Annotated in this window: 50 protein-coding genes, 2 pseudogenes and 1 riboswitch (1 of these 53 running past the window's edge); of the genes and pseudogenes, 32 read left to right on the top strand and 20 right to left on the bottom strand. The window is 72.8% G+C overall.

The genetic code is table 11. The annotated features are described in order from the left end of the window. From ACIGFK_RS09230 to ACIGFK_RS09175, 12 genes are all read left to right on the top strand, one after another. A protein-coding gene (locus ACIGFK_RS09230) for a formate/nitrite transporter family protein (RefSeq protein ID WP_376659670.1) crosses the window boundary here: on the top strand, nt 1–367 show its 3' portion. 17 nt of this gene lie to the left of the window's left edge; the window shows 367 of its 384 coding nt (coding positions 18–384); the start codon falls outside the window, past its left edge; its stop codon occupies nt 365–367. 101 nt (nt 368–468) lie between these two features. Continuing rightward, complete coding sequence (locus ACIGFK_RS09225; RefSeq protein WP_376659671.1) at nt 469–1230, top strand: helix-turn-helix transcriptional regulator; 762 nt, start codon at nt 469–471, stop codon at nt 1228–1230. Beyond that, nucleotides 1227–2642, top strand: a complete 1416-nt coding sequence (gene sufB, locus ACIGFK_RS09220) for a Fe-S cluster assembly protein SufB (protein WP_007263439.1) — start codon at nt 1227–1229, stop codon at nt 2640–2642. Before ACIGFK_RS09225 ends, sufB begins: the two co-directional genes overlap by 4 nt. Nucleotides 2643–2704: 62 nt before the next feature. Further along, nucleotides 2705–3883, top strand: a complete 1179-nt coding sequence (gene sufD, locus ACIGFK_RS09215) for a Fe-S cluster assembly protein SufD (protein WP_376659672.1) — start codon at nt 2705–2707, stop codon at nt 3881–3883. After that, nucleotides 3883–4200 (top strand): bifunctional 3-phenylpropionate/cinnamic acid dioxygenase ferredoxin subunit, encoded by a 318-nt coding sequence (locus ACIGFK_RS09210; RefSeq protein ID WP_376659673.1) that lies wholly within the window; start codon nt 3883–3885, stop codon nt 4198–4200. The genes sufD and ACIGFK_RS09210 overlap by 1 nt, the downstream gene beginning before the upstream one ends. Before the next feature lie 7 nt (nt 4201–4207). Beyond that, nucleotides 4208–4972 carry a Fe-S cluster assembly ATPase SufC gene (gene sufC, locus ACIGFK_RS09205; RefSeq protein ID WP_030027085.1) on the top strand — a complete coding sequence of 255 codons (765 nt, stop codon included), beginning with the start codon at nt 4208–4210 and terminating at the stop codon, nt 4970–4972. Next, complete coding sequence (locus ACIGFK_RS09200; RefSeq protein ID WP_376659674.1) at nt 4969–6225, top strand: cysteine desulfurase; 1257 nt, start codon at nt 4969–4971, stop codon at nt 6223–6225. The genes sufC and ACIGFK_RS09200 overlap by 4 nt, the downstream gene beginning before the upstream one ends. Nucleotides 6226–6240: 15 nt before the next feature. Continuing rightward, on the top strand, nt 6241–6702 hold the full coding sequence (gene sufU, locus ACIGFK_RS09195) for a Fe-S cluster assembly sulfur transfer protein SufU (protein ID WP_376659675.1): 462 nt from the start codon (nt 6241–6243) through the stop codon (nt 6700–6702). Next, the gene (locus tag ACIGFK_RS09190; protein ID WP_356513768.1) at nt 6699–7043 is read left to right on the top strand and encodes a metal-sulfur cluster assembly factor; all 345 of its coding nucleotides are present in this window, start codon (nt 6699–6701) and stop codon (nt 7041–7043) included. Before sufU ends, ACIGFK_RS09190 begins: the two co-directional genes overlap by 4 nt. 216 nt (nt 7044–7259) lie before the next feature. Further along, nucleotides 7260–8567, top strand: a complete 1308-nt coding sequence (locus ACIGFK_RS09185) for a DUF3616 domain-containing protein (protein WP_376662080.1) — start codon at nt 7260–7262, stop codon at nt 8565–8567. Nucleotides 8568–8621: 54 nt separating this feature from the next. Beyond that, nucleotides 8622–8942, top strand: a complete 321-nt coding sequence (locus ACIGFK_RS09180; RefSeq protein WP_376662074.1) for a DMT family transporter — start codon at nt 8622–8624, stop codon at nt 8940–8942. Then, the gene (locus ACIGFK_RS09175; RefSeq protein WP_376662075.1) at nt 8942–9478 is read left to right on the top strand and encodes a TetR/AcrR family transcriptional regulator; all 537 of its coding nucleotides are present in this window, start codon (nt 8942–8944) and stop codon (nt 9476–9478) included. Before ACIGFK_RS09180 ends, ACIGFK_RS09175 begins: the two co-directional genes overlap by 1 nt. Nucleotides 9479–9756: 278 nt before the next feature. On the opposite strand, the gene ACIGFK_RS09170 is transcribed toward ACIGFK_RS09175, so the two are convergent. After that, nucleotides 9757–10632: a winged helix-turn-helix transcriptional regulator gene (locus ACIGFK_RS09170; RefSeq protein ID WP_376662076.1), complete on the bottom strand. Its 876-nt coding sequence runs from the start codon at nt 10630–10632 to the stop codon at nt 9757–9759. A 91-nt stretch (nt 10633–10723) separates the two neighbouring features. Between ACIGFK_RS09170 and ACIGFK_RS09165 the strand changes: the two are divergent. Both ACIGFK_RS09165 and dapD read left to right on the top strand, forming a co-directional pair. Beyond that, nucleotides 10724–11960 (top strand): annotated as a pseudogene (locus ACIGFK_RS09165) (MFS transporter). A gap of 9 nt (nt 11961–11969) precedes the next feature. After that, complete coding sequence (gene dapD, locus ACIGFK_RS09160) at nt 11970–12950, top strand: 2,3,4,5-tetrahydropyridine-2,6-dicarboxylate N-succinyltransferase (RefSeq protein ID WP_376662078.1); 981 nt, start codon at nt 11970–11972, stop codon at nt 12948–12950. Between the two features lie 51 nt (nt 12951–13001). On the opposite strand, the gene ACIGFK_RS09155 is transcribed toward dapD, so the two are convergent. From ACIGFK_RS09155 to ACIGFK_RS09140, 4 genes are all read right to left on the bottom strand, one after another. Next, nucleotides 13002–13490: a hypothetical protein gene (locus tag ACIGFK_RS09155; RefSeq protein ID WP_376662079.1), complete on the bottom strand. Its 489-nt coding sequence runs from the start codon at nt 13488–13490 to the stop codon at nt 13002–13004. A gap of 157 nt (nt 13491–13647) precedes the next feature. Then, on the bottom strand, nt 13648–13902 hold the full coding sequence (locus ACIGFK_RS09150) for a hypothetical protein (protein WP_376662103.1): 255 nt from the start codon (nt 13900–13902) through the stop codon (nt 13648–13650). Nucleotides 13903–14007: 105 nt separating this feature from the next. After that, entirely contained in the window at nt 14008–14496 is a 489-nt protein-coding gene (locus tag ACIGFK_RS09145) for a GNAT family N-acetyltransferase (RefSeq protein WP_386465310.1), read from the bottom strand. 60 nt (nt 14497–14556) lie between these two features. Beyond that, nucleotides 14557–16398, bottom strand: coding sequence for an endonuclease/exonuclease/phosphatase family protein (locus ACIGFK_RS09140; protein ID WP_386465313.1), 1842 nt, complete (start codon nt 16396–16398; stop codon nt 14557–14559). Between the two features lie 324 nt (nt 16399–16722). On the opposite strand from ACIGFK_RS09140, the gene ACIGFK_RS09135 reads away from it, so the two are divergent. The 3 genes from ACIGFK_RS09135 to ACIGFK_RS09125 all read left to right on the top strand — a co-directional run bounded on the left by ACIGFK_RS09135 (nt 16723) and on the right by ACIGFK_RS09125 (nt 21632). Continuing rightward, nucleotides 16723–18207 carry a hypothetical protein gene (locus tag ACIGFK_RS09135; protein WP_386465316.1) on the top strand — a complete coding sequence of 495 codons (1485 nt, stop codon included), beginning with the start codon at nt 16723–16725 and terminating at the stop codon, nt 18205–18207. Nucleotides 18208–18409: 202 nt separating this feature from the next. Beyond that, complete coding sequence (gene argG, locus ACIGFK_RS09130; RefSeq protein WP_376662099.1) at nt 18410–19855, top strand: argininosuccinate synthase; 1446 nt, start codon at nt 18410–18412, stop codon at nt 19853–19855. Nucleotides 19856–20192: 337 nt separating this feature from the next. After that, the gene (locus ACIGFK_RS09125; protein WP_376660007.1) at nt 20193–21632 is read left to right on the top strand and encodes an alkaline phosphatase PhoX; all 1440 of its coding nucleotides are present in this window, start codon (nt 20193–20195) and stop codon (nt 21630–21632) included. A gap of 42 nt (nt 21633–21674) precedes the next feature. Here ACIGFK_RS09125 and ACIGFK_RS09120 read toward each other — a convergent pair whose 3' ends face one another. The 4 genes from ACIGFK_RS09120 to ACIGFK_RS09105 all read right to left on the bottom strand — a co-directional run bounded on the left by ACIGFK_RS09120 (nt 21675) and on the right by ACIGFK_RS09105 (nt 25243). Further along, entirely contained in the window at nt 21675–21851 is a 177-nt protein-coding gene (locus ACIGFK_RS09120) for a hypothetical protein (RefSeq protein WP_376660006.1), read from the bottom strand. Between the two features lie 102 nt (nt 21852–21953). Further along, nucleotides 21954–23210: a TerD family protein gene (locus ACIGFK_RS09115; RefSeq protein ID WP_376660005.1), complete on the bottom strand. Its 1257-nt coding sequence runs from the start codon at nt 23208–23210 to the stop codon at nt 21954–21956. 52 nt (nt 23211–23262) lie between these two features. Continuing rightward, the gene (locus ACIGFK_RS09110; RefSeq protein WP_376660004.1) at nt 23263–23490 is read right to left on the bottom strand and encodes a hypothetical protein; all 228 of its coding nucleotides are present in this window, start codon (nt 23488–23490) and stop codon (nt 23263–23265) included. 229 nt (nt 23491–23719) lie between these two features. Beyond that, nucleotides 23720–25243, bottom strand: a complete 1524-nt coding sequence (locus ACIGFK_RS09105) for an aldehyde dehydrogenase (NADP(+)) (protein WP_376660003.1) — start codon at nt 25241–25243, stop codon at nt 23720–23722. Between the two features lie 147 nt (nt 25244–25390). Between ACIGFK_RS09105 and ACIGFK_RS09100 the strand changes: the two genes are divergently transcribed. The 8 genes and pseudogenes from ACIGFK_RS09100 (at nt 25391) to ACIGFK_RS09065 (ending at nt 33306) form a co-directional block, all read left to right on the top strand. After that, entirely contained in the window at nt 25391–26233 is an 843-nt protein-coding gene (locus tag ACIGFK_RS09100; RefSeq protein WP_376660002.1) for an IclR family transcriptional regulator, read from the top strand. Nucleotides 26234–26368: 135 nt separating this feature from the next. Further along, a complete protein-coding gene (locus ACIGFK_RS09095; RefSeq protein WP_376660001.1) occupies nt 26369–27367 on the top strand; it encodes a hypothetical protein in 999 nt (332 codons plus the stop codon). Further along, entirely contained in the window at nt 27367–28677 is a 1311-nt protein-coding gene (locus ACIGFK_RS09090) for a sensor histidine kinase (RefSeq protein ID WP_400051089.1), read from the top strand. The genes ACIGFK_RS09095 and ACIGFK_RS09090 overlap by 1 nt, the downstream gene beginning before the upstream one ends. Continuing rightward, complete coding sequence (locus tag ACIGFK_RS09085; RefSeq protein WP_400051086.1) at nt 28674–29348, top strand: response regulator; 675 nt, start codon at nt 28674–28676, stop codon at nt 29346–29348. Before ACIGFK_RS09090 ends, ACIGFK_RS09085 begins: the two co-directional genes overlap by 4 nt. 62 nt (nt 29349–29410) lie before the next feature. Next, entirely contained in the window at nt 29411–30859 is a 1449-nt protein-coding gene (locus ACIGFK_RS09080) for a peptidoglycan D,D-transpeptidase FtsI family protein (RefSeq protein WP_400051085.1), read from the top strand. A gap of 34 nt (nt 30860–30893) precedes the next feature. Continuing rightward, nucleotides 30894–31418: pseudogene (locus tag ACIGFK_RS09075) on the top strand (GNAT family N-acetyltransferase); the annotation flags it as partial. A gap of 57 nt (nt 31419–31475) precedes the next feature. Beyond that, entirely contained in the window at nt 31476–32180 is a 705-nt protein-coding gene (locus ACIGFK_RS09070; RefSeq protein ID WP_376659997.1) for a DsbA family oxidoreductase, read from the top strand. A 70-nt stretch (nt 32181–32250) separates the two neighbouring features. Beyond that, nucleotides 32251–33306, top strand: coding sequence for an aminotransferase class V-fold PLP-dependent enzyme (locus ACIGFK_RS09065; RefSeq protein WP_376659996.1), 1056 nt, complete (start codon nt 32251–32253; stop codon nt 33304–33306). 3 nt (nt 33307–33309) lie between these two features. Here ACIGFK_RS09065 and ACIGFK_RS09060 read toward each other — a convergent pair whose 3' ends face one another. Then, nucleotides 33310–34395 (bottom strand): pyridoxal-phosphate-dependent aminotransferase family protein, encoded by a 1086-nt coding sequence (locus tag ACIGFK_RS09060; protein WP_400051082.1) that lies wholly within the window; start codon nt 34393–34395, stop codon nt 33310–33312. Between the two features lie 87 nt (nt 34396–34482). On the opposite strand from ACIGFK_RS09060, the gene ACIGFK_RS09055 reads away from it, so the two are divergent. Next, nucleotides 34483–35568, top strand: a complete 1086-nt coding sequence (locus ACIGFK_RS09055) for an amidohydrolase family protein (RefSeq protein WP_376659994.1) — start codon at nt 34483–34485, stop codon at nt 35566–35568. Between the two features lie 264 nt (nt 35569–35832). Continuing rightward, a complete protein-coding gene (locus ACIGFK_RS09050) occupies nt 35833–36711 on the top strand; it encodes an SCO1860 family LAETG-anchored protein (protein ID WP_386465339.1) in 879 nt (292 codons plus the stop codon). Between the two features lie 569 nt (nt 36712–37280). On the opposite strand, the gene cobC is transcribed toward ACIGFK_RS09050, so the two are convergent. Beyond that, nucleotides 37281–38702: an Rv2231c family pyridoxal phosphate-dependent protein CobC gene (gene cobC, locus ACIGFK_RS09045; RefSeq protein ID WP_400051080.1), complete on the bottom strand. Its 1422-nt coding sequence runs from the start codon at nt 38700–38702 to the stop codon at nt 37281–37283. Between the two features lie 125 nt (nt 38703–38827). Here cobC and ACIGFK_RS09040 point away from each other — a divergent pair, with 125 nt between their 5' ends. After that, a complete protein-coding gene (locus tag ACIGFK_RS09040) occupies nt 38828–39559 on the top strand; it encodes a ZIP family metal transporter (RefSeq protein WP_376659991.1) in 732 nt (243 codons plus the stop codon). Between the two features lie 2 nt (nt 39560–39561). On the opposite strand, the gene ACIGFK_RS09035 is transcribed toward ACIGFK_RS09040, so the two are convergent. From ACIGFK_RS09035 to ACIGFK_RS09005, 7 genes are all read right to left on the bottom strand, one after another. Then, entirely contained in the window at nt 39562–41046 is a 1485-nt protein-coding gene (locus tag ACIGFK_RS09035) for a cobyrinate a,c-diamide synthase (RefSeq protein ID WP_400051231.1), read from the bottom strand. Nucleotides 41047–41057: 11 nt separating this feature from the next. Beyond that, on the bottom strand, nt 41058–41657 hold the full coding sequence (gene cobO, locus ACIGFK_RS09030) for a cob(I)yrinic acid a,c-diamide adenosyltransferase (protein ID WP_079425618.1): 600 nt from the start codon (nt 41655–41657) through the stop codon (nt 41058–41060). After that, the gene (locus tag ACIGFK_RS09025; RefSeq protein ID WP_376658882.1) at nt 41657–43771 is read right to left on the bottom strand and encodes a putative cobaltochelatase; all 2115 of its coding nucleotides are present in this window, start codon (nt 43769–43771) and stop codon (nt 41657–41659) included. The genes cobO and ACIGFK_RS09025 overlap by 1 nt, the downstream gene beginning before the upstream one ends. A 223-nt stretch (nt 43772–43994) precedes the next feature. Continuing rightward, nucleotides 43995–45515 (bottom strand): cobyric acid synthase, encoded by a 1521-nt coding sequence (locus ACIGFK_RS09020; protein ID WP_400051077.1) that lies wholly within the window; start codon nt 45513–45515, stop codon nt 43995–43997. Beyond that, on the bottom strand, nt 45512–46498 hold the full coding sequence (locus ACIGFK_RS09015) for a cobalamin biosynthesis protein (RefSeq protein WP_400051075.1): 987 nt from the start codon (nt 46496–46498) through the stop codon (nt 45512–45514). The genes ACIGFK_RS09020 and ACIGFK_RS09015 overlap by 4 nt, the downstream gene beginning before the upstream one ends. Nucleotides 46499–46556: 58 nt before the next feature. After that, a riboswitch (cobalamin riboswitch) is annotated at nt 46557–46640 on the bottom strand. 137 nt (nt 46641–46777) lie between these two features. After that, nucleotides 46778–46999 (bottom strand): hypothetical protein, encoded by a 222-nt coding sequence (locus tag ACIGFK_RS09010; RefSeq protein ID WP_376658880.1) that lies wholly within the window; start codon nt 46997–46999, stop codon nt 46778–46780. A gap of 28 nt (nt 47000–47027) precedes the next feature. Continuing rightward, on the bottom strand, nt 47028–48311 hold the full coding sequence (locus ACIGFK_RS09005) for an anion permease (RefSeq protein WP_376658879.1): 1284 nt from the start codon (nt 48309–48311) through the stop codon (nt 47028–47030). 311 nt (nt 48312–48622) lie between these two features. Here ACIGFK_RS09005 and ACIGFK_RS09000 point away from each other — a divergent pair, with 311 nt between their 5' ends. Together ACIGFK_RS09000 and ACIGFK_RS08995 are read left to right on the top strand one after the other, a co-directional pair. Then, nucleotides 48623–49753, top strand: a complete 1131-nt coding sequence (locus tag ACIGFK_RS09000) for an alpha/beta hydrolase (protein WP_386465348.1) — start codon at nt 48623–48625, stop codon at nt 49751–49753. Between the two features lie 117 nt (nt 49754–49870). Continuing rightward, a complete protein-coding gene (locus ACIGFK_RS08995; RefSeq protein ID WP_376658877.1) occupies nt 49871–51283 on the top strand; it encodes a hypothetical protein in 1413 nt (470 codons plus the stop codon). Nucleotides 51284–51315: 32 nt separating this feature from the next. Here ACIGFK_RS08995 and ACIGFK_RS08990 read toward each other — a convergent pair whose 3' ends face one another. Beyond that, a complete protein-coding gene (locus tag ACIGFK_RS08990; protein ID WP_376658876.1) occupies nt 51316–51711 on the bottom strand; it encodes a VOC family protein in 396 nt (131 codons plus the stop codon). A gap of 63 nt (nt 51712–51774) precedes the next feature. Beyond that, nucleotides 51775–52665, bottom strand: coding sequence for a neutral zinc metallopeptidase (locus ACIGFK_RS08985; protein WP_376658875.1), 891 nt, complete (start codon nt 52663–52665; stop codon nt 51775–51777). 251 nt (nt 52666–52916) lie between these two features. On the opposite strand from ACIGFK_RS08985, the gene ACIGFK_RS08980 reads away from it, so the two are divergent. After that, nucleotides 52917–54515 (top strand): ABC-F family ATP-binding cassette domain-containing protein, encoded by a 1599-nt coding sequence (locus ACIGFK_RS08980; protein ID WP_376658874.1) that lies wholly within the window; start codon nt 52917–52919, stop codon nt 54513–54515. Between the two features lie 361 nt (nt 54516–54876). Continuing rightward, entirely contained in the window at nt 54877–55098 is a 222-nt protein-coding gene (locus tag ACIGFK_RS08975; RefSeq protein WP_376658873.1) for a helix-turn-helix domain-containing protein, read from the top strand. Nucleotides 55099–55180: the final 82 nt, after the last annotated feature.

Raw genomic sequence — 55180 nt, 5'->3', positions numbered from 1 at the left:
TCAGAACGTCGAAGCAACCTCGGGCCAGGCCGAGCACAAGGCCCACGACCCGGGGCACCCGCCGCGGTTCGGGGGCCCTGTGCCTGGGCGTCTGGATGTCACCCGGGCCCGGGGGAACGCCGCGAAGATCTTCGTGCTGTGGCTGCCCGTGGCGGTGTTCGTCGCCGTCGGATTCGAACACTGCGTGGCGAACATGGCTCTTTTCGGTCTCGCGATCCTCGACGGTTCGGCGTCTTTGAGTGATCTCTTCCGGAATCTCGCGTTCACCGTGCCGGGCGACATCGTGGGCGGAGGACTGCTGGTGGGGGCCGTGTACCGGTTCGCCGGAGGCGCCCGCAGAGGAGACGGAATGTTTGCCTCCGAATAACTCTGCGTCGACAAATTAGGTAACCCTTAGTGATGGATGACACCAGGAGTGGCGTCCGTCACGGCTTGTCGGGGCTCGGTTAATTACGCAACAATGGCGTTGTGAAAAACGGCGAACGGCAGATCGAGACCCCCCAGGGGGAGCTCGCCACCGGGGAGCGGTCGACCCGCAACCGAGTGGCGCGCTCGATCCTGGACCACGGTCCGTCCACCGTCGCCGACCTCGCCCAGCGCCTCGGCCTCACCCAGGCCGCCGTCCGCCGCCACCTCGACACGCTCGTCGCCGACGACGTGGTCGAACCCCGCGAGCAGCGTGTGTACGGCACGCGCACCCGGGGCCGGCCCGCCAAGGTGTTCGCGCTCACCGACTGCGGCCGGGACGCCTTCGACCAGTCCTACGACACGCTCGCCGCGGACGCCCTGCGCTGGATCGCGCAGTCCGTCGGCGGAGGCGAGCAGGGCGAGGCGGCCGTCGCCGCCTTCGCCCGGTCCCGGATGGAGGCGCAGGCGCGGAGCTACCGGGAAGCCGTCGACGCGGCCGCTCCTGCGGCCCGTACGGAGGCCCTGGCCAAGGCGTTGACCGCGGACGGGTACGCTGCTACGGCGAAGAGCGCTCCCGGTCCGCACAGCGGTGAACAGCTCTGCCAGCACCACTGCCCGGTCGCCCATGTCGCCGAGCAGTTCCCGCAGCTCTGCGAGGCGGAGACCGAGGTCTTCTCCCGCCTGCTCGGGACACATGTGCAGCGCCTCGCCACGATCGCCCACGGCGACGGAGTGTGCACCACGTTCATTCCGCGTAGCGCGAGCGCCACACAGACCGACACATCAGTATCTGCAAGTACGGCCGGGAGGAACCCCGCATGACCACGGAGACTGCTCACCCTGAGCTCGATGGCCTGGGCACCTACGAATACGGCTGGGCCGACTCCGACGCGGCCGGTGCCGCGGCCAAGCGGGGTCTGTCCGAGGACGTCGTCCGCGACATCTCGGCGAAGAAGTCCGAGCCGGAGTGGATGCTCAACCTCCGCCTCAAGGGCCTGAAGCTGTTCGACAAGAAGCCCATGCCGATGTGGGGCTCGGACCTCTCCGGCATCGACTTCGACAACATCAAGTACTTCGTGCGCTCCACCGAGAAGCAGGCCGCTTCGTGGGAGGAACTGCCCGAGGACATCAAGAACACGTACGACAAGCTCGGCATCCCGGAGGCGGAGAAGCAGCGCCTCGTCGCCGGTGTCGCGGCCCAGTACGAGTCCGAGGTCGTCTACCACCAGATCCGCGAGGACCTGGAGGAGCAGGGCGTCATCTTCCTCGACACGGACACCGCGCTCAAGGAGCACCCGGAGCTCTTCCAGGAGTACTTCGGCACGGTCATCCCCGTCGGTGACAACAAGTTCGCCTCGCTGAACACCGCGGTGTGGTCGGGCGGCTCGTTCATCTACGTCCCCAAGGGTGTCCACGTGGACATCCCGCTCCAGGCCTACTTCCGCATCAACACGGAGAACATGGGCCAGTTCGAGCGGACGCTGATCATCGTCGACGAGGACGCCTACGTCCACTACGTCGAGGGCTGCACCGCCCCGATCTACTCCTCGGACTCGCTGCACAGCGCCGTGGTCGAGATCATCGTGAAGAAGGGCGGCCGCTGCCGCTACACGACCATCCAGAACTGGTCGAACAACGTCTACAACCTGGTCACCAAGCGCGCCGTGGCGTACGAGGGCGCGACCATGGAGTGGATCGACGGCAACATCGGTTCCAAGGTCACGATGAAGTACCCGGCCGTCTACCTGATGGGCGAGCACGCCAAGGGCGAGACGCTCTCCATCGCCTTCGCGGGCGAGGGCCAGCACCAGGACGCCGGCTCCAAGATGGTCCACATGGCGCCGAACACCTCCTCGAACATCGTCTCCAAGTCGGTGGCGCGGGGCGGCGGCCGCACCTCCTACCGCGGTCTCGTCGAGATCGGCGAGGGCGCTGCGGGATCCAAGTCCAACGTGCTGTGCGACGCGCTCCTGGTCGACACGATCTCCCGCTCGGACACCTACCCCTACGTGGACGTCCGCGAGGACGACGTCACGATGGGTCACGAGGCCACCGTCTCCAAGGTCTCCGACGACCAGCTCTTCTACCTGATGCAGCGCGGGCTCACCGAGTTCGAGGCCATGGCCATGATCGTGCGCGGCTTCGTCGAGCCGATCGCGAAGGAGCTGCCCATGGAGTACGCGCTGGAGCTGAACCGGCTGATCGAGCTGCAGATGGAGGGTTCGGTCGGTTAGTCCCGACCGCCCCGACCTCCCGCAGACCAGTCTTTACGTAGGAAGAGAGCAACACGACAGCCATGGCTGAGGCTCAGAACATTCCGGCGGGCTCCACCACCGCCGGCGCGATTGCGGTGGCCGCCGAGTCCACCGTCGCCACCCGGATGAGCGCGCCCCCGTCCTTCGACGTGGCCGACTTCCCGGTACCGAACGGCCGCGAGGAGGAGTGGCGGTTCACCCCGCTGGCCCGCCTCAAGGGCCTGCACGACGGCACCGCGGTCGCCAACGGCACCATGAAGGCCCAGATCGAGGCGCCCGACGGCGTGACCGTCGAGTCCGTCGAGCGTGACGACGAGCGGATCGGCAAGGCCGGCACCCCCGTCGACCGGGTCTCGGCGCAGGCCTTCTCCTCGTTCGCCAAGGCCACGGTCGTCACCGTGCCCAAGGAGACCGTGCTCGCCGAGCCCATCCGGGTCGCGCTGCACGGCGAGGGCGGCACGACCTTCGGTCACACCGTCTTCGACATCAAGCCGTTCGCCGAGGCGACCATCGTGATCGACCACACCGGTGACGGCGTGCGCGCCGCCAACGTCGACATCCTCGTCGGCGACGGCGCCAAGGTGACCTTCGTGTCCGTCCAGGACTGGGACGACACCGCTGTGCACACCTCGCAGCACAACGCCCTGGTCGGCCGCGACGCGAGCTTCAAGTCCGTGGTCGTCACCTTCGGCGGCGACCTGGTGCGCCTGCACCCGCGCGTCAGCTACGCGGGCCCCGGCGGCGAGGCCGAGATGCTCGGTCTGTACTTCACGGACGCCGGCCAGCACCAGGAGCACCGCCTCCTGGTCACGCACGACGCCCCGCACTGCAAGTCCAACGTGGTCTACAAGGGCGCGCTCCAGGGCCAGGACGCCCACGCCGTCTGGATCGGTGACGTGCTCATCGAGAAGACCGCCGAGGGCACCGACACCTACGAGATGAACCGCAACCTCGTCCTCACGGACGGGGCACGGGTCGACTCGGTGCCGAACCTGGAGATCGAGACCGGCGAGATCGTCGGCGCCGGCCACGCCTCCGCCACCGGCCGTTTCGACGACGAGCAGCTCTTCTACCTCCAGGCCCGCGGCATCCCGGCCGACGAGGCCCGCCGCCTGGTCGTGCGCGGCTTCTTCGCCGAGCTCGTCCAGCAGATCGGTGTCGCCGACATCGAGGAGCGCCTCATCGCGAAGATCGAGGCCGAGCTGGCGGCGGCCGTCTGATGACGTACCTCAAGGTCTGCACGCTGAGCGAGCTGGAAGAGAACACCCCCAAGCGGGTGGAACTCGACGGCACGCCGGTGTCGATCGTCTCCACCGACGGGGAGGTGTTCGCGATCAACGACATCTGCTCGCACGCGAACGTCTCCCTCTCGGAGGGCGAAGTCGAGGACTGCATGATCGAGTGCTGGCTGCACGGGTCGGCCTTCGACCTGCGCACCGGCAAGCCCTCGGGTCTGCCCGCGACGCGCCCCGTACCCGTTTACCCCGTAAAGATCGAAGGGGACGACGTGCTCGTCTCCCTCACCCAGGAGTCCTGAGGTATCCATGGCAACGCTTGAAATCCACGACCTGCACGTCTCCGTCGAGGCCGAGAACGGCGCCCGCGAGATCCTCAAGGGCGTCGACCTCACCGTCAAGCAGGGTGAGACGCACGCCATCATGGGTCCGAACGGCTCCGGCAAGTCCACGCTGGCGTACTCGCTGGCCGGTCACCCGAAGTACACGATCACCGGCGGCACGGTGACCCTCGACGGCGAGGACGTCCTCGAGATGTCCGTCGACGAGCGCGCCCGCGCCGGCGTCTTCCTCGCCATGCAGTACCCGGTCGAGGTCCCCGGCGTCTCGGTCTCCAACTTCCTGCGCACCTCCGCCACCGCCATCCGCGGCGAGGCCCCCAAGCTGCGCACCTGGGTGAAGGAGGTCAAGTCCGCGATGGAGCAGCTCCAGATGGACCCGGCCTTCGCCGAGCGCAACGTCAACGAGGGCTTCTCCGGCGGTGAGAAGAAGCGCCACGAGATCCTCCAGCTGGAGCTCCTCAAGCCGAAGATCGCGATCCTCGACGAGACCGACTCCGGCCTGGACGTCGACGCGCTGCGCATCGTCTCCGAGGGCGTCAACCGCGTCCGCGAGTCCGGTGAGGTCGGCACGCTGCTGATCACCCACTACACGCGCATCCTGCGCTACATCAAGCCCGACTTCGTGCACGTGTTCGCGAACGGCCGCATCGCCGAGTCCGGCGGCGCCGAGCTCGCCGACCAGCTGGAGAACGAGGGCTACGACAAGTACGTGAAGGGTGGCGCGACCGCGTGACACAGCTGCCCGGCCTCCTCGACATCGAGGCGATCCGCAAGGACTTCCCCCTGCTGGATCGTGTGGTCCACGACGGGAAGAAGATCGTTTACCTGGACAACGCTGCGACCTCGCAGAAGCCGCGCCAGGTGCTCGACGCGCTGAACGCCTACTACGAACGGCACAACGCCAACGTCCACCGCGGCGTGCACGTGCTCGCCGAGGAGGCCACGGCACTGTACGAGGGCGCCCGCGACAAGGTCGCCGCCTTCATCAACGCGCCGAGCCGCGACGAGGTGATCTTCACGAAGAACGCCTCGGAGTCGCTCAACCTGGTCGCGAACATGCTCGGCTGGGCCGACGAGCCCTACCGGGTCGACCGCGACACCGAGATCGCCATCACCGAGATGGAGCACCACTCGAACATCGTCCCGTGGCAGCTGCTGGCGCAGCGCACCGGCGCGAAGCTGAAGTGGTTCGGCCTCACGGACAACGGCCGGCTCGACCTGTCCAACATCGAAGAGGTCATCACGGAGAAGACGAAGATCGTCTCCTTCACGCTGGTCTCCAACATCATGGGCACGGTCAACCCGGTCGAGGCGATCGTCCGGCGTGCCCAGGACGTCGGCGCGCTGGTGCTGATCGACGCCTCGCAGGCCGCTCCGCACATGCCGCTGGACGTGCAGGCGCTCGGCGCCGACTTCGTGGCCTTCACCGGCCACAAGATGTGCGGCCCGACCGGCATCGGCGTCCTGTGGGGCCGCCAGGAGCTCCTGGAGGACCTGCCTCCGTTCCTCGGCGGCGGCGAGATGATCGAGACCGTGTCGATGCACGCCTCGACCTACGCGCCGGCCCCCCACAAGTTCGAGGCGGGTACGCCCCCGATCGCCCAGGCCGTCGGCCTCGGCGCGGCCGTGGACTACCTGACCGCGATCGGCATGGACAAGATCGCGGCTCACGAGCACGCGATCACCGAGTACGCGATCAAGCGGCTCGCCGAGGTGCCCGACCTGCGGATCATCGGTCCCACCACGGCCGAGGACCGCGGCGCCGCGATCTCCTTCGTGCTGGGCGACATCCACCCGCACGACGTCGGCCAGGTGCTGGACGAGCAGGGCATCGCGGTCCGCGTGGGACACCACTGCGCCCGCCCGGTCTGCCTGCGGTACGGAATTCCGGCGACCACGCGAGCGTCTTTCTACCTGTACTCCTCTCCCGCCGAGGTCGACGCGCTGATCGACGGGCTGGAGCACGTACGGAACTTCTTCGGCTGACAGGACGAGGACGCTGTGAAGCTGGATTCGATGTACCAGGAACTGATCCTGGACCACTACAAGCACCCGCACGGGCGTGGCCTGCGCGACGGTGACGCCGAGGTGCACCACGTCAACCCGACGTGCGGCGACGAGATCACGCTTCGCGTGAAGTACGACGGCGAGACGCTGACGGACGTCTCGTACGAGGGCAACGGCTGCTCCATCAGCCAGGCCAGCGCGTCCGTGCTCAACGAGCTGCTGGTCGGCAAGGACCTGGCCGAGGCGCAGAAGATCCAGGCCGTGTTCCTGGAGATGATGCAGTCCAAGGGCAAGATCGAGCCCGACGAGGCCATGGAGGAGGTGCTGGAGGACGCGGTCGCGTTCGTCGGCGTCTCCAAGTACCCGGCTCGTGTGAAGTGTGCTCTCCTGAGTTGGATGGCGTGGAAGGACGCGACGGCCCAGGCTCTGGGCGACGCGGAGAGGAAGACGGCATGACCGAGAACGCGACGCCCGAGGCGTCGACCAAGCCGGCCACCGAGGAGGAGGTCCGCGAGGCCCTCTACGACGTGGTCGACCCCGAGCTGGGCATCGACGTCGTCAACCTGGGCCTGATCTACGGCATCCACATCGACGACGCGAACATCGCCACCCTCGACATGACCCTGACCTCGGCGGCCTGCCCGCTGACGGACGTCATCGAGGACCAGGCGAAGTCGGCGACGGACGGCATCGTCAGCGAACTCCGGATCAACTGGGTCTGGATGCCGCCGTGGGGCCCGGACAAGATCACGGACGACGGTCGTGAGCAGCTCCGCGCGCTCGGCTTCAACGTCTGATCCAGCGCCTGCTCCGAGGGCCCCCGGCACGGTCGTGCCGGGGGCCCTCGCTGTTCTCCGGACCGCCAAGTGACGTGCACCGGGAGTTGGCCACGGTGGCCGAATCTTCTCGACGGTCGTCACGGCGAGCGCCGTGAGGGAGAGGACGCCTTGAAGAAGCAGCTCGGTATCGCGAGTGCCGCGGGAATCGCCGCACTGATCGTCGCCGCGACGGTCATGCCCGCACACGCGGTCACCTACGGGACCCCGACGATCGCGCTGTCCGCCGGCTACCTGTCGGGATCCGTGGGCGGGGTGGGCGACCAGACCGTCGACGTCACCGTCGGGCAGAGCGGCGCCGACGTCTCCGCCCTGACCGTCAGCGCGTCCGCCTCCAGCAAGGCCTCCGTCGCCGGGACCGGCGACGTCACGGTGACCGGCACCGGGGCCGTGCGCCGGCTGGCCGTCACGGCGCACAGCCGCGGCTACACCAACCTGACGATCAAGGTCACCGGGCTCGGCGGCAAGACCGCCACCAAGACCCTCTCCTACGCCGCCTCCGCGGCCGTCCAGAACCCGGCCGACGCCCGCTACTTCAGCGGCGCCTCGGACTCCTCGGCCGCCGTGGACGTCGGCGGCGGCTACACGGTCGTCGCGGACGACGAGTCGAACGTGCTGCGCCTGTACGACCGTTCCGGCTCCGCAGCCCCCGTGCGCACCTGGGACTTCAGCTCCCAGCTCGGTGTCACCAAGGAGGTGGACATCGAGGGCGCGACCCGGATCGGCAACACCATCTACTGGACCGGCTCGCTCGGCAACAACAAGGACGGCGAGTACAAGGCCCCCCGCAACACCGTGTTCACCACGACGGTGACCGGCTCGGGTTCGGGCACCCAGCTCGCCTACGGGCGCTCGTACAAGAAGCTCCGCGACGACCTGGTGGCCTGGGACGTGGCGAACGGGAACCGGTACGGCTTCGCGGCCGGCACGGCGACGGGGCAGGCGCCCAAGCAGATCGACGGGTTCAACGTGGAGGGGCTGGAGTTCGCCCCCGGCTCGACCACCACGGCCTACGTGGGCTTCCGCGCCCCGCTGGCCCCGGCCGTGCTCGGCGGCAAGGCCCTGATCGTGCCGGTCACCAACTTCGACCAGGTCCTGGCGACCGGGGCCAAGGCGGTCGTCGGATCGCCGATCGAGCTGGACCTCGGCGGGCTGTCGGTCCGCGACATCCGCAAGAACGCGCAGAACCAGTACCTGATCCTGGCGGGCTCCTGGGCCGCCGACGACAACTCGGACCCGTACGCGCTCTACCAGTGGGACGGCGTCCCCGGCCACGCGCCCGTCAAGCGGACCGACCTGCCGACCACCGACCCGGGCGGCTGGGAGGCCATCGTGGAGGTGCCCGACCTGTCGGTGGCGGGCGCGCGGGTGCAGCTGATCACGGACAGCGGCTCGGCGGACCTGTACGGGGACGGCATCGAGGCCAAGGACCTGACGCACCCCGAGTGGAAGAAGGCCCGCGCGGCCTGGTTCACGCTCGGCTAGGCCTCGATGTGTACGGGTGTACGCAACGATGCGTACGCCCGTACACTCGCACGTATGCCCTACGTACTGCTTGCCGCCGCCATAGCCGCCGAGGTCGCCGGGACCACCGCGATGAAGTACAGCGACGGCTTCACGAAACTCTGGCCGTCGCTGGGCACGCTGCTCGGTTACGTGATCGCCTTCACCCTGCTCGCGCAGACGCTGAAGTCGATGTCGGTGGGCACGGCGTACGCGATCTGGGCGGGCGTCGGCACGGCCGCCATCGCCGCCATCGGCATGCTCTTCATGGGGGAGGCGGCCACCGCCGCGAAGGTCGCGGGCCTGGTCCTGGTGATCGCCGGCGTGGTCCTGCTGAACCTCGGCGGGGCGCACTGATGCCCCCGGGCGTGCGGCGCTACGACCCCGACCGGCGGCAGCGGATCATCGACGCGGCGATCCGGGTGGTGGGCGCCAAGGGCATCGCGGGGCTGAGCCACCGCAGCGTGGCCGCGGAGGCCGACGTGCCGCTCGGGTCGACCACGTACCACTTCAAGACCCTGGACGACCTGCTGGTCGCGGCGCTGCGCCAGGCCAACGAGGGCTCCGCCCCGGCCCTGGAGGTGCGGGAGGGCGATGATCTCGCGGGGGCGCTGGCCCGGCTGCTGGGGGAGTTCCTTGCGGCCGACCGAGGCCGCGCCGAGCTGGAGTACGAGCTCTACCTGGCGGCCCTGCGCCGGCCGGCGCTGCGGCCGGTGGCGGCGGAGTGGTGCGAGTCGGTCGTGGCGGCACTGGCCCCCCGGACCGATCCGGTCACGGCCCGCGCGCTGGTCGCCGTCATGGACGGCATCAGCCTCCAGGTCCTCCTGACGGACGCCGAGTACGACGAGCGGTACGCCCGCGACATCCTGAGCCGGGTCCTGGGGCCGGTCTAGCGGGCGCGCCGCTGCCGGGGGCCGGCCGCCCGGACCCCGGTCCTCACGCGCCGGACAGGCTGGTTCGCCTCCGGCGTTCGAGGCGCGGGGTCTGGGGCGGAGCACCATGACGGGTCCGGGCGGAGCCCGGGGAACGGTGGAAGGGCGGGCCGGGGAAGCGCTCCGCGCATCGGCCCCGGCTCGGCCACGGCTCCGGCCGTGGCCAGGGCTCCGGCCCGGGTGCACGGCCCGCCCGGCGGCGTGCCGGGGTCGTCAGGACGGGCCGGGCCCAGGGGTCGTCAGGACGGGGTGCGGACCGCGGTCAGGGCGGCGGCCACCGAGGCCTCGATGTCCCGGATCGGGTAGATCACCTCGCGGACCACCCGCTCCCGGTCCAGCACCAGCGTCAGCCGCTTCAGCCGGCTCGTCCCCGCCGCGCGGAACGTCGGCAGCCGCAGCGCCGCCGTCAGGCCGAGCTCCGCGTCCGAGAGCAGCGGGAACCGCAGCCCCTCCTTCTCCGCGAACTCGCGCTGCTCGTCGGGCCGCTGCGTGGAGACCCCGTGTACGGTGGCGCCGGCCGCCGTGAACTCCGCGAGCTGGTCGCGGTACGTGCACGACTCGAACGTACAGCCCTTGGCGCCCGGGATCCCGGCCCAGCCGGGCGGGTAGGACTCGGCGCGCGCGTAGGCGGCCGGGAAGCAGTACAGGACCGTGAACGGGGTGTCCGCCACCGGGTCGCGCAGCTCGCCGAAACGGTCCGGCAGCAGCAGCTCCGGCATCCGCGTGCCGCGCAGCGCGTGCACCCGTTCCGCCTCCTTCGAGGCCTCCTGCGTCGTCGCCGTCATCTCTCCCTCTCCCAGGATCCAGGCGTCTCCCCAGTCCTGGAGTGCGACCAGGACCGGCAGCAGCCCCCGCCCGCGCGGGGTCAGCCGGTATTCGTGCCGCACCGGGCGCTCCTGGTACGGCTCGCGCGAGAGCACCCCGGCCTCGACGAGCAGCTTCAGCCGTTCGGTGAGGACCTTGCGGGACATCCCGAGCTCGCGCTGGAGCTCGTCGAACCGGTGCAGGCCGCGCGCGGTGTCGCGCACGATCAGCAGCGTCCACCAGTCGCCCACGACTTCGAGGGCCTGGGCGATGGAGCAGTCGGCGTCGCCGAGGTGCGTGCGCTGGGCCATGGGACTCCTTTTCCGTTGACCCAAGGCTGTCATGCTGACATAGTCCGTTCCTAAAGGGAACTAACTAAGTGGATCAGAGAACGCGGGGGACATGGATGTGCTGCAGGGGTTCAAGGACGTACCGCGGGTCGTGTGGCTGCTGGCTGCGGGGATCTTCGTCAATGCCGTCGTCAGCTTCACCTTCGTCTTCGTCTTCCTCTACCTGACCGGCACGCGCGGCCTCGGCCCCGCCCAGGCGGGCCTCGTCGTCGGCATCGGAGGCATCGGCCTGGTCGCCGGTAACTTCACCGGCGGCTGGTACGGCGACCGCTTCGGCCACCGCCGCGTGCTGCTCACCGCCTCCGCGCTCGGCGGCGCCGCCCTGATCGTCCTGCCGACGGTCCCCACCGGCCTGCTCGCCCTCGTGCTGCCGCTCGCCCAGTACGCCTCCGGGGTGATCCGCGCCGCCAACTCCGCGCTGGTCGCCGTCACCGTGCCGGAGGGCTCCCGGCGCCAGGCCTTCGCCGTCACCCGCTGCCTGTCCAACGCGGGCTTCGCGGCGGGCGCCCCCCTCGGGGCCCTGATCGCGACCGGGCTCTCGTACGGCTGGCTCTTCGTCGCGGACGGCCTCGGCACCCTCTTCTTCGCCGTCTGGACCGCCCGGGTCGTCCCGGCGCGCGCCCAAGGCCCCTTCCACGGCCCCCGAAGGGGGTCCGGGCCGCGGAGGGCTCTGGCAGGAACTGCGCGCGAGGCCGGCCGTCCTCGTGCTGCTCGGCGCGATCGTCGTCATCGACCTCGTCTACCGGCAGCACTACACGACGTTCCCGGTCTTCCTCGCCGACCACGGCATGGACACCCGCGCGTACGGGCTGCTGATCGGGATCAACGGCGCCGTCATCATGCTCCTGGAGATCCCCGCCGCACTCGCCCTGCGCCGGCGCTCCCCGCTGCACGTCATCGGCACCGGACTCGTGCTCGTGGGCGGCGGCTACGCGATGCTGCTGCTCGGGGTGGGAGCCGCCAGCACGATCGCGATGATGGTGCTGCTCACGCTCGGCGAGATCCTCTACAAGACCACCGCCACCGCGTACGTCGCCGACGAGTCGCCCGAGCACGCCATCGGCCGGTTCCAGAGCCTGTACGCAGGCGTGTCCGTCAGCGGTGTCGTCCTCGCAGGACCGCTCGGCGGGGCCCTGTACGCGGCGGCGCCCGGCCTGCTGTGGCCCCTGTGCGCGGCACTCGGCGCGGCAGCCGGGGCAACCGTGCTGGCCATGGGCGTGCGGGGGGCGCGGCGACGCGCGAGACCGGCACATGAGACCGGTTCGCCCAGGGCGGCCGTCGCCGGTTAGGTTTCGGGCATGACTGCTACGCGTACCACCGGCGCCGTCGCCGCCGGACTTGCCACCATCACCGCCGACGGCACCGTCCTCGACACCTGGTTCCCCGCCCCCGAGCTGGTCGCCGAGCCCGGCCCGGCCGGCACCGAGCGCCTCACCGCCGAGCAGGCCGTGGAGCTCCTCGGCGCCGGCGCGGCCAAGGCGATCCGTACGGACGCGGTCCGCGGCGTCGAGGTCGTAGCCGTCCGCACCGTGATCGCCTCCCTGGAGGACAAGCCGCTGGACGCGCACGACGCGTACCTGCGCCTGCACCTGCTCAGCCACCGCCTGGTCAAGCCGCACGGCCAGAACCTCGACGGCGTGTTCGGCCTGCTGACCAACGTCGCCTGGACCTCGCTGGGCCCGGTCGCCGTCGACCAGGTCGAGACCGTCCGCCTCAACGCCCGCGCCGAGGGCCTGCACCTCCAGGTCACCTCGATCGACAAGTTCCCGCGGATGACGGACTACGTCGCCCCCAAGGGCGTGCGCATCGCCGACGCCGACCGGGTCCGCCTCGGCGCGCACCTCGCCGAGGGCACCACCGTCATGCACGAGGGCTTCGTCAACTTCAACGCCGGCACGCTCGGCACCTCCATGGTCGAGGGCCGCATCTCCGCGGGCGTCGTGGTCGGCGACGGCTCCGACATCGGCGGCGGCGCGTCCACCATGGGCACCCTCTCGGGCGGTGGCAAGCAGATCATCTCGATCGGCGAGCGCACCCTGATCGGCGCCGAGGCGGGCATCGGCATCGCCCTCGGCAACGAGTGCGTCGTCGAGGCCGGCCTGTACGTCACCGCCGGCACCCGGGTCACCCTGCCGGACGGCCAGGTCGTCAAGGCGCTGGAGCTGTCCGGCGCCGACAACATCCTCTTCCGCCGCAACTCCACCACCGGCGCCGTCGAGGCCCGCCCGTACAAGGCGAACTGGGGCGGCCTGAACGAGGTCCTGCACAGCCACAACTGACGCCCTGCCGCACCCGCCCCCGGCCCGGCCGCGGGCGGCGGCCGCACCCCGTCAGCACTGAGCGCCCTTCCGCGGCCGTACCGCGGGAGGGCGCTCAGCCGCGTTCCGGGCCGCCGCGTACGCCCGGTCGATCTCGCCCAGGTACTGCTCCGCACGGAAGCGGACCTCCCCGACCACCCCGCCGTCGCGGCCCGGGTACATCAGGTCCGACCAGATGACCGTCCCGCCCCGCAGCCGGATCCGGAGGGAGAGCGTCTCCGGCCCTTGCCCGGGCCGCACCAGGGCCGCCACGTCCACCGTACGCGGCGAATCCGCAGGCTGGAGCGGTCCGCCGGGGCGCAGGAGCAGGACCGGGTCGATGCCCGCCATCCTGCTGTCGCTGCGCGCCACCAGGTCGAGCCCGTCGACGAACAGGAAGGTGTGCACGGCCGTGCACACCGGCGGGCCGGGGCAGGCGCTGAGGAGCAGCGTGCTCGTCGCGGTGGCGCCGCGGCCGCCGGGTGCGGCGGCCCGCAGGCTGCGCGGGGGTCTACGGGGCATCCGCCCGGTGTGACGTCATGCGCGGATCGTAGCGGCCGCGCCGCGTCGCACCGGCCTGGTTTTCGCCGTGACCGGCCGCCCCGGGCGGGGCGGCCGGTCACGGCAGCGCCCTCCCACCCGCTCGGGGTGGGAGGGCGCTGCCGGCGTGTGCGAGGCGTCAGCTGAACGGGATCCTGCGGACCAGGCCCGCGAAGGCCTCCTTCTCCGCCTCGGTCAGCTCCACCGCCTCCATCGGGTGCGCGGCGGCGCCGCGCTGGGCCGGGATCACCGCCAGACCGTCGAAGGCGCCCGGCTCGGGGTGGTGGAAGCGGCTGTCCCACAGCATGTGGCCGAGGCCGACGAACCAGACGATGGCCGCGACCAGCAGGACGGCGAGGCCGATCTCCTGGGCGAGGGAGATGGAGGGGAACACGCGGTCCTCCAAACGAGGATGCAAGATCGGGCGTGGGGATACTCAACACCACAACCGGTCGATTCGGTAGGGATGTGGTGAGCGTCACGCCAGGGCCGAAAGGCCCTACTTTGCGTCAGGTCGCTCCGCCAGCGACAGCTTGAAGCCCTCGTGGCTGCGCGCGAAGCCCAGCCGTTCGTAGAAGCGGTGGGCGGCCGTGCGCCGCTTGTTGCTGGTCAGCTGGACGAGGCCGCAGCCGCGCTCGCGGGCCCGCACCACGGCCAGCCGCATCAGCTCCGCGCCGAGCCCCTCGCCGCGGCGGTCCGCGCGGACCCGTACCGCCTCCACCAGCGCCCGCTCCCGCCCTCCCTGGCCCAGGCCCGGGATGTACGTCAGCTGGAGGCAGCCGAGGACGACCGCGTCCGGGGCGTCCGTCCCGTCCGGGCCGTCGGTCAGGACCAGCATCTCGTTGCGCGCGTCCGCCGCGATGGACGCGAAGGCCCGCTCGCTCGCCCCGTCGACCACGACCGAGGCCGGGTCCACGACCTCGTCCTCGTCGGCCAGCAGGGCGAGTACGGCGGGCAGGTCCTGGCGCGTGGCCTCACGGAAGATCATGACGGGATTGTGGCAGGGGGTCCGGCCGGGACGGCGGCCGGACCCCCTGCGGTCCTGCGGCTACGGGCGGAAGCGCAGCACCTGCGGGTCGTGGTCGCTGTTCTGCACCGAGAACTCCGCGTTGATGTGCACGCTGTCGTAGCTGAAGTTCTTGATCGACGGGCTGGTCAGGATCTGGTCCAGCACCTGCGCGTTGCCCTGGTAGACGTACGAGTACCGCTCCGTCTTCGGCAGCGACTTGATCGCCGGGTACAGCGCCCCGCCGTCCGTCAGGGCCTGCGTGGTCGCGGAGAACTCGAAGTCGTTGATGTCGCCGAGGACGAGGACGTTCGCGTTCTTCTCGGTCGCCAGGAGCTCCTTGACGAAGCCGTTCACGGCCTGCGCCTGGAGGAGCCGCTTCTCCTCCGACTTGCGCACCGGCGGCTGGTGGTGCGAGGTCAGGCCCTCGTCGCCGCCCTTGGAGCCGAAGTGGTTGGCGATCACGAAGACGGTCCGGCCGCGGAAGACGAACTCGCCGGCCAGCGGCTTGCGGCTGTCGGCCCACGCCGGGTTCGCCGGGTCGATCCGGCCGGGGGAGTGGGTGAGGGCCGCGTGGCCGTTCTCCTGCACGACACCGTTCGCGGTCGTCGCGTCGCCCGCGGCGCGGTCGGTGAAGGAGACCCGGGCGGGGTTGAAGAGGAACACCTGGCGGATGTTGCCGCCGGGCTCGCCGCCGTCCTTCTTGTCCTCCGGGTTGATGCTGCGCCACTGGTAGGCCGGGCCGCCCGCGGCGGAGATCGCCGCGGTGAACTTGGCCAGCGTCTGCTCCGCGGAGACGGTGCCGTCGTTCTTGGCGCCGTTGTCGTCCTGGATCTCCTCCAGGGCGAGGATGTCGGGGGAGGCGAGGTTCTCGACGACCGCCTTGGCGAGGTTGTCGAACTTCTCCTGCGGGTCGGTCGGGTCGAGGTTCTCGACGTTGTACGTCGCCACCGCGAGCTCGCCCGCGCTCTGCGCCTTGGTCTTCTCGGGGGCGAGGGTGCCGGCCTTGACGGTGCCGAGGGTGCGGGCCACCAGCGTGTAGCCGCCGAACTGGTTGAAGTCCAGCGGGCCTTCGGTGGTGCCGGTCAGCCGGTCGCCGACGTTGGCCACCGGGAAGGGCTGCTGCGCGAGCGGCGCGAGCTGCTGGATCTGGAGGCGGCCGGTGTTCTGGGACTCGTACGAGCCGTAGACCGTGCCGCCGCGCTTGGCGGCGTTCTCCCAGCCCTTCACCGTGACCCACAGCTCCGCGTACGGGTCGGTGGCGCCGACCACGCGCGAGGTGCCGATCGCCACGTTCATGCCCTCGAGGGACTCGTAGTAGTCCAGGGCGTAGCGCGAGGGCTCCAGGGTCAGGCCGTTGATGCTGCCGGCGGCGGCCGCGTCGCCCGCGGGGGCGTATTCGGCGGGCACCGAGTACTCGTTGATCTGGACGGCCTGGGGCAGGGCGTTGCCCGAGGAGACCACGGTGACGGTCGGCTTCGAGATCTGCGTCACCGACTGGTTGCCGGAGGTCAGGCCGCCCGGGACGTACTCGCCGACCGTGCCGGAGACCTTGACCGCGTCGCCGACGGCGACGGTGGGGACCGAGCTCGTGAAGACGAAGATGCCCTCACTGGTGGCGTCGTTGTCGTCGGCGTCCGGGTCCTGGATCCAGAACCCGCGCGAACCGTAGGTGCGGACACCCGTCACGATGCCCGCCACGTCGGCGACCTGCTTGCCGGCCAGCGGGGATATCCGGGTGGTGCCCTGGATGTCGTGGATGCGTATCGGATCGGCGGACACGGCGCCTTCGGCCGCGTCGGCGGAGCCCGCGAGCAGGCCGGTGGCCAGTGCGGTGGCGACGAGGGCCGCGACGGCGGCGGAACGGGGATGCGAGGAGCGCATGGTCGGGAACTCCGGTGTGGGATGAGGGAAAACGCAGAAGGGGGGTGGGCATGGGGCTCCGCGGGGGTTGCGGCCCCAGGATCCCGACATGTCTACGCGCGTCAATTTCCTGTGTGGCGTGCAAAGTTGTCAAGCCCTCCAGGGAATACGCCGGTTGACTGTGGGATGAACCAAAGATGATGGGGCGCCAGGTGCGCCCGAAATGCGTCTAGGCTGGGACTTCCGGCCCACTGGCCGGCCGGTCGACCGGGCGCCCCGAAGCGGCCCTCCCGGTCCGCCCCACCGGTCACCCCACTGCGTTCGCTTCGCGAGGAGAACCGCCCCATGTCCGCAGAGCCGCACCCCACGCTGCCGCCGGTACGGCTGCCCGCCGATGCGGAACTGGCCCGCGACGCCCTCGTCGCACCGCTGTTCGCCCGGGCCGTGCGGCTCGCCCGCTGGGCCGGACCGGACACCCGCATCGAGATCGGCGGCGAACTCGCCGCCGACCAGTTGCCCTTGGCCGCCCAGGCCCTCGGACTCGACGTCTCCGACGCGGACTCCGTCGCCCACGCGAGCCAGGCCTGGCGGGTGGCCGTCGACACCGGGCTGGTCGACGTGACCGAGCCGGAGGGGGAAGGCCTGGAGGGAGCGGACGGCCAGGACGGCGAGACGGGTACCGGCACCGCCCTGCCCGGCGAGGACCTCGCCCTGGTGGCCGGCGGTGCGCCCGCCGACGTGCTCGACCTGTGGCTGGCCGCCCTCGACACGGTGCTCGCCGACGCCGCCGTACCCGACCTGGACGACCTCGTCGACGCGCTGGACGCGGGCGGCGAGATCGACTTCGACCGGCTGGACTGGAACCCCGGTCGCGAGGCCGACTTCCTCGACGGGGTCCTCGCCAACCTCTACCTGCTCACCGTCGCCGAGGGCGGGACGGCGGACGGGCCGGTTCCGCTCCCGGTGCTCGCCGCGTCGATGGTCGTGCCCGACGGCATGGGCGACCCGACCGACGCCGTGCTGGAGCAGGTGTCGGACGCGATGATGCGGCTCGACGACCAGTTCCGGCAGCTCGAGCCGATCGGGCTCGTGGAGTACCAGCCGGTCGACGAGGCCCTGATGGCGGAGGCCGAAGAGCCGGGGGGCGCGGGCGGCGGGGACGAGGAGGACGTCTCCCGCTACGGGATGGTCCGGCTGACCCCGCTCGGCCGGTACGGGATCCGGGCCCGGATGATGGAGGCCGGGGTCGAGGCCCCCGCAGTCGGAGACCTCGCCGACAAGGGCGCCGACGCGCTGCTCGACGGGGTCGCCCGCTACCCGGAGAGCGCCGCCCAGGCCGAGATCGAACAGTGGCTGGCCGGCCGTGAACTGCCCGCCGCCGTCGCCGAGCTGCTGGCCGCGGCGCGCGGTGACGACGAGGACGCCCCGCTGCGCCGGCTGCGCTGCCAGCAGGCCCTCGCACCGGCCGGTCCGGAGGCCGAGCCCGTGGTCCGTGCCGTGCTCGGCGACCCGGAGCTCGGCGGGCTCGCCCGGGTCTGGCTGGCCGAGCACGGGGTGGCCGACGTACCGGCGCCGGACGGGGCCATGGTGTTCTGGCTGACGGTCGACACGATCGCCGCGCAGCTCGCCGCGGACGGGGAGACCGAGGAGCTGCCCCTGCTGATGGAGACCCTGACCGCCCACCACGCGGGCTTCTTCGACCAGGTGTGGCGGGTGGACCACCCGGCCACGGCGTACGTCCTGGAGGCGATGGGGCGGCTGCACCCGGACAGGAAGGCGGCGAAGGAGGCCCGGAAGGCGGCGTTCAAGGCGCGTTCCCGGCAGTCCTGATCCGGTCGGCCCAGGGGCGGAGCCGGTGATTCCGGCTCGGCCGCGGGGCGGAGCCGGTGATTCGGGATCGGCCCCGGGATGGAGTCGGCGGTTCAGGATCGGCCCCGGGATGGAGTCGGCGGTTCCGGTCGGGAGCCCGGGCGGCTCCGCGGATCCACACCCCCGCTTTGCATGAATATGCGGTTTGGTGCATACTCTTTCCATGTCCAAGGTCCTCACCTCCCTGCCCGCCGGCGAACGCGTCGGCATCGCCTTCTCCGGCGGCCTCGACACCTCCGTCGCAGTCGCCTGGATGCGCGACAAGGGTGCAGTCCCGTGCACCTACACCGCCGATATCGGCCAGTACGACGAGCCCGACATCGCCTCGGTGCCCGGCCGCGCCAAGACCTACGGTGCCGAGATCGCGCGCCTCGTCGACTGCCGCGCCTCGCTGGTCGAGGAGGGCCTGGCCGCGCTCACGTGCGGTGCGTTCCACATCCGCTCCGGCGGGCGCGCCTACTTCAACACGACGCCGCTCGGCCGCGCCGTCACGGGCACCCTGCTCGTCCGGGCGATGCTCGAGGACGACGTGCAGATCTGGGGCGACGGCTCGACCTTCAAGGGCAACGACATCGAGCGGTTCTACCGCTACGGTCTGCTCGCCAACCCGCACCTGCGGATCTACAAGCCCTGGCTCGACGCGGACTTCGTGACCGAGCTCGGCGGCCGCAAGGAGATGTCGGAGTGGCTGCTCGCCCACGACCTCCCCTACCGTGACAGCACCGAGAAGGCGTACTCCACCGACGCCAACATCTGGGGCGCCACCCACGAGGCCAAGACCCTGGAGCACCTCGACACGGGCGTCGAGACCGTCGAGCCGATCATGGGCGTGCGGTTCTGGGACCCCTCGGTCCAGATCGACACCGAGGACGTGACGATCGGCTTCGACCAGGGCCGCCCCGTGACGATCAACGGCAAGAAGTTCGCCTCCGCCGTCGACCTGGTGATGGAGGCCAACGCCATCGGCGGCCGCCACGGCATGGGCATGTCGGACCAGATCGAGAACCGGATCATCGAGGCCAAGAGCCGCGGCATCTACGAGGCCCCGGGCATGGCCCTGCTGCACGCCGCGTACGAGCGTCTCGTCAACGCGATCCACAACGAGGACACCCTCGCGCAGTACCACAACGAGGGCCGGCGCCTCGGCCGCCTCATGTACGAGGGCCGCTGGCTCGACCCGCAGGCGCTGATGGTGCGCGAGTCGCTCCAGCGCTGGGTCGGCTCGGCCGTCACCGGCGAGGTCACCCTCCGGCTGCGGCGCGGTGAGGACTACTCGATCCTCGACACCAAGGGCCCGGCGTTCAGCTACCACCCGGACAAGCTGTCCATGGAGCGCACCGAGGACTCCGCGTTCGGCCCGGTGGACCGGATCGGTCAGCTCACCATGCGCAACCTCGACATCGCCGACTCGCGGGCCAAGCTGGAGCAGTACGCCGGCCTCGGCCTGATCGGCACCGGCAGCCCCGCCATCGGCGCCGCCCAGGCCGCTGCGACCGGGCTGATCGGCACCCTGCCGGAGGGTGGCGCCGAGGCCATCGCCTCCCGCGGCGAGGTCTCCGGCGAAGAGGAGATGCTGGACCGCGCCGCGATGGAGTTCGGCACGGACTGAGGAAGGGACCGGGGCCGGACCGCCCCTTCTCGGCCGGCTCGGCGCCCCATGGCGCCGGGCCGGCCGTTTCCGTTTCCCTCTCCGTCTCCGTCTCCGTCCTTGTCTCCGTTTCCGGAGATGCGACACGCCTCGGTGTCCGAGGTGTCGGCGGCGCGGGTGGGTGTTCGGGCAAGGTGTCGACAACGCGCCGTTCCTGGTCCGGAGTTGGCCATTCCGTCCATGGGGAAGGGGTCGGCTCCGCTTCGCGGGTAGTTCAGCCGCCGTTCACGTGCGGGCGGGAGCGTGTGCGCCGACGACCGCACGACAGGCGCACCACCTCCCCACCCCTGGAGACCCGATGCCGCTCAGCCGCAGAGACTTCACCGCCCGCACCGTGATCGCCGGTGCGGGACTCGCCCTCACCGGGACGGTCGGCGCACTCGCCACCGCCCCCGGGGCGCTGGCGGCCGAGGAGGGCGAGGCGCGCGACGAGCGCGGGCGGCCCTGCGAGCCCGGCTACGGCCCCCTCGTCCCCGACCCGGCCGGCATCCTCGCCCTCCCCGCCGGATTCACGTACCGCGTGATCACCCACAGCGGGGTCACCACCCTGGAGTCCGGCGAGATCACCCCGTCCAACCACGACGGCACCGCCGCCTTCGCGGGCCACCGGGGGGTCACCCTCCTCGTCAACAACCACGAGCTCAAGGGCCCCCGGTCGAAGTGGGTCCACCCCGTCCCGCTCACCGAAGGCCTCGTCTACGACCCGGCCGCGGCCGGCGGCTGCACGGTCGTCGAGGTGCGCCGCGGCGGCGAGGTCGCCGAATGGGTGGGCATCGCCGGTACGTCGACCAACTGCGCGGGCGGCGCCACCCCCTGGGACACCTGGCTGACCTGCGAGGAGAACGAGGACCTCGCCGGCAAGAACGGCATGACCAAGGACCACGGCTACGTCTTCGAGGTCGACCCGCACGACAGCCGCGCCAACCGCGACCCGCAGCCGATCAAGGCCTTCGGCCGGTACGCCCACGAAGCCGTCGTCATCGACCCGCGCCAGGGCCACGCCTACCTGACCGAGGACGCCTCGGGCCCCAACGGGCTGCTCTACCGCTGGACCCCGCCGGCCGGTTTCCGGCACGGGCGCGGCAAGCTCCGTACGCTCGCCGCCGACGCGGGGGTGCTCCAGGCCCCCAAGTGCACCGACAGCTCGGGCCTGTTCGTGGACGACCTCTCGCGCGCCACGAAGATCGGCACCGTCTACGGGGTCGACTGGGTGGACGTGCCGGACCGCGACGCGCGGACCGTGCCGGTGCGCAAGCAGTTCGCGGACGGCACGGTGACGCGCGCCCGCAAGCTGGAGGGCATGTGGTGGGCGGACGGCGGCGCGTACTTCGTCTCCTCGTACGCCCGTGAGGAGAGCCCGGGCGCGGCCCACGACGGCCAGGTGTGGTTCTACGACCCGAAGCGGCGCACCATCCGGCTGACCGTCTTGCTCGGGGTCAACGCGGACCCGTCGGCGGAGGGCGGCTACGACGGCCCCGACAACATCACCGTGTCCCCGTACGGCGGCCTCGTCATCGCGGAGGACGGCTCGGGGCTCCAGCACCTCTTCGGCGCGACCGAATCGGGCCGCACCTACCCGCTCGCCCGCAACGAGATGAACATGGGGACGCCCGAGGAGCCGGAGTACTCCGAGTTCACCGGTGTCTGCTTCTCGCCGGACGGGCGCACCCTGTACGCCAACATCCAGGACCCGGGCATCATGCTGGCCATCACCGGGCCGTGGCGGCGCACGCGCTGACGCCCCGCGGTCGCCGGGCCCCCCGAGGGGGCTCCGGGCCGCCTACTGGGAGGCGGCGAGTTCCGCGCGGGAGGCCTCGGCCCACTCGGCGAGCAGGAACTCGTACGCCTCCGAGGGCCAGTCGCCGTCCACCCGGGTCTCGACAAGGTGCCGTATCGCCTCGTTCGCCTCTGCGGCGGACGGGCGGGCGGGCCCCGCGGGGGTGAGTGACTGCTTCATGCCTTCAAGGCTACGGGCGGGCACTGACAGCCACCTCCGGATTACGCGTGGCATCCATCACCCGGTACGCCTCCCGGTGGCTCCATGTGCCCGCCCACCTGCTCAGAGTGCTTCTGCGGCGGGCTTGACCATGCCGCGATATGTGCGCGACTTCACAAACTGTCCCATGGCCGTCATCTCCCACTCCCCGGAGAACTGCTTGATCAGCTTGGCCATCATGACCCCGGTCTGCGGCTCCGCGCCGGTGAGGTCGAAGCGCACCAGCTCCTCCCCGCTCGCCGCGTCGGTCAGGCGGCAGTAGGCCTTGGCGACCTCGGTGAACTTCTGGCCGGAGAAGGAGGTGACCGTGAACACCAGGCCCGTCGTGTCCGCGGGGAGCCGGCCCAGGTCCACGACGATCACCTCGTCGTCCCCCGAGCCGTCGCCGGTGAGGTTGTCCCCCGAGTGCTTCACGGCGCCGCCCAGGATGGACAGCTTGCCGAAGTAGCAGCTGTCGATGTGGTTGCGCTGCGGGCCGTAGGCGATCACGGACGCGTCGAGGTCGATGGCCCGGCCGCCGAAGGCGGGCTCCCAGCCGAGGCCCATCTTGACCTGGGAGAGCAGTGGGCGGCCGCCCTTGACCAGGGAGACGGTCTGGTTCTTCTGGAGGCTGACCCGGCCCTTGTCCAGGTTGATCTTCCCGGCGCCCGCCGGGGCGGCGGCGGGGACCGGGGCGGGGGGAGCGGGAGGCGCCGCCGGGGCGGGCGTCGTGGCACCGCCGAGCCAGGGGGAGGGCGGGTAGGAGACGGGCGGGGACGGGGGTGCGGCGGGTGCCGGGGGCGCGGGCGGGGCGACGGGCGCCGCGGCCGGGGCCGGCTCCTCCTCCACGGAGACCCCGAAGTCGGTGGCGATGCCGGCGAGTCCGTTCGCGTACCCCTGGCCGACGGCGCGCACCTTCCACGCGCCGCCGCGCTGGTAGACCTCGACGACGACGAGCGCGGTCTCCGTGCCCAGCTGCGGCGGGGTGAAGGTGGCGATCACCGAGCCGGCGTCCGCGTTGCGCACGGTGGCGGTGGGCTCGATGCCCTGGAAGGTCTGCCCGGCGGCATCGGGGCTGGCCGTGACCACGATCCGCTCGATGCCCGGCGGCAGCGCGCCCGTGTCGACGGTGATCGAGTCCGGCGCCGCACCCCCGCCGGACCGGTATCCGACACCGGGCCCGGAAGGCTGGTTGAAGAAGATGAAGTCGGCGTCGGAGCGCACCTTGCCGTCCGCCGCGAGGAGCAGGGCCGACACGTCGAGGCGCACCGGCGCGGCCACGTCCACCGTCACACGGACGGCATTGAGCGGCAGGTTCGAACCAGGGGTCATAGCGGTCATGCCCGGAGAACGACCGGAGGGGCTTTGCCGTTCCCTTACCCGCGGCGAGATTTCAGCGCCGGTTGCCGTTGCGGGGGTGGTTGCGCGCGGTGCGCTCGTTGCCGAACTTGTACGAGCCCGTCCAGCGGGCCATCACGAGCTGCGGGTCCCCGGCCTCCACCTCGGCCAGGAACTTCTCGGCCCGGCTCCCGCGGAGGGTGGCGGCGGAGCGGCCCCGGTGGGTGATGACGACGGAGTCGTCCCTGTGGCGTTCGTACGTGAAACCGTGCGGCTTGGGCATACCCCGGAGCGTGCCCCGCGGCGGGCGGGGCGGGCAACGGGTTTACGGGCGGCGGCCGGCCCCGGGGAGGGCGGGGCGGCCGCGGGCCGCCGGAGGCCGTCGCGGGCCGGGTCCCCGGCGGCGGGTGCCGCCGGGGGTGCCCTCTATCGGGGGTGCCTCCCGAGGGGAATGCGTTCCGCCGGGAGCGTGCCCGCCGGGAGTGCGTTCCGCCGGGAGTTGCGCGCCCGGCTCAGCCGCCCGTCACGCGGCGCGGCAGTCCCAGCGGGTTGGCCTCGCGCAGCTCCGCCGGGAGGAGGGCGTCGGGGACCGACTGGTACGCCACAGGGCGCAGCCAGCGCTCGATCGCGGTCGCGCCGACCGACGTCGAGTGGGAGGTCGCCGCCGGGTACGGGCCGCCGTGGTGCTGCGCCTGGGCCACCGCGACACCGGTCGGCCAGCCGTTGACCACGATCCGGCCCGCCAGCCCCGTGACCTGCCCGATCAGCTCGGAGGCCGGGCCCGGCGCGCCCTCGGTCTCGGCGGCCGACAACTGGAGGGTGGCGCTCAGGTTCCCGGGGAGCAGCCCGAGCACCCCGCCCGCCTCGAGCTGGTCGGCGTACCGGACGACCACGGTGACCGGGCCGAAGCACTCCTCCAGCAGGAGCTCGTACGCCCCGCCTTCCAGCAGGCGCCGCGCCGGCACGGTCAGGTATCCCGCCCCGACGGTGTGCTCCCCGCCCGAGCCCGGGGTGACGGGCGTGCCGACCCCCGTCAGCGCGGCGCGCTCGCGCACCCCCGCGATGAAGTTCTCCCGCATCCGGTGGTCGAGCAGCACCCCCGGCTCGGTCTCGCCGAGCGCCTTGGTCAGCGCGCCGGTCAGCCGGTCGCCGTCCGCGCCCTCGGGCACCAGCACCAGGCCGGGCTTCACGCAGAACTGGCCGACCCCGAGGGTGACCGAGCCCGCGAGCCCGATGCCGATCTCCTCCGCGCGCTCGGCCGCCGCCGCCGGGGTGACCACGACGGGGTTGAGGGAGCCGAGCTCGCCGTGGAAGGGGATCGGCACGGGCCGCGCGGCGGCCGCGTCGAACAGGGCGCGCCCGCCCCGGACGGAGCCGGTGAAGCCGGCCGCCGCCACCAGCGGGTGCCGGATCAGCGCAAGCCCGGAGTCGAAGCCGTGGACCACGCGCACCACGTCGGCCGGGAGCCCGGACTCGACCGCCGCGCGGCGCAGCAGCGACGCGCACAGCTCCGAGGTGGCCGGGTGGTCGGGGTGGGCCTTGACGACCACCGGGCAGCCGGCGGCGAGGGCGCTCGCGGTGTCCCCGCCCGGGACGGAGAAGGCCAGCGGGAAGTTGGAGGCCGCGTACACCGCGACCACGCCGAGCGGCACCTTGTAGCGGCGCAGCTCGGGGCGGGGCGGGCTCAGGGTGGGGTCGGCGCGGTCGATGCGGATGTCGAGGTACGCCCCCTCGTCCACGGCGTCAGCGAAGGCGCGCAGCTGGCCGGTGGTGCGGGCGAGTTCGCCGGTGAGACGGCCGGGGCCGAGCGCGGTCTCCGCGTCGGCGGCCTCGATGACGTGGGCGGCGGACTCGTCGAGCAGCGCCGCGGCGGCCCGCAGGAAGGCGGCGCGGGCGGTGGCGTCGGCGAGGGCTCCACGGGCCGCGTGGGCGGCCCGTACGGCTTCGTCCACCTCCTGGGAGGTGGCTTCCACCGCAACCTGCTCGCGCTGCTTCCCGGTGCGGGGGTCCACACTCCAGACTGGTGTCGCTGTCATGGCCCGCTGCCTCCTGGATCGTTCAGTATTCTGAACGCCGTTCCGGTGGATGAATGATCACATCTGCTGCGGACTCTATTTCCGCGTCCTCCGCGTGACAAGGGGCGATCGGATGCGGCCGGAGGCGACCAGAGGGGAAGCGCGCCCATGACGACGACCGAGGCGGGGCCGCCGGCGCAGGCGGTGGCGGCGCAGGGGACGGTGGCCCAGGGGGCGCAGGCCCAGGGAGCGCCCGCCCAGGGAGCGGCGGTCAAATCGGCGGTCCGGACCGTCCTGCTGCTCGAGCACTTCGCGGCGCGGCCCGGGCTGCACAGCCTGGCCGACATCCAGAACGACCTCTCGCTGCCCAAGTCCAGCCTGTACATGCTGCTGCGCACGCTGGTGAACCTGGGCTGGGTGGAGACGGACGCCACCGGCACGCGGTACGGCATCGGCGTACGGGCCCTGCTCGTGGGCAGTTCGTACATCGACGGGGACGAGGTCGTCGCCGCCGCCCGGCCCACCCTGGACCGGCTCTCCGACGACACGACCGAGACCATCCACCTGGCGCGGATGGACGGGACGAGCGTGGTGTACCTGGCCACCCGCCAGTCCCAGCACTACCTGCGGCCCTTCACCCGGGTGGGACGGCGGCTGCCCGTGCACTCGACGGCGCTCGGCAAGGCGCTGCTGGCCACGCACACGGACGAAGAGGTACGAGGGCTGCTGCCGCGGCGGCTGGAGGCGGTCACCGAGCACACCGTCACCGACCGGGAGCGGCTCATCGAGGAGCTGGCGCTGGTCCGGGAGCAGGGGTACGCGGTGGACCGGGAGGAGAACACGCTCGGGCTGCGCTGCTTCGGGGTGGCGATCCCGTACCGGACTCCGGCGCGGGACGCGGTGAGCTGCTCGGTGCCGGTGGCCCGGCTGACGCCGGGGCACGAACAGGTCATCAAGGCGGCGCTGTTCGAGGCGCGGGACCGGCTGTCGGTGGTCACGCGGCGCATGTGAGACGGCGGTCGTGACGCGGCGCTCGTGACGCGGTGCTTGTGAGGCGGTGGAGGGGGCGGTTCCTCCCCCGGGCGGGGGAGGGGGTTCCCCTTCGAGGGGGAGGTGGCGGGACGCCGCGCGCGGGACCGTTGGGTCATGACCACACGAGCAGTTCACCCGACGCGTGCGGCGCGGCAGCCGCAGCCCGTTCAGCCGGCCCCCGGTAAGGGTGCCGGGCGGCAGATCCTGCAGGTGGTGGCGCTGGCCGCCACCGTGCCGTACCTGTCGCTCAAGACCGCCTGGCTGGCGGGGAGCCGGATCGGCATACCGGACGGCAGCGTGCTGCTGGATCCGGAGCCGTTCCTCGTCGCGGCGAATGCGGTCACGGTGGCCATGGACGCCTGTGTGATCGCGCTCGTGCTGCTGCTCACGCGGCCCTGGGGCAAGCGGGTGCCGGCCTGGCTGCTGACCGTCCCGGTGTTCGTGGCGACCGGACTGCTGACCCCGATCATCACCGGGTTCCCGGGTCAACTCCTCATACGGTTGCTGGGCTTCGGGGAGACCGCCGCCACGAAGGCGGTGCGCGAGCCCTTCCTGGAGCCCTGGGTGTTCAACATCGTCTACACCGGATTCGCCGTCCAAGGACTCGCCCTGGCCGGGCTGTTCGTGCCCTATGCGCGGGAGCGCTGGGGCCGGCGGTGGCAGGGCGTGCCGGGCCAGGGGCTGCCGCCGTCCACGGGGGTGGTGGCGGCAGCCTCGGCAGCGGCCGGTCTGGCGGTCGCGGCGGCCCACGCCTACTGGGCCCTCGGGGGCACGGCCGGGCTGGGAGCCGAGCGGGCGGCGGCGTACTCGGCGGAGACGGCCGTGGTGACCGTGGTCCACGGGATGTGCGCGCTCGCCGCCGGAGCGGGGGCCCTGCTCCTGGCCCGCGGCGGGAGGGCGTCGGCCCGTTGGCCGCTCGCGCTGACCTGGACCGGCGCCGGGGCGACCCTGACCTGGGGGGCCTGGATGACGGTCGCCTCGCTGGGACCGCAGCTGGACGGAGGCGAAGGGCCCGCGGCAGCAGCCCTGTTGACCTACGCTGGCCAGATGATCACCGGATCGCTCGCCGCCGCAGTCCTCACCAGGTTCCTCATATCCCGCCGCGAAGGGTGATGCGCGACGGCCTGGGCGGGCTGCCGGGCCGGCTGCTGGGCGGGCAGGCCCGGCTGCGCTGGGTGCACCAGATCCTCGGCGGGGCCCTGCTGATGCCCTACTTCTTCGTCGCGGAGGTGGTGGTCGGCATGGCGGCCGGCGGGGTCAACGCCCTCGACTCCTTCCCGCTGGCCCTCGCCTCCTACGCCGCCGCTCTGCCGCTGGCCGCGGCCACCGCCGTCTTCGGGCCGGTGCGGCCGCTGTCGGTGACCGTGGTCCGGGCCATGTGCGGGGTGCCGGGAGACCGGCTGGCGGAGGGGCCGGCGAGGTCCTGGGCGGCCCGGGGGAGGACTTCCGCCTGGTGGACCCTGCACCTGGGGGTCGGCGCGGTGGTCAGCGCGCTGACGCTCGCGGTACCGCCCATGGGCGTCGTACTGATCGCGCTGCCGTTCGTGAGCGGGCTGCAGGAGGTGCGGCTCGGGTTCGGGTGGTTCGCCACCGACGCCCAGCCGTACGCGGCACCGCCGGTCGGGATCGCCCTGCTGGCCGGGGTCGTCCTGGTCGCCGCCGGGGCCGGGGCGCTGCTGGCCCGGCTTGCACCGGTGCTGCTCGGGCCGACCGCGGCGGACCGGCTGGCGGCCGCCGAGGAACGGGCCGCCGACCTGGCCGTGCGCAACCGGCTGGCCCGGGAGCTGCACGACGCGGTCGGGCACGCGCTGAGCGCCGTCACCCTGCAGGCCGTCGCCGCCCGGCGGGTGCTGGACCGCGACCCCGAGTTCGTACGGGAGGCGCTGGCCGCCATCGAGGACAGCACCCGGCGGACCGTGGGCGAGCTGGACGCCGTACTGGGCCTGCTGCGCGACGGGGACCCGGCGCGGCCGGACGCCGCGCCGGCCCCGACCCTCGCCGCCGACCTCGACGGACTGCTGGCCCGCACCAGGGCGGCCGGCACCACCGTGACCGCGCACCAGGACCCCGGGCCCGTCCGGGACTGGGGGCAGCTGCCCGCCATCGCCTCCCGCGAGGCATACCGGATCGTCCAGGAGGGCCTCAGCAACGCACTGCGCCACGGCTCCGGCCCGGTGGAGCTGCGGATCCGCGTACAGGAGGGGGAAGGCCCCCGACGAGAAGGCGTACCCCGTGAACTGGAGATCACCATGACCAATCCGCCAGCCGTGCCCGACGGCCGGGAACCCCGTACGACCGGGGGCCGGGGCCTGCGCGGCGCGGCCGAACGGGCCGCACTGCTCGGCGGCGCCATCGAGGCGGGCCCGCACGGGGGCCGCTGGCGGCTGAAGGCCGTACTGCCGCTCGGGGAGGAGGCCCGATGACCGCGCCGGGCAGGCCCCCGCTGCGCATCGTGCTCTGCGACGACGAGCGGATGGTCCGCACCGCGCTGCGGGTCATCCTCGAGGCCGAACCCGACCTGGAGGTGGTCGGCGAGGCGGCCACGGGCGCCGAGGCGGTCCCGCTGGTGCGCTCGCTGGGCCCCGACGTGGTGCTGATGGACGTCCGGATGCCCGAGATAGACGGGATCCGGGCCACCGAGCAGATCCTCGCCACCATGCCCGAGCCGCCCCGGATCGTGGTCGTCACCACCTTCGAGAACGACGCCTACGTCTACGACGCGCTGCGGGCGGGAGCCTCCGGCTTCCTCCTCAAGCGCGCCGACCCGGACGAGCTGATCGGCGCGGTCCGGATCGTGGCCCGCGGTGACTCCCTGCTCTTCCCCGCGGCCGTCCGCTCCCTCGCCGCGGCCCAGGCGTCCCGCACCCCGCCCGCCGCCGCGCCCTGGGTGTCCCGGCTCACCGAGCGGGAGGCCGACGTACTGCGCCTGATGGCCACCGGACTGTCCAACCACGAGATGAGCGAACGCCTGGGGGTCGGCCCGCAGACGGTGAAGACCCATGTCGCGGCGGTGCTCACCAAGACGGGCTCCCGGGACCGCACGCAGGCGGTCATCGCGGCCTACGAAGGGGGCTTCGTCATGAAGAAAAGCTGAGAACCCGGCCACAATCAGGGCAGAGCGGAACGGCTGGGGCCATTGGTACGTCCTTCTGGGGGATGAACAAGACGATCAGGCGTGCGTCGGTCTTCTGTCTGCTCCTGGTGCTGGCCCTGCTGGTCCGCGTCACCTGGGTGCAGGCATACCAAGGCCAGGCCCTCGCAGACGACGAGCACAACCGGCGGAACTTCATCGGGCAGTACGAGAACCCGCTGGGCAACATCATCGTGGGCGGGGAGGCGATCACCGGCTCGGTGAAGACGGGCGGCAAGGACTTCGGTTACAAGCGGACCTACACCGACGGCCCCCTCTACGCGCCGATCACCGGCTACAGCTCCCAGGCCTACGGGACGAGCATGCTGGAGGGCATCTACAAGAACATCCTCAACGGCTCCGACAGCCGGCTGAAGACCATGATGGACACACTCACCAACAAGCGGGCCGCCCCGGGCAACGTCCTGACCACCATCGACAAGGACGTGCAGAAGGCCGCCTACGACGCGCTCCAGGGCAAGCAGGGCGCCGCCGTGGCCATCGACCCCGCGACGGGCGAGATCCTCGCCGTGGTCAACAACCCCTCCTTCGACCCCGGCCGCATCACCGGCGCCAACGACAAGGAGGCCTGGGCGGAGCTCTCCGCCGACCAGGGCAAGGCCATGGAGAACGTGGCGCTGCGCAAGCCCCAGGCACCCGGCTCCACCTTCAAGCTCGTCACCCTCGCGGCGGCGATCGAGAACGGCCTCGTCAAGGACATCGACCAGCCGACCGGCACCCCCGACCCGTACACGATCCCCGGCACCCGCACCCTGCTGCCCAGCGAGGCGGGCTCCGCGGCCTGCAACAACGCGTCGCCGCGCACGGCGCTGCGGCTGTCCTGCAACAACGTCTTCGCGGAGCTCGCGCACAAGCTCGGCCAGGACAAGATGCGGGCCATGGCCGAGAAGCTCGGCTTCAACACGCAGATCGACACCCCGGTCCGCACCAATCCGGCGAGCAAGTACCCGTCGAAGAAGATGTCCGTCGACCAGGTCGCGCAGACGGGTATCGGCCAGTTCGACGTGCAGGCCACCCCGCTCCAGATGGCGATGGTGACGGCGGCGATCGAGAACGGCGGCAAGCTCGTCGCCCCGCACATGGTCTCCGAGGTCACCGACGCGGGCGGCAACGTGCTGCAGAGCTTCAAGGACCCGAAGTCCCAGCAGGTCATGAGCGAGAGGACCGCCTCGATGATCCGGGACGCCATGAGGGCGGTCGCCACCGAGGGCGGCGGCAAGCCGGCCCAGGTGTCGGGCGCCGAGGTCGGCGGCAAGACGGGTACCGCCCAGCGCGGCGTCAACAACAGCCTGTCCCCGCTGGCCTGGTTCACCTCGTACGGAAAGGCGGGCGGCAAGCAGATCGCCGTGGCCATCGTGATCGAGAACTCGGACACCGACCGCTCCGAGATCGGCGGCGGCAAGCTGGCCGCCCCCATCGCCCAGAAGATGATGGGGGCTTGGCTCAAGAAGTAGCCGTGGCCGAAGAAGCGGGCAGGTCCGACGCGCCGGGAACCGACACGGGTCCCGGCGCGTTCCCCTTCCCATGATCAGGACCGCGCAACCCGCCGACCTCGACGCCATCGCAGCCCTCCACACCAGGGCCCGGGCCACCTACTACCAGGGCCACATCCCGGAGCAGGCCTACGCCGGCGACGCCGAGCTCACGCGGACCCGGGAGGCCTGGTCACGGGCCGTCGCCCGGCCCGCCGCCGAGGGCCGGGTGCTCTGCGCCGAGCAGGACGGCGAGGTCACCGGGGTCGCAGCGTTCCTCACCGCGGACGGCGAGACCACCCTGACCCAGCTCCACGTCGACCCGGTCCACTGGCGCCGCGGCACCGGCGCCGCCCTGCACGCGGCCTGCCTCGACGCCTGGCGCGGAGCCGGCATCAGCCGGGTCCGCCTGGAGGTCTACGAACACAACCTGCGCGCCCAGGCCTTCTACGCCCGCCACGGCTGGCTCCCCGCCCCGGCGGCCGGCCGCACCGGCTCCCACCGCACGCTCTGGCTCACGGTGCCGCCGTCCGGGGAATGAGACGCCCCGGCGAGTGGTTGAAGTGAAAACCGTTCACAACCGGAGAGAAGAAGGAACATGCGCGTCGAGATCTGGAGCGACATCGCCTGCCCGTGGTGCTACATCGGCAAGGCCCGCTTCCACCAGGGGCTGGCCGGCTTCGCCCACCGCGACCAGGTCGAGGTCGTCTTCCGGTCGTTCGAGCTGGACCCGGGCGGCGCCAAGGGCGTCACCGCACCCGTCCTGGAGATGCTCGCCAAGAAGTACGGCCGCACCCTGGACGAGGCGCGCGCCATGGAGGAGCACGTCGCGGCCACCGCGCGGGCCGAGGGGCTCGACTACCGCACCGACGGCCGCGACCACGGCAACACCTTCGACATCCACCGCCTGCTGCACCTGGCCGCCGCCCGCGGCCGCCAGGAGGAGCTGCTCGACCTCGCCTTCCGGGCGAACTTCGCCGAGGTCCGCTCCGTCTTCGACCCCGAGGTGCTGGTCGGGCTCGCCGTCGAGGCCGGGCTGGACGAGGCCGAGGCCCGCGCCGTCCTCGCCGACGACTCCGCGTACGCGGACGAGGTGCGGGCCGATGAGCGCGAGGCCGCCGAACTGGGCGCCAACGCCGTGCCGTTCTTCGTCCTCGACCGCCGCTACGGGATCTCCGGCGGGCAGCCGGCCGAGGTGTTCACCCGGGCCCTGGAGCAGGCGTGGGCCGGGCGCGAGGTCGAGGAGCCGGCCGCCGCCGGTGCGTGCGAGCCCGACGGGGCGTGCGAGGTCCCCCGGGTATAAGCATCACTTGGAGTGGATGCATAAAACTCGGCAATGGACTTTGGGTCGTGGTGGGCGCAGAGTTGACGGCATGGATCTTTCGATCGCCGAAGCGGCCCGTTCCGAGTTCGCCCACTCCACCGTCTACCTCAACACCGCCACCTGCGCGGTGCTCCCGCGTTCCGCCGTCGCCGCCGTACGGGAGCTGGCCGAGGCGGCGGCGGCCGGACTTCCCGCCGGATTCGGCGACTTCGACCGCGTGAACCGGGTCCGGGCCGCCTTCGCCCGGCTGGTCGGCGTGGACGCCGGGAGGGTCGCCATCGGCTCGTCCGTCGCCACCCACGTCGGCCTCGTCGCGGCATCGCTGCCGCCGGGCTCCGAGGTCCTGTGCGCGGAGGGCGACTTCGCCTCCATCATCAACCCGTTCCTGGTCCGGGGAGACCTCAAGCTGCGCTTCGCGCCGCTCGAAGCCCTCGCCGAGGCCGTCGGCCCGGACACCGCCCTGGTCTCGGTGAGCGCCGTGCAGTCCGCGGACGGCAGGACCGCCGACCTGGCCGCCGTGCGCGCGGCGGCACAGGCGCACGGGGCCCGGATGCTCGTGGACGCGAGCCAGGCGGCGGGCTGGCTCCCCTTCGACGCGTCGCCGTACGACTACACCGTCACCGGCGGCTACAAGTGGCTGCTCGGCGGCCGCGGCGCCTCCTACCTCACGGTGTCGCGGGAGGCCCAGCAGGGCCTGGTCCCGCTGCACGCCGGATGGGTGGCGGCCGACTCCATGTGGGACGCCACCTACGGCCCGATGCCGCAACTGGCCGCGGACGCCCGCCGGTTCGACGAGTCCCCGGCCTTCCTCGCCTACCACGCGGCCGAGCCCTCGCTGGCCCTGCTGGAGCGGATCGGCATCGAAGCCGTCCACGCGCACGACACCGCCCTCGCCGCCCGCTACCGGGCCGGCCTCGCCCGCCTCGGCCACGAGCCCGTGCCCGGAGAGGCCGCCATCGTCTCGGTGCCGGGCCTCGCCGGCCGCCAGCCCGCCCTGCTGGCAGCCGGCGTCGCCACCTCCGCCCGCGCGGGCTCCCTGCGGGCCTCGTTCCACTTCTACAACACCGAGGCGGACGTGGACCGGCTCCTCGACGCCCTGTCCTGACCGCTACCGGTCCAGCGCGGCCGCCCAGGCCGACTCCGCCGCGGCCAGTGCCGCGTCCGGCCCGGCCCCCACGGCGGCCGCCAGGGCCGTCAGGGAGGCCCGGACCACCGGGAGCGAAGCCGCCCGACCGTAGTGGTTGACCCGGATCATCTCCCGAGCCAGCGCCCCGCCGCCCGCGGCGAGCGGCGCCGCCGGGTCCGCCACCAGGGCCTTGGCCACCACCAGCGAGGCCTCCTCGGCCCGCAGGGTGGTGGCCACCGGCGCGGCCTCCGCCGGCCGGCCCACGTACGGGGCGAGCCCCAGCACGGCCGCACCCGCGCGGGTCGCCGCAGCGGCCGCCGCGTGCCGGGCCGTCACCGCGGACAGGCCCTCGTCCCCGATCCGGTCCAGGCAGGCCTCCAGCGCCAGCATCTCCAGCTGCGCGGGAGCGTGCGGCAGCGCCTTGCGCCCGGTGTCGATCCAGCGCTCCTTCCAGTCGAGGAGTGACAGGTAGGAGCGGCGCGGGGCCGCGGGGTTCCCGGCGAACCGGGCCCACGCGCGGTCCGAGACCGACACCGCCGACACGCCGGCCGGGCCGCCCATCGCCTTCTGCGCGCCGATCACGCACAGGTCCACGCCCCACGCGTCGACGAGCAGCGGCTCCGCGCCGACCGAAGCCACCGCGTCCACCATGAACAGCGCGCCGTGCTCCCGTACGACCTCGCCGATCTCCGCGACGGGGTTCGTGTTCCCCGTCGCCGCCTCCGCGTGGACCAGCGAGACGAAGTCGATCTGCGGGTGCTCGGCCAGCGCCCGCGCGACCGCCCCGGCCGTCACGGCGGTGTCGAAGGGGACCTCCAGGTCCACCACGGCCGCCCCGCAGTCGCGCAGCCAGTTGCCGAACGTGGTCCCGTACGGGCCGGTCACCACGTTCAGCGCGGTCGATCCGGGCCGGGCGCCCGAGCGGATGCACCCCTCCAGCGGCAGCAGCGCCTCGCCCTGGGTGATCACCACGTCGTGCCGGGTGGAGAGCAGCTCCGCGACCCCCCGTTCGATCGACGCGAAACGCTCCGCGGTCAGCGGCGGGAGGTCCAGGAGGGGGTGCGACACGAGGGTGCTTCTCTCTTCGTCCGGGGTCGTCCGGATACGTCCGGCAATCCCTCCAGAGCCTACCGAGCGCGCCGTTACAGTGCCGCCATGAGCGATGTGCTGCATGTGAAGGGGCGGGTCCTGGTCGGTCCCGACGAGGTCCGCGACGAGCTCTGGGTGGTCGGCGGAAAGGTCTCGTACGAGCGCCCGCGCACGGCCCGCGAGGTCACCACGGTGACCGGCTGGGCCCTGCCGGGCCTGGTCGACGCGCACTGCCACGTGGGGCTCGACTCCCACGGCGCGGTCGACGCCGAAACCGCGGAACGCCAGGCCCTCACCGACCGCGACGCCGGCACCCTCCTCATCCGGGACGCCGGATCGCCCTCCGACACCCGCTGGGTCGACGGGCGCGAGGACCTCCCGAAGATCATCCGGGCCGGCCGCCACATCGCGCGCACCCGCCGCTACATCCGCAACTACGCGCACGAGATCGAGCCGGCCGACCTCGTCGAGTACGTCGGCCGCGAGGCGCAGCGCGGCGACGGCTGGGTGAAGCTGGTCGGCGACTGGATCGACCGCGAGGTCGGCGACCTGACGGCCTGCTGGCCGCGCGCGGAGGTGGAGGCGGCCATCGCCGAGGCACACCGCCTGGGAGCCCGGGTCACGGCGCACTGCTTCGCCGAGGACTCGCTGCGCGACCTGGTCGAGGCGGGCATCGACTGCATCGAACACGCCACCGGCCTCACCGAGGACACCATCCCGCTGTTCGCGGAGCGCGGGGTGGCGATCGTCCCGACGCTCGTGAACATCGCGACCTTCCCGAAGATGGCCGCCGGCGGCGAGGCGAAGTTCCCGCAGTGGTCGGCGCACATGCGGCGGCTCCACGAGCGGCGCTACGACACCGTCCGCGCGGCCTACGACGCCGGCATCGAGGTGTACGTGGGCACCGACGCGGGCGGTTCCCTGCCGCACGGCCTGGTCGCGGCGGAGGTCGCGGAACTGGTGAAGGCCGGCATCCCCGCCCTCGACGCCCTCTCGGCCACGGCCTGGGCGGCGCGCGAATGGCTCGGCAGGCCGGGCCTGACCGAGGGTGCACCGGCCGACCTCGTGGTCTACGGCAGCGATCCGAGGGCGGACGTGCGCACCCTCGCCCAGCCGATGCGGGTCGTCGTGAACGGCAAGGTCAGGGCCTGAGCGCCCCGTTGACGACCCGCGTGACATGGAGGGCCTGCCGGTCGTTGGACGTGCTCCTGCTTGGGGCGGGAGGGAACCCCCGTTCCCCATGGGACATAAAGAATCGAATATTCACCCGGAAACCACCCTTTGGGGTGAAGTGACGCCAGGTTGACCCCCGTTCACCCACAGTGCGTAAAGATTCCGAGGGTCGAGGCCGTCGGCGCGCGCGATGTCCCCCATTGGCGGCGTGACGGCACCCATCTCCTCGGGGGTTCCACCACCTTGAACCGCAATACCTTCCGCATGCCCGCGGCCGTCCTGCTCGCCACGGGAGCGGTCGCCCTGCTCGCCGCCCCGCCCGCCTTCGCCACGGAAGGCGGCGAGGGCAAGGCGGGGGCGGTCGTCCTGCGCACCGGACTGGACGTGGGGCTGCTCAACAAGACCGTGCACGTCCCGCTGAAGACGACCCTCAACGAGGTCAACGCCCCCGCGACGGCGGAGAAGACGGCGCTGAGCGTCACCCTCGACGGGGTCGAGGGCGGGGCGCCGGTCAGCGTGCTGCGCGCCGACGTGGCCACCTCCAAGGCGACCGCCGACAAGAACCGCGCCGAGGCGGAGGCCAACCTCGCCAAGGCCAGGGTGCACGTGCCGGGCCTGCCCGCGCTCTCCCTCATCGAGGTGGAGAAGGTCACCTCCAAGGCCGTCTGCGAGGCCGGCAAGCAGCCGGTGGCCACCTCGAACGTCCTCGGCACGGTGACCGCACTCGGCAAGAAGACCACCGTGACCGCGGGCGGCCCCCCGACCAAGATCGAGGTGCCCGGCGTGGGCCTGGTCAGCCTGGAGCTGTCCGGTACGCAGACCACCTCCACGACCGCCGCCGCCACCGCGCTCCGCCTGAAGGTGTCCGTCAACCCGCTGAAGCTCAACGTGGCCGAGGTGGAGGGGGAGATCGTGCTCGCCGAGGCGCACTGCGAGTCCCCCGCCGCGCCTGCGTCGAAGCCGGACGTCAAGCCGCAGATCTCCACGACCACCACGAACACCACCAGCACCAACCTCGCGGAGACGGGCGGCGGTTCACCGACCCCGTACGTCGCGGGAGGCGCGCTGATCCTGCTCGGCATCGGCGCGGGGGCGCTGGTCGTGAGCCGCCGGGCCTCCTAGTACGGGACCGCGCGAGCACCCGGAGGGGAGTGCCCGCGCGGTCGCCGCGCCGTCGCGGCCCCCGGTACCCCCGCGGCCCGCGCCGCCCCCGCCGGGGTCGGGTGTGCGGTGGGGTGCCCCCGCAGGGCGTCGAACGCAACCGCCCCGCACTCGGCCGGCCCCGTGGAAACGTTCGACGGCCGAGGAGGTGCCCCGCCGCGCGCCCGGGCCCGGTGGCCCGTTGCGTGCGGGCCGCCCCGGGGTGCCGCTGCGCGGAGCTGCTCCCCGCCCCGCCCTTCCACCGTTCCCCGGGCTCCGCCCGGACCCGGTCCTCAAACGCCGGACGGGCTGGAGGGTGCGGCCGGGCCGGACGGTGCGGGAGGGGAGAGGGGGCGCGGTCCGCCCGCGAAGGCCTGGGGCTCCGCCCCGGGTGTCGCGCCTCGAACGCCGGCGGGGCTGAATCCGCCGGCGGGCATGGGAAGCCGGGCGTGGCCCGGCAGGGTCGGCGCGGCCGGCGACGGGAGGGGCAGGTAGGGCCGGAGGGCCGGCGACGGGAGGGACGGGCAGGGCCGGCGGCGGGTGGGGATCGGTCAGGGCGCGGTCAGCGCGAGGGCGTGGTCCAGGGCCTGCAAGAGGCGGCCCGTCGTCGCCCGGTCGCGGACCGCCAGCCGGAGCCAGGACCGGTCCAGCCCGGGGAACGTGTCCCCCCGCCGCACGGCGAAGCCGAGGGCGCGGAGCCGCGTCCGTACCTCCGCCGCGCCCGCCACCCGGATCAGGACGAAGGGACCCTCCGCCACCCCCGCCACCGAGACCTCGTCGAACTCCGCCAGGCCGGCCAGCAGGTGCGCCCGGTCCGCCGCGATCCGCCGCGCCGCCTCCTCCGCCTCGGCCAGCGCCGCCGGCGCCACGCATGCCTCGGCCGCCACCAGCGCCGGGGTCGACACCGGCCACAGCGGCTGCGCCGCGGTCAGCTTCGCGATCACCTCCGGCTCGGCCAGCACGTAGCCGATCCGCAGCCCCGCCAGCCCCCAGGTCTTCGTCAGGCTCCGCAGCACCACCAGCCCCGGCACATCGGTCCGCCCCGCCAGGGCCTCCCGTTCGCCCGGAACGGCGTCCATGAACGCCTCGTCGACCACCAGGATCCGCCCCGGACGGGCCAGCGCGGCCAGCGTCGCCGCCGGGTGCAGGACCGACGTCGGGTTGGTGGGGTTGCCCACCACCACCAGGTCGGCCTCCTTCGGCACCGCCGCCGGGTCCAGCCGGAACCCGTCCTCCGCCTTCAGCAGCACCCGCTCCACGCGGTGCCCCGCATCCCGCAGGGCCGCCTCCGGCTCGGTGAACTGCGGATGCACCACCACCGGACGCGTGGAGCCCAGCGCCCGCGCGATCAGTACGAAGGCCTCCGCCGCCCCGGCCGTCAGCAGCACCCGCTCGACCGGCAGCCCGTGCCGCGCCGCCACCGCCGCACGCGCGGACCGGCCGTCCGGGTACGCGGCGAGGTCCCCGAGGGAGGCGGCGATCCGCTGCTTGAGCCACTCCGGGGGCGTGTCCGACCGTACGTTGACCGCCAGGTCGACCAGCCCCGAGCCCGCGTCGATCACCTCCGCGTCCCCGTGGTGCCTCAGGTCGTGCGCCTGCGCCGTCGCGACCGCGCAGGTCGCCGCCATCGAGCGCCGCTTCGGTACGAGGAGTTCGCCGCCGGAGGCGAGCGCCGCGGCCTCCGCCACCGAGGGAGTGCCGGCCGCCGTGCGCGCCGCGTCCGAGGGGTGCGGCACCGTGATCGCCGCCAACTGCTCCGCGGGATAGCCGAGGAGGGGCACGCCGAAACGTTCCGCCGCGCCCGCTATCCCCGCCTCGGCCGCCTTCGACTCCACCGTGGCCAGCGCCGTCACCGACCCCGAGGCCAGCCCGGCCCCGCGCAGCGTCTCCTCGACCAGGGCGCAGACCTCCGCGACGGAGACCCCCGCCCGTCCGCCGACCCCGACCACCAGTTGCGCCGCGTACTCGCCCACCGGGGATCCTCCCTCCGTAGAAACAGTCACCGGTCAGCCGTCCACCGGTCGGTCGTCAACAATCCGCCGCCCGCCACCCGCGCGCGGACGTGCGCGGGGCGCGGGGAGTCGGTATTCAGGGCCACATGGCCGTGATCGTGGCGTTGGGTGCGTTCCTGATGACGCTGGCGGGCGGATGGGCGGCGCAGCGCGTCACCGACCGCCGCCACCTCGTGCTGGGCCTGGCCGGCGGGCTCATGCTCGGCGTGGTCGGCCTCGACCTGCTCCCGGAGGCCCTGCACGCGGCGGGGGACGAGTTCCTCGGCGTCCCGCTCGCCCTGCTGCTCTTCGTGGCCGGGTTCCTCGTCGCGCACGTCGCCGAACGGCTCCTGGCCGTGCGTCAGGCAGCGCACGGCGCCGAGAACGGCCACGGCCACCGCGTCCCCCAGGTCGGCCTCACCGCCGCGGCGGCCATGGTCGGCCACAGCCTCGCCGACGGCGTGGCCCTGGGCGCGGCCTTCCAGGTCGGCGGGGGCATGGGGGTGGCCGTGGCACTGGCCGTCATCACCCACGACTTCGCCGACGGGTTCAACACGTACACGCTGACGAGCCTCTACGGCAACGACCGCCGAAGGGCCCAGATGATGCTCCTCGCGGACGCCGTCGCCCCCGTCGTGGGCGCGGCGTCCACTCTGCTGTTCACCCTTCCGGAGGAACCCCTCGGTGCGTACCTCGGATTCTTCGGCGGGGTCCTGCTGTACCTGGCGGCCGCGGAGATCCTGCCCGAGGCCCACCACAAGCACCCCGCCCTGTCCACGCTGCTGTGCACCGTGGGCGGGGTGGCCGGGATCTGGCTCGTGGTGGGCCTCGCGGACTGATCTCACGGCCGGTTCGCCGCCGCTTCCACGAACCGGCGTGCGACGGAAGGCTCCGCCGCCCAGTGCGTGTGCAGGTAGCTGGCGTGCACGCCCTGCTGTACGAAGCCCTCGACGCGGCGCTCCGGGTGCGTGAACCCCCACGCGGGGGCCGCACCGGCACCCGGCTCGATCACCGTGCGGTGGAACTCGTGCCCGCGCAGCCGGGTCCCGGCGGCCGCGAGCGCGCTGTCGGACACCGCCACGGCCTCCCGGTAGCCCAGGGTGAGGCGCTCCGACATCCGCGCGTCGGCGTCGAGCACCCCGCACATGGGCTTCCCGTCGAGGGTGCGTGCGAGGTAGAGCAGCCCGGCGCACTCGGCGGCGACGGGCCCGCCGGCCGCGGCGAACGCGGCCACGGCCGCGCGGAGCGGCTCGTTCGCGGACAGCTCGGGCGCGTACACCTCGGGGAACCCGCCGCCGATCACCAGGCCGGCCGTGCCGGTCGGCAGGGCCTCGTCCCTCAGGGGGTCGAAGGTGACGACCTCCGCGCCGGCGGCGGTGAGCAGCTCCGCGTGCTCGGCGTAGGAGAACGTGAATGCCGGGCCTCCTGCGACGGCGATGACCGGCCGTCGGCCGGTGGCTCCGCCGAGGCCCGCGGGTGCGGCGCGGTTGCCAGGGGCTCCGCCCCCGGACCCCCGCGCCTCAAACGCCGGCGAGGCCGGGTTCTCCGGCCCGTCCGGCGTTTGAGGCGCGAGGTCTGGGGCGGAGCCCCAGGTGCGCGCCAGCGCAGTCGACGGCGACCAGGCTTCGCAGGCCAGTGCGGGGGCAGTTCGGGCCAGGGCCATCAGCGCGTCCAGGTCGCAGCCCGCCCGCACCTGGTCCGCCAAGGCGGCAACCGCCGCCACCGCGTCCGCCCGCCGCTCGGCGACCGGTACCAGTCCCAGGTGCCGGGACGGCGCGGCCACCTGCGGAGCACGCCGCAGGACGCCGAGCACCGGCATCCCCGCCTCCTCCAGGGCCTCCCGCAGCATCGCCTCGTGCCGGTCGGAGCCGACCTTGTTCAGGATCACGCCCCCCAGCCGCACCTGCGGGTCGAAGGACGCGAAGCCGTGCACCAGCGCCGCCACCGACCGCGACTGCGACGAGGCGTCGACCACCAGCACCACCGGCGCCCGCAGCAGCTTCGCCACCTGCGCCGTCGACGCCAGCTCACCCCGGCCCGCCGCCCCGTCGTACAGCCCCATCACGCCCTCGACCACGGCGAGGTCGCACCCGGCGGCCCCGTGCGCGAACAGCGGGGCGACCAGCTCCGGCCCGCACATGAAGGCGTCCAGGTTGCGCCCCGGGCGGCCGGTGGCGAGCGCGTGGTAGCCGGGGTCGATGTAGTCCGGCCCGGCCTTGTGCGGAGACACGGCGAGGCCGCGCTCCGAGAAGGCCGCCATCAGGCCCGTGGCGACGGTGGTCTTGCCGCTGCCGGAGGACGGCGCGGCGACGACCAGCCGCGGCATGTCGAACGAGGTCACCACTCGATGCCCTTCTGGCCCTTCTGGCCGGCGTCCATCGGGTGCTTGACCTTGGTCATCTCGGTGACGAGATCCGCGAACTCCAGCAGCTTCTCCGGCGCGTTGCGGCCGGTGATCACCACGTGCTGGGTGCCGGGACGGTTCCGCAGCACCTCGATGACCTCGTCGACGTCGATCCAGCCCCAGTGCATCGGGTACGCGAACTCGTCGAGGACGTACAGCTTGTGCGTTTCGGCGGCCAGATCGCGCTTGACCTGCTCCCAGCCCTCCTTGGCGGCCTGCTCGTTGTCGAGCTGGGCGTCGCGCTGGACCCAGGACCAGCCCTCGCCCATCTTGTGCCAGACGACGGAGCCGCCCTCGCCGGATGCGCCGAGCACCTTGAGCGCGTTCTCCTCGCCGACCTTCCACTTCGCCGACTTGACGAACTGGAACACTCCGATCGGCCAGCCCTGGTTCCACGCGCGCAGCGCCAGCCCGAAGGCCGCCGTCGACTTGCCCTTGCCGGGGCCGGTGTGGACGAAGACGAGCGGACGGTTGCGGCGCTGGCGCGTCGTGAGTCCGTCGTCCGGAACGACGGTCGGCTGTCCCTGCGGCATTAGGCGGCCCTCCTGGAGGCGCTGTTGGGTGACGCAGTGTGGGTCACTGCGGTACGTACGTTCTTCACGAGCCCGGCGAGCGAATCGGCCCGCAGCCCGTCGAGGGTGACGGCGGGCGCGCCGAGGTCGGTGGCCAGCACCCCGGCCAGCCCCAGCCGCACCGGCCCGGACTCGCAGTCCACGACCACCGACGCGACCCCCTCCGCGGCCAGCAGCCGCGCACTGCGCCCCGAGAGCTCGCGCGGGTCGCCCCCGACGGCCCCGGCCGACGTCGCACGGCCGTCGGTCACGACCACGAGCAGCGGACGGCGGCTCGGATCGCGCAGCCGCTCGATCCGCAGCACCTCGTGGGCCTTCAGCAGCCCCGCGGCCAGCGGGGTGCGCCCGCCGGTCGGCAGCTGCTCCAGCCGGGCCGCCGCCGCGTCCACCGAGGAGGTGGGCGGCAGCGCCAGCTCGGCGCCGGAGCCGCGGAACGTGATCAGGCCGACCTTGTCCCGGCGCTGGTAGGCGTCCAGCAGCAGCGAGAGCACCGCCCCCTTGACCGCGCTCATGCGCTGCCGGGCGGCCATCGAACCCGAGGCGTCCACGCAGAACAGCACGAGGTTGCCCTCGCGGCCCTCCCGCGTCGCCTGCCGCAGGTCGTCCTTGCGGATGACCAGCCCGCGCCCGGCCCGCCCGCGCGCCTTCTGGTGCGGGGCGGCCGCGTGCACGGTGGCCGCCAGGTGCAGCTTCGTCAGCTGGCCCCGGGGCCGCTGGGAGCCGGTGGTCCGGCCGTGCGCGGTACGGGCCCGCGAACGGCGTCCGGCCGCGCCCTCGCCGAGCCCCGGCACGCTCAGCACCTTGGTCCGGAACGGCTCGGCGGCCCGTACGGCGGCCTGCTCGGGAGCCGCGCCGCCGCCCTGGGCGGAGGGCTGCGGGGCCTCGGGCCGCTGCTCGGGGGCCTCGGCGGGGTCTTCGGCGGGTTCTTCGGTGGTCTCCGCCGGGCCGCCGCCCTCGGGCCCGCCGTTCTGCGGGGGCACGCCGCCGCCCCCGTCGGGGCCGCCGTTGTCGTCCGGACCCTCGGGCTCGGGCTCCGGCCCGTCCGGCTCGGGCTCCGGCTCCTCGTCGGGGAACTCGTCGAGGATCCGGTCCAGCTTGTCCTCGTCCAGGCCCGGCGCGTCGAAGGGGTTGCGGCGGCGCCGGTGGGGGAGCGCCAGCAGGGCGGCCTGGCGCACGTCCTCCTTGCGCACCTCGGTACGCCCGGCCCAGGCCGCCAGCGCGGTGGCCGTCCGGGCCATCACGATGTCGGCCCGCATGCCGTCGACCTCGAAGCCGGCGCAGGTCGCGGCGATCTGGAGCAGCGCGGTGTCCCCGAGCGCGACCTTCGGGAGCAGTGCCCGGGCGGCCACCACCCGGGCGCGGACCTCGTGCTCGTCACCCGCCCAGCGGGTCGCGAAGCCCGCGGGATCGTCCTCGTACGCGAGCCGGCGGCGGACCACCTCCACCCGCTGGGCGGGCTCGCGGGAGGCCGCGACCTCGACGGTCAGCCCGAACCGGTCGAGGAGCTGCGGGCGCAGCTCGCCCTCCTCGGGGTTCATCGTGCCGACGAGGAGGAAGCGGGCGGCGTGGCGGACCGAGACGCCCTCGCGCTCCACGTACGAGGCGCCCATCGCGGCGGCGTCGAGGAGGAGGTCGATCAGGTGGTCGTGGAGGAGGTTGACCTCGTCCACGTAGAGGATGCCGCGGTGGGCGTCGGCCAGCAGCCCGGGCTCGAAGGCCTTCACGCCTTCGGAGAGGGCGCGTTCGATGTCCAGGGCGCCGACGAGGCGGTCCTCGGAGGCTCCGACGGGCAGCTCCACCATCCGCGCGGGCCGGGCGTCGCCGGAACCGGGCTCGTGCGGGCCGTCGGGGCAGGCCGGGTCCGGGGCGGCCGGAGCGCAGCTGAAGCGGCAGCCGGGGACGACGTCCACCTGCGGCAGCAGGGCCGACAGGGCGCGCACGGCGGTGGACTTGGCGGTCCCCTTCTCACCGCGCACGAGCACCCCACCGACGGCCGGGCTCACGGCGTTGAGCAGGAGCGCCAGCCGCAGGTCGGTCTGGCCGACCACTGCGGTGAACGGGTAGGGCGTGCTCATGCGTTGCTCACTCCTTCTGTGTTGGTGCGGGTGCGGGTGCTTGCGGGGTGGCCGGGGGCCCGGGTGCCGCTGCGCGGAGCTGCTGCTCCCCGCCCCGCCCTTTCTCCGTTTCCCGGGGCTCCGCCCCGGACCCCGGTCCTCAAACGCCGGACGGGCTGGATCTCCAGCCCCGCCGGCATGTGAGGCGCGGGGTGGGGGAAGGCCGCACGCAGGGCCCCGGCTCTCACGGGGCGCCCGGCGGCAGGAACGGCACGCCCGCCGGGGCCCCGGACTCGATCAGCCCGAGCAGCGCAGCGGTGTCGGCGTGTTCCTCGATCAGGTCCCCGAGCAGGTCCAGCTGTTCCTCCCGCAGCGCGGAGAACGAGGTGTCCGGCGCCGGCACGAAGCGGCGGCCCGCAGCGGCCGCGACCTCCCGAAGGAACGCCCGGCGGAAGCCGTCCGACTCCAGCGAGCCGTGCCAGTGGGTACCCCACACCGACCCGACCCGGCACCCGTCCAGGAACGGCTCCCCGCCCAGGACCTCGGCCACGCCGTGGTGGATCTCGTACCCGTCCACGGGCTCGCCCAGCGCGGAACCCGACGGCCGGGCCAGGGTCTTCTCCACGGCGAAGCGCACGCGGACCGGCAGCAGCCCGAGGCCTTCCACCTCGCCCGCCCGGGACTCGACGTCGTCCGAGATCCGCTCGCCCAGCACCTGGAACCCGCCGCAGATGCCCAGTACCGGCCGCCCCTCCGCGGCCCGCCGGGCGAGCGCGTCCGCGAGCCCGCGCTCGCGCAGCCACTCCAGGGCCCTCACCGTGCCGCGCGTGCCCGGTACGACGACCAGGTCGGCGTCCGCCAGTTCCTCGGCCCGGTTCACGAACCGGACCACGACCCCCGGCTCCGCCGCGAGCGCGTCGACGTCCGTGAAGTTCGACATCAGCGGCACCGCGCACACCGCGACCCGCAGCACGTCCTCGCCGACCGGCGGGGCCACGACCGACTCGCGCACCGCGCCCCGCAGGGAGACCCGGAGCCCGTCCTCCTCGTCGATGCCGAGCCCGTGCCGGAAGGGGAGGACGCCGTACGTCGCCCGCCCGGTGAGGGAGCGCAGCATCTCCATGCCGGGCTCCAGCAGCGAGACGTCGCCCCGGAACTTGTTCACCATGTAGCCGGCGATCAGCGACTGGTCCTCGGGCGACAGCAGCGCCGTCGTACCGAAGAAGGACGCGAAGACCCCGCCCCGGTCGATGTCCCCGACCACGACGACCGGGAACCGCGCGGCCCGCGCGATGCCCATGTTCACGATGTCGGTCCGGCGCAGGTTGATCTCGGCCGGACTGCCCGCCCCCTCGCAGATCACGGCGTCATACGTGCCCCGCAGCTGCTCCAGGCAGTCCGTGACGATGCCGAGCAACTGCTCCTGCCGGCCCCCGTGGTAGCCGCGGGCGCTCATCTCGCCCACCGGCTTGCCCAGCAGCACCACCTGGCTGCTGCGGTCGCTGCCGGGCTTGAGCAGCACCGGGTTCATCAGCGCGGTCGGCTCCACCCGGGCCGCCTGGGCCTGCATGGCCTGGGCGCGCCCGATCTCGGCGCCCTCCAGGGTCACGAAGGAGTTCAGCGACATGTTCTGCGCCTTGAAGGGCGCCACCTTCACGCCCTGGCGGACCAGCCAGCGGCAGATGCCCGCCGTGACCACGCTCTTGCCCGCGTCGGACGTGGTGCCCGCGACCAGCAGTCCGCCGCCGCGCCTCGCGCCGTTCATGCGCGCCCCCTTCGTGACGTACGCGATGTGTGAGATGTCCGAGATGTGCGCGATACCAGCGCGCGCGCCGCGACGCAGGCGCCCAGCGCCAGCCAGGTCACCTGCCGCGACAGCCGTACCGCCCGTTCGATGTCGGCGACCTCGACGGGGCGCCCCGTCCCGCCGTTGAGCACGGCCCGGTGCTCGACCCGGCCGCCGTACGCCAGGGTCCCGCCGAGCCGTACGCCGAGGGCGCCCGCGAAGGAGGCCTCCACCGGTCCGGCGTTCGGGCTCGGGTGCTTGGCGGCGTCCGTGCGCCAGGCCCGGACCGCCCCCCGACGGTCCGGGCCGGCCGCCACCGCGGCGAGGGCCGTGAGCCGGGCTCCCGGCCAGCCCGCCAGGTCGTCGAGGCGGGCGGAGGCCCAGCCGTAGCGCAGGTAGCGGGGGGACTTGTGGCCGACCATCGCGTCCAGGGTGTTCACGGCGCGGAAGGCGAGCAGCCCGGGGACCCCCGCGACGGCTCCCCACACGAGGGCCCCGACCACGGCGTCCGAGGTGTTCTCGGCGACCGACTCCACGACGGCGCGGGCCATCTGCTGCTCGTCCAGGGCCTGCGGGTCCCGCCCGCACAGGTGCGGCAGCCGTTCCCGGGCCACCTCGGCGTCCCCGGCGGCGAGCGCGCCGCCGATGGCGCGGGCCTCCCGTCCCAGCGAGGTGCCCCCGACGACGGCCCAGGTGGCGGCGGCGGTCAGGGCGATACGGGCGGCCGCGGGCCGGGAGCGCACGGCGCGGGCGCCGAGCGCGCCGACGGCGGCAGCGCCCCCGGCGCACAACAGGGTGTGCAGGACGCCCCGGGCGCGGTCGTCGCGCCACAGGGCGCGCTCGACGGCGGCGGCGGTTCGTCCGAAGGCGGCCACGGGGTGCCCTCGGCGCGGATCACCGAGGATCCGGTCGCCGATCAGGCCCGCCGTGGCGCCGTACGCGAAGACGCGATCGGCACGCATGGTGGCAGGTATGTCCTCACTCAGGGTCCGCGCCCTGGTTCGACGTGTCCGGCGGCGAGAGTTCCTGGCTCCCGGGGCGCACTCGGCGGAGTGCCCCGGTGACAGTGGCGGGACCGCGCCGGATTCGCACCGGACTTCCTCTCCATGCCGCCGTATTGGCTCGGGCAGTCCACCACGCACCGCGAACGCCCGTCAACTCGCCGTTGACCTGCGGCTGGGTACGCGAAAACTCCCCCCGGGAGAAACCCGGAGGGAGCGTTCACACGTGGTGTCCCGCGTTTACGAGACGATCAGATAGATCCCGTAGCCCACGGCCACCGCGACGAGCGCGAAGCAGGCGTAGGCGCCGCTGCGGGCGAGGGTGGCGCTGCCGCCCTGCTCGGTGGCGGTCTCGTGCTTGGACAGGCCCACCAGGCCCAGGGTGAACAGGGCCACGAGGGCGACGGTGGCGGAGAGGCTGACTCCGAAGACGGAGCCGAGGGCTGCCCAGTCGATCTTCATACCGCTGATTCCTCTGTCGTTCTCGGGGTCAGACCGCTGCGGCCGGGGCCGCGGGGGTCGTCGTCGCGGCCGGGATGGTGGCCTTGAGGGCGTCGTCCGTGACGTCGGCGGTCGTACCCGCGGTGCCGGTACCGGCGGCGGCGACGGTCGGCGGGACGGTGACGGCTGCCATGGCCGTGGTGACCACACCCGGCTCCTCGGCGGCGGCCGGTGCCACGTCGTTGACGTTGTTGTGGTCGACGACCTGGCGGCGCGAGATGAACCAGATGGCGGCGCAGGAGGCGACCAGGAAGACCGCCACGGCGGCGACGCCGACGTCACCGGTGCGCATGATCAGCTCGGCGCCGGCGGAGACGATCGCGGCGGCCGGCAGGGTCAGGCCCCACGCGATGAACATGCGGGTCGCGGTCGACCAGCGGACCACGCCGCCCTTGCGTCCCAGGCCCGCACCCATGACCGCGCCGGAGCACGCGTGGGTGGTGGAGAGGGAGAAGCCGAGCGAGGAGGAGGCCAGGATGACGCTGGCGGCCGAGGTCTGGGCGGCGAAGCCCTGCTGCGGGTGCAGGTCGGTCAGGCCGGAGCCCATGGTGCGGATGATGCGCCAGCCGCCGAGGTAGGTGCCCATCGCGATGGCCAGACCGGCGGAGACGATGACCCAGACCGGCGGGTTGGAGCCGGGGGCGATGGCGCCGCCGGCGACGAGCGCCAGGGTGATGATGCCCATCGTCTTCTGCGCGTCGTTGGTGCCGTGCGCGAGGGAGACGAGACCGGCCGAGGCGATCTGACCCGCGCGGTAGCCCTTGGCGGAGGTCTTCTCGCCGACCTGGCCGCCGAGCTTGTACGTGACCCGCGCGGCCAGCATCGAGGCCACACCGGCCACGATCGGGGCGGCGACGGCGGGGATCAGCACCTTGGTGACGACGACGTCGCCGTTGACCGCTCCCATGCCGGCGGATGCGACCGCGGCGCCGATCAGGCCGCCCATGAGGGCGTGGGAGGAGCTGGACGGCAGGCCGATCAGCCAGGTGACGAGGTTCCAGAGGATCGCGCCGACCAGGGCGGCGAAGATCACTTCCGGCTGGATGCCCTCTTCGTTGACGAGGCCCTTGGAGATCGTCTTGGCGACCTCCACGGACATGAACGCGCCGACGAGGTTGAGCACGGCGGACATTGCCACCGCCGTCTTGGGCTTGAGGGCGCCGGTCGAGATGGTGGTCGCCATCGCGTTGGCTGTGTCGTGGAAACCGTTCGTGAAGTCGAACACGAGAGCGGTGATGATCACGATCCCGAGGAGAAGCGTTATGTGCTCCATTTACCCAGGCTTCTGTTTGGCGTCAGTGGCTCGCCGACCGTAGGCAACCTGGGTGAACGGAAGATGAACTGACATGGTCGGAGCGGTGTACCGGCCAGTGGCCTGATCGGATCATTCGTCCCGATTCTCCCGTAGATAACTCGATAAATGCACGTCAAAGAGGGGTGAACGAACCCCTCCGCGAGGGTCCCGTGGCGTATACGACCCCCTGCCCCGGGTGCCGAAAGAGACCTAGATCACGCCGCCCCGGGCGGGCTGCGGAACGATCTCCTCCAGTGGCCCGCCGGTGCTCACGCCACGACACTGGAACGGTGCGTACCGCCACAGCGACGGCAGCGGCCGTCACCACGACCCTCCTGGGAGCCGGCGCGGCCGCCGTTGCGGCCGGCCGGTACGCCGCCGACGCGGCCCTGAGGCCCGAGCCCGGCCGCCCCCTGCCCGGCGGCGCCCGGCTCAGCGTCCACTCCACCGCCGCCGGGCGGGTCACGCTGACCCGCACCCTCGCCTCCCTGCGCCCCGGCACCTACGGGCTGACCGCGCCCGGGCTGCACGCCGTCGTCGGGCCGGTCATCACCGAGGCCGAGCACGACCCCGACGCCGTCGTACGGCGGCTCGTCGCCGTCACCCACGGCAGCCTCGACCCCGGCACCCGGGTCCAGATCACCCCCCAGGTCCACCTCGGCGACCCGCGCACCGCCCTCGGGCTCGACCACGCCGACGTGGACGTTCCCGGGGAGCTCGGGGCGCTGCCCGCCTGGTTCGTGCCGGAGGACCGCACCACCTGGGTGATCACCGTGCACGGCCTCGGCAGCAGCCGGGAGCACCCGATGGTGGTCATGCCCTTCCTGCACCGCAGCCGCTTCCCCGTCCTCGACCTCGCCTACCGCGGCGACCTCGGCGCCCCCGCCTCCCCGGACGGCATCGGCCACCTCGGTGAATCGGAGTGGCGGGACGTGGACGCCGCCATCCGCTACGCCCTGCGCTACGGAGCCCGGCGGGTGATCCTGCACGGCTGGTCCACCGGCGCCACGATGGCCCTGCGCGCCGCCGAGCGCTCCGCGCTGGCCGACCGGATCTCCGGGCTGGTGCTCGACTCTCCCGTGCTCGACTGGCACACCACCCTGCGCAGGCTCGCCGTGGCCCGTCACACCCCCGCCCCCGTTGTGCCGCTCGCCGTCTGGGCCGCAGAGGGCCGCGCGGGGCTGCGCGCCGACCACCGCCCGCCCGGCGCCGACCCGGGCGCCCTCCGCATCCCCGTCCTGATCTTCCACGGCCCCCACGACACGCTCGCCCCCTGGGAGCCCTCCCGGCGGCTCGCCGCCGCCCGCCCCGACCTCGTCCAGCTGCACACCGTCGAAGAGGCCGAGCACGGCGCGATGTGGAACGCGGACCCGGCGGCCTACGAGGAAGCCCTGCGCCGCTTCCTCACCCCTTTGATGTGAAGGCCGTGAGGTGGGGGAGGCCCTGAGGGGGTGTTGTCCGGGTCTGTCACCCCGGCGAGCAGTGGCAACGGCCGATTCCGTTTGGGCTTTCGGCCGGTGACGGGCGAGACTGCTTCCGTGACGTCCCGAAAGCCTGATGAGCAGTTGGCTCGCGACTCCAGACTCCGACTCGTCTCCCCGCGTTCCGTCGCCGCGGCCCGCAAGGCGGTGACCGACCGGCGCACCCGGCCCGCCCAGCGGCCCCCGGCCGGCACGCCCGCCACGCCCGACCTCGCGAACCGGGCCCGGGCCTCGCTGGCCGATGCCGTACGCCTGGCCCGCTGGGCCGAGCTCAACCTCGGCGCGGGCGACGGGGGCAGGCCCGCACCCGCGGGCGCCCTGCCCGCGGTTGACGTCGAACGCGCCGCCGGGGAACTGAACCTGACGCACGGGCAGATCCGCGTCGGCTGGGACCGCGCCCGGCTCGCCGGCCTCGTCGAACTGCACGGCGGCCACGCCCGGCCCGGCTGGCGGCTGCGAGCCTGGGACCGCGACGACTCCGCCGTCCTGCGCGGCTGGGTCGCCCTCTTCGACGCCTGGTCACTGGTCCACCCCGCCCCCGCCGACATCGCCCCCGAGGCCGTCGCCGAGGTCGTCGAGGCCATGCCCCAACTCCTCTCCCTGCTCCAGCTGTCGGCCGGCCCCGTGACCGTCCCCGACCTGCTGGACCTGCTCGGGCAGCGCGTCGCCGAACTGCGCGACGAACGCTGCGAGGTCCCGTACGAGGACCGGCCCGGGTCCGCAGCCGACGCCCGGAACGGCGCCGCGGTCCCGCTCGCCCGGCTGCTGCGCTGGGCGCTCGGGGGACTCGCCGCCGTGGACGCCGTCACCCTGGGCCCCGCCCGGGCCGCGCTCACCCCGCTCGGCAGCTGGGCGGTCTGGGTCAAACTCGAGCAGATCTGCGTCGCCGCGCAGAGCCCGGCCGGCAACATCGAACAGTCCGCCGCCGCCATGCTGCACGGCTGCGCCCGGCTCACCCCCGGACCCGCCCGCGCCGAGTACCAGGCCTGGCTCGCCGCCCGGCCCGTCGGCCACGCCGTCAGCGAGCTGCTGCACGCAGCCCGGGGCGAGGACGCCCTGCTGCGCGGGCTCGCCTTCGAGGCGCTCCGCGTCGTCGGTGCCCCCGCCGAGCCCGAGGTGCGCGCCGCCGTACGCGAACCGGCGCTGCGCCCCTACGCCCTGCTCTGGCTCGCCGAGCACGACGGGGTCGACCCCGACGAGGCGCAGGACGTCCTCACGCCCGAGGAGTCGACCTGGCTCTGGGTGGACACCGCGGCCGCCATCGCCGACCACGGCGAAGCCGAGCTGCTGGCCCGCCACCTGGACTCGGCCGTGCGCACCACCGTGCCCCGGCTGCTGGACGAGGTCCGCGCCGTCGGCCACCCGCGCACCGTGCAGGTACTGGTCGCCCTGGCCGCGGCCCACCCCGACCCGGCCCTCGCCAAGGCGGTCCGCCGGGCCGCCTTCCAGGTCCACACCGGCGGAGTCTGACGGCAGCGCTACGCGCGTACGCGCCGCAGTCCTCAGACCTGCGGCGCGTACGTCCCGAAGCTCCAGATGTTCCCCTCGGCGTCCCTGGCCATGTAGTCGCGGGAGCCGTAGTCCTGGTCGGTGGGTTCCATCAGGATCTCCGCCCCGTGCTCGGCGGCCCGCCGGTGGTGGCCGTCCACGTCGTCGACCAGGACGTAGACCCCGGTGGGGCCGGCGCCCTCCATGGCCTTGTCGAACACCCCGCCCCTGCCCTTGCTGCCCAGCATCACGACGCCGTTGCCGTACGCCAGCTCCGCGTGCATCACGGACCCGTCCTCACCCTCGTACACCGCGACCTGGCTGAACCCGAAGGCCTCGGTCAGCAGCTTGATGGCCGCCTTGGCGTCGCGGTAGACCAGCGTGGGACAGATGGACGGAACGCCTGCCATGACGACCACTCCCTCTCGTGACGGTGACGCGCGTCACACCAGCATGGCAGGAGGGGCCGACAGTCAGCGGAAGGTGTTGCACTGGGCCATGTCACCGGTGCGGTAGCCCTGGTAGAACCACTGCTGGCGCTGCTCGGCCGAGCCGTGCGTCCAGGACTCCGGGGTCACCCGGCCCTGGAACTTCTCCTGGATCCGGTCGTCGCCGACCGCGGCCGCCGCGTCCAGCCCGTCCCTGATGTCCTGGTCGGTCAGGCTGGTGATCAGCGGCCGCCCCGTGGACTCGTCCGGGGTCTTCGTCGCGTTGCGCGCCCACACCCCGGCGTAGCAGTCCGCCTGGAGCTCCACCTTGACCGCGTTGCTGTTCGCACCCTGCTGCCCGTCCTGCGCCCGCTGGAGCGTCCCCATCAGGTTCTGGATGTGGTGGCCGTACTCGTGGGCCACGACGTAGGCCTGCGCGAAGGGGCCGCCGTTCGCGCCGAACTTCGTCCGCAGCTCGTCGAAGAAGCCCAGGTCCAGGTAGACCTGGCGGTCCGCGGGGCAGTAGAAGGGGCCGACCGCCGAGGTGGCCGCCCCGCAGGCGGTGTTCACCCGGCCGGTGAAGAACACCGTCGACGCCGGGGTGTACCGGCCGCCGCGCCTGGTGAACTCCTGCCTCCAGAAGTCCTGGGTGCTGTTGACCACCGCGACCAGCCGGCAGTCCTCACGCGCATTGGCGTCCTGCCCCGTCCTGCAGGCCTGCTGCACCTGGCCGAGCGAGGACGCGGCCGGCGCCGGCTCCTGGTCGCCGGAGGACAGTCCGAGCTGCTCCGGGCCCACTCCGAAGAGCAGCCCCAGGACCAGCGCGATCAAGCCGACGATGCCGCCGCCGACCGTGGCCCTGCCGCCCGGGATGCGGCTGCCGCGCACGTCCTTGACCTCGGAGGTGTCCAGATTGGCGTTGTCGTCGAACTGCATCCCGCACCGCCCTCGCGCTCCACCTGTCGCCCTGAGGCGAGTACCGACCCGTTCATCCTCGTATGTGCCGGGGCGCCTGTGCGTGATCGCTGGGCCGAACGGGGGACGGGGCCCGCGGGCCGACGGCCCGGAAAGTAGTTGCGCACCCCCGGTAGAATGAATCCCATGGCAAATCTCCTCGCGGATTAGCGGCGTCGAAGCTTCGCGTCCTGCCCCCCTTCCGCCGTCCCGACCCGCCCTGGAGTATTTCCGTGATCACCGCCACCGGCATCGAGCTGCGCGCCGGCGCCCGCGTCCTCATCGAGTCCGCCTCCTTCCGCATCGCCAAGGGCGACCGCATCGGCCTGGTCGGCCGCAACGGAGCCGGCAAGACCACCCTCACCAAGTGCCTCGCGGGCGAGGGGCTGCCCGCCGCCGGCGCCATCACCCGCTCGGGTGAGGTCGGCTACCTCCCGCAGGACCCGCGCACCGGCGACCTCGACGTCCTGGCCCGCGACCGGATCCTCTCCGCGCGCGGACTCGACGTACTGATCAAGAAGATGCGGGCCAACGAGGACCGCATCGCCACCGGCTCGGGCGCCACCCGCGACAAGGCGATGAAGCAGTACGAGCGCCAGGAGACCGAGTTCCTGACCAAGGGCGGGTACGCCGCCGAGGCGGAGGCGTCCACCATCGCGGCCGCCCTCAGCCTGCCCGACCGGGTCCTCGGCCAGCCGCTGCACACCCTCTCCGGCGGTCAGCGCCGCCGCGTCGAGCTCGCCCGGATCCTCTTCTCGGACGCCGACACCCTGCTCCTCGACGAGCCGACGAACCACCTCGACGCCGACTCCATCGTCTGGCTGCGCGACTACCTCAAGACCTACCGCGGCGGCTTCGTCGTCATCTCCCACGACGTCGACCTGGTCGAGACCGTCGTCAACAAGGTCTTCTACCTCGACGCCAACCGGTCCCAGATCGACGTCTACAACATGGGCTGGAAGCTCTACCAGCAGCAGCGCGAGGCCGACGAGAAGCGCCGCAAGCGCGAGCGCCAGAACGCCGAGAAGAAGGCCGCGGCCCTGAACTCGCAGGCCGACAAGATGCGCGCCAAGGCGACCAAGACCGTCGCCGCGCAGAACATGGCCAAGCGCGCCGAGCGGCTGCTGTCCGGCCTGGAGGCCGTGCGCGTCTCCGACAAGGTCGCCAAGCTGCGCTTCCCGGACCCGGCGCCCTGCGGCAAGACCCCGCTGACGGCCGAGGGCCTGTCGAAGTCGTACGGCTCCCTGGAGATCTTCACCGACGTCGACCTGGCCATCGACAAGGGCTCCCGCGTCGTCATCCTCGGCCTCAACGGTGCGGGCAAGACCACGCTGCTGCGGCTGCTCGCGGGCGCCGAGAAGCCCGACACCGGCGAGGTGACCCCGGGCCACGGCCTCAAGCTCGGCTACTACGCCCAGGAGCACGAGACGCTCGACCCCGAGCGCACGGTCCTGGAGAACATGCGCTCCGCCGCGCCCGACCTGGACCTGGTGGCCGTGCGCAAGACGCTCGGCTCCTTCCTGTTCTCCGGCGACGACGTGGACAAGCCCGCCGGGGTCCTGTCCGGCGGCGAGAAGACCCGTCTGGCCCTGGCCACGCTGGTCGTCTCCTCGGCGAACGTGCTGCTGCTCGACGAGCCCACCAACAACCTCGACCCCGCCAGCCGCGAGGAGATCCTCGGCGCGCTGCGCACCTACAAGGGCGCGGTCATCCTCGTCACGCACGACGAGGGCGCCGTCGAGGCGCTGGAACCGGAGCGGATCATCCTGCTCCCGGACGGCGTCGAGGACCTGTGGGGCCCGGACTACCGGGACCTGGTGGCCCTCGCCTGACCCCGCGCCCCGTCCACGCGGTCTGATCCAGTTCCTTATGGATCATTCGGCTCAGGGGTGATCCATCATCTGAGTGAGACGGTCTGGTACCGCTCTACGACGTACGACGGCCCCGGTCGCACCCGAGCAGGTGTGTGACCGGGGCCTTCGGTTTTCCGGTGCCGCGCCCCTGACCTGGTGATTCCCGGTGAAGGTGGAGAAGTGTGACGGAAGTCATGCGGCGGAGGGGGAGATTCCGTTCTGCTCGGGTGTCCACCCCTCGGGAAATGCCGTCGCACCGACCTTGCGGAATGGGTGGCCAGGAAGCCGGGGAGGGGTGATCATGAGAAGTCCAGAGCGCACTTCCCACGAGGAGGCACGGGTGGCCGAGACTCTGAAGAAGGGCAGCCGGGTTACCGGCGCCGCGCGCGACAAGCTCGCGGCAGACCTGAAGCGAAAGTACGACTCCGGTGCGAGTATCCGGGCGCTGGCCGAGGAGACCGGCCGGTCCTACGGATTCGTCCACCGGATGCTCAGCGAGTCCGGGGTATCGCTGCGTGGCCGCGGTGGCGCGACGCGCGGCAAGAAGGCGGCTACGGCCTGACCCCGGTCCCACCGGTTCCGACAGTTCCAATGGTTCCAACGGTCCGGATGTACCTTCGGTGACCCCCGGTCGGCCTGTTGAC

It is taken from the genome of Streptomyces sp. NPDC085524, assembly GCF_044541755.1.
In the GTDB taxonomy this organism is placed as follows: Bacteria; Actinomycetota; Actinomycetes; order Streptomycetales; family Streptomycetaceae; genus Streptomyces.
Note: the sequence above shows the minus strand (reverse complement) of the source record. Positions and strands in the feature narration are given on the sequence as shown.

What these genes read in the sequence shown, in the direction of transcription:
- ACIGFK_RS09110 (WP_376660004.1), bottom strand. Translation starts at nt 23,490, where the DNA reads ATGCCCAAGCCGCACGGTTTCACGTACGAACGCCACAGGGACGACTCC.
- ACIGFK_RS09040 (WP_376659991.1), top strand. Translation starts at nt 38,828, where the DNA reads ATGGCCGTGATCGTGGCGTTGGGTGCGTTCCTGATGACGCTGGCGGGC.
- ACIGFK_RS09155 (WP_376662079.1), bottom strand. Translation starts at nt 13,490, where the DNA reads ATGCCCCGTAGACCCCCGCGCAGCCTGCGGGCCGCCGCACCCGGCGGC.
- ACIGFK_RS09055 (WP_376659994.1), top strand. Translation starts at nt 34,483, where the DNA reads ATGAGCGATGTGCTGCATGTGAAGGGGCGGGTCCTGGTCGGTCCCGAC.
- ACIGFK_RS09085 (WP_400051086.1), top strand. Translation starts at nt 28,674, where the DNA reads ATGACCGCGCCGGGCAGGCCCCCGCTGCGCATCGTGCTCTGCGACGAC.
- sufB (WP_007263439.1), top strand. Translation starts at nt 1,227, where the DNA reads ATGACCACGGAGACTGCTCACCCTGAGCTCGATGGCCTGGGCACCTAC.
- ACIGFK_RS09100 (WP_376660002.1), top strand. Translation starts at nt 25,391, where the DNA reads ATGACGACGACCGAGGCGGGGCCGCCGGCGCAGGCGGTGGCGGCGCAG.
- ACIGFK_RS09070 (WP_376659997.1), top strand. Translation starts at nt 31,476, where the DNA reads ATGCGCGTCGAGATCTGGAGCGACATCGCCTGCCCGTGGTGCTACATC.
- dapD (WP_376662078.1), top strand. Translation starts at nt 11,970, where the DNA reads ATGACTGCTACGCGTACCACCGGCGCCGTCGCCGCCGGACTTGCCACC.
- ACIGFK_RS09010 (WP_376658880.1), bottom strand. Translation starts at nt 46,999, where the DNA reads ATGAAGATCGACTGGGCAGCCCTCGGCTCCGTCTTCGGAGTCAGCCTC.
- ACIGFK_RS09180 (WP_376662074.1), top strand. Translation starts at nt 8,622, where the DNA reads ATGCCCTACGTACTGCTTGCCGCCGCCATAGCCGCCGAGGTCGCCGGG.
- ACIGFK_RS09210 (WP_376659673.1), top strand. Translation starts at nt 3,883, where the DNA reads ATGACGTACCTCAAGGTCTGCACGCTGAGCGAGCTGGAAGAGAACACC.
- ACIGFK_RS09140 (WP_386465313.1), bottom strand. Translation starts at nt 16,398, where the DNA reads ATGCGCTCCTCGCATCCCCGTTCCGCCGCCGTCGCGGCCCTCGTCGCC.
- ACIGFK_RS08985 (WP_376658875.1), bottom strand. Translation starts at nt 52,665, where the DNA reads ATGCAGTTCGACGACAACGCCAATCTGGACACCTCCGAGGTCAAGGAC.
- ACIGFK_RS09175 (WP_376662075.1), top strand. Translation starts at nt 8,942, where the DNA reads ATGCCCCCGGGCGTGCGGCGCTACGACCCCGACCGGCGGCAGCGGATC.
- ACIGFK_RS09005 (WP_376658879.1), bottom strand. Translation starts at nt 48,311, where the DNA reads ATGGAGCACATAACGCTTCTCCTCGGGATCGTGATCATCACCGCTCTC.
- ACIGFK_RS09090 (WP_400051089.1), top strand. Translation starts at nt 27,367, where the DNA reads ATGCGCGACGGCCTGGGCGGGCTGCCGGGCCGGCTGCTGGGCGGGCAG.
- ACIGFK_RS09115 (WP_376660005.1), bottom strand. Translation starts at nt 23,210, where the DNA reads ATGACCGCTATGACCCCTGGTTCGAACCTGCCGCTCAATGCCGTCCGT.
- ACIGFK_RS09145 (WP_386465310.1), bottom strand. Translation starts at nt 14,496, where the DNA reads ATGATCTTCCGTGAGGCCACGCGCCAGGACCTGCCCGCCGTACTCGCC.
- ACIGFK_RS09185 (WP_376662080.1), top strand. Translation starts at nt 7,260, where the DNA reads ATGCCCGCACACGCGGTCACCTACGGGACCCCGACGATCGCGCTGTCC.
- ACIGFK_RS09120 (WP_376660006.1), bottom strand. Translation starts at nt 21,851, where the DNA reads ATGAAGCAGTCACTCACCCCCGCGGGGCCCGCCCGCCCGTCCGCCGCA.
- ACIGFK_RS09080 (WP_400051085.1), top strand. Translation starts at nt 29,411, where the DNA reads ATGAACAAGACGATCAGGCGTGCGTCGGTCTTCTGTCTGCTCCTGGTG.
- sufC (WP_030027085.1), top strand. Translation starts at nt 4,208, where the DNA reads ATGGCAACGCTTGAAATCCACGACCTGCACGTCTCCGTCGAGGCCGAG.
- ACIGFK_RS09190 (WP_356513768.1), top strand. Translation starts at nt 6,699, where the DNA reads ATGACCGAGAACGCGACGCCCGAGGCGTCGACCAAGCCGGCCACCGAG.
- ACIGFK_RS09020 (WP_400051077.1), bottom strand. Translation starts at nt 45,515, where the DNA reads ATGAACGGCGCGAGGCGCGGCGGCGGACTGCTGGTCGCGGGCACCACG.
- ACIGFK_RS09125 (WP_376660007.1), top strand. Translation starts at nt 20,193, where the DNA reads ATGCCGCTCAGCCGCAGAGACTTCACCGCCCGCACCGTGATCGCCGGT.
- ACIGFK_RS09025 (WP_376658882.1), bottom strand. Translation starts at nt 43,771, where the DNA reads ATGAGCACGCCCTACCCGTTCACCGCAGTGGTCGGCCAGACCGACCTG.
- cobO (WP_079425618.1), bottom strand. Translation starts at nt 41,657, where the DNA reads ATGCCGCAGGGACAGCCGACCGTCGTTCCGGACGACGGACTCACGACG.
- ACIGFK_RS09065 (WP_376659996.1), top strand. Translation starts at nt 32,251, where the DNA reads ATGGATCTTTCGATCGCCGAAGCGGCCCGTTCCGAGTTCGCCCACTCC.
- ACIGFK_RS09170 (WP_376662076.1), bottom strand. Translation starts at nt 10,632, where the DNA reads ATGGCCCAGCGCACGCACCTCGGCGACGCCGACTGCTCCATCGCCCAG.
- ACIGFK_RS09135 (WP_386465316.1), top strand. Translation starts at nt 16,723, where the DNA reads ATGTCCGCAGAGCCGCACCCCACGCTGCCGCCGGTACGGCTGCCCGCC.
- ACIGFK_RS09015 (WP_400051075.1), bottom strand. Translation starts at nt 46,498, where the DNA reads ATGCGTGCCGATCGCGTCTTCGCGTACGGCGCCACGGCGGGCCTGATC.
- ACIGFK_RS09035 (WP_400051231.1), bottom strand. Translation starts at nt 41,046, where the DNA reads ATGCCGCGGCTGGTCGTCGCCGCGCCGTCCTCCGGCAGCGGCAAGACC.
- ACIGFK_RS09095 (WP_376660001.1), top strand. Translation starts at nt 26,369, where the DNA reads ATGACCACACGAGCAGTTCACCCGACGCGTGCGGCGCGGCAGCCGCAG.
- ACIGFK_RS09105 (WP_376660003.1), bottom strand. Translation starts at nt 25,243, where the DNA reads ATGACAGCGACACCAGTCTGGAGTGTGGACCCCCGCACCGGGAAGCAG.
- argG (WP_376662099.1), top strand. Translation starts at nt 18,410, where the DNA reads ATGTCCAAGGTCCTCACCTCCCTGCCCGCCGGCGAACGCGTCGGCATC.
- sufD (WP_376659672.1), top strand. Translation starts at nt 2,705, where the DNA reads ATGGCTGAGGCTCAGAACATTCCGGCGGGCTCCACCACCGCCGGCGCG.
- ACIGFK_RS08990 (WP_376658876.1), bottom strand. Translation starts at nt 51,711, where the DNA reads ATGGCAGGCGTTCCGTCCATCTGTCCCACGCTGGTCTACCGCGACGCC.